Consider the following 57,130-nt stretch of genomic DNA (forward strand, 5'->3'; position numbering starts at 1 on the left):
AGGACCACATCCGCGGTGCCCTGCTCTCCCCCGAGCCGGTGCACTTCCACGTCCGGCGGCCCCCGGACGAGGGCGACGGCGAGGGCGACTGGCTGGCACTGTCCCTGCACGCCGGTCCGGACACGCTCACCTGCACCGTCGTCCCGGCGGACCGGATCGACGCATCGCTGGACACCCATGTGGAGCTGCCGCCGGTCGAGCCCGCGCCGGGCGACCCGCCGGCCGGTCCCTCGATGGCCCCCTTGTACCGGCCCATCGCCCTGGCCATCGCGCTGACCGACGCGGTCACCGCGCGCCAGGTGTCGGAGGTCGTCATGCGGGAGCTGCTGCCCGCGTTCGGCGGGCGGCGACTGGCGATCTACCTGCTCCAGGAGCGGCACCTGTACCTGGCGTGGGAGACCGGCTTCCCGCAGGGCTTCCTCGCCCCGTTCGAGGGCGTCGGCCTCGACGCCCGGCTGCCCGGCGTCGAGACGCTCACCACGGGCCGGCCCATCTTCTTCGAGTCCATGGAGTTGCTGAACGCGGCCTACCCGGGCATCCCGCTGGACGCCACGGAGGGCGCCCGCGCCTTTTTGCCGCTGATCGCCTCGGGGCGCCCGGTCGGCTCCTGCATCCTGGGCTTCGAGCGTCCCCGCGGGTTCAGCACGGAGGAACGCACGGTCCTCACCGCGCTCGCCGGGCTGATCGCGCACGCCATGGAGAAGGCGCAGCGCTACGACACCGAGGCGGCCCTCGCCCGGGGGCTCCAGCAGGCGCTGCTGCCGCGGCGGCTGTCGACGCACCCGCAGGTGGAGACCGCCGGGCGCTATCTGCCCGGCACGCAGGGCATGGACGTCGGCGGGGACTGGTACGACGTGGTCGAGGCCGGGGACGGCCTGGCGCTGGTCATCGGGGACGTCCAGGGGCACGGCGTGCAGGCGGCGGCGACGATGGGGCAGCTGCGCAGCGCGGTCCGGGCCTTCGCGCTCGGGGACCGTCCGCCCGACGAGGTCATGAGCGGGACGAACCGGCTGCTCATCGACCTCGACCCCGGGCAGTTCGCCAGCTGCTGCTACCTGCGCCTCGACCCCGCCACCGGGGCGGCCCGGGTCGCCCGCGCCGGGCATCTGCCGCCGCTGCTGCGCTCACCGGACGGGCGGACCCAGGTCCTGGAGCTGCCCGGCGGTGTCGTTCTGGGCGTGGACCCGCACGCGCAGTACCCGGTGACGGAACTGACCCTGGAGCCCGACGCGATCCTCGCCCTGTACACGGACGGGCTCGTCGAGCGGCCCGGCACGGACATCGACGTCGGCATCGGCGCGCTGCGCGTCGCCCTGGCCCGGGCCGGGGCCGCCGCCGGGCGCCGGGGCGGCCGCTCCCTGTCCGGCGTCGCCGACCGTCTCACCGCCACGGCCCGCCACGCCGCCGACCGTCCCGACGACGTCGCCCTGCTCCTGGCCACCCGTCGCACGGCCCCCGGGCGCCCACGCTGAGCCGCCGCCCCGCCGATCACAGGCAGTTATCTCATGAGCGCCTCTCGCCTCGGGAGGCCGGGCAGTGTAGACATGGGCTCATGGTCCGACTGTTGGGCCGGATCGCGCTACGGCCGGTCCGTGGGTCCGGAGAACCGCAGGCACCGCTCCCACCGCGGCAGGAGGGCACCGGATCGCGCCGCGAAGGAGCCGGCGGGCTGCGGTCGATGGGCGGACGCAGCGTGGCCGGACAGGTGTTCGTGCTGCAGGTGGTGATCGTGCTGCTGCTGGTCGTGTCGGCCGTGGTGGCGCAGGTCCTCCAGGTCCGGCACGACAGCGATCTGGAGGCGCAGAACCGGTCCCTCGCCGTCGCCGAGACCTTCGCCAACGCCCCGGGCACGGTCGCGGCACTGCGCAGCAAGAACCCGACGGCCCTGCTCCAGCCGAGGGCCGAGGCCGCTCGCAAGGCCACCGGGGTGGACTTCGTCGTGGTGATGAACACCGACGGGATCCGCTACACCCACCCCAAACCGGACCGCATCGGCAAGAAGTTCGTCGGCACGATCGCGCCCGCGCAGGCCGGACGCATCGTGACCGAACACGTCAACGGCACCATAGGGCCGCTGGTGCAGGTCGTGGTCCCGGTCAAGGCACCGGACGGCACCGTCGTGGGCCTGGTGTCCTCCGGCATCACCACCGCGCACGTCGGCGGTGCCGCCGACCAGCAACTGCCGCTGCTGCTGGCCTCCGCCGCGGCGGCACTGGCCCTGGCCACCGCGGGCACGGCCCTGGTGAGCCGGCGCCTGCTGCGGCAGACGCACGGCCTCGGCCCGTCCGAGATGACCCGCATGTACGAGCACCACGACGCGGTGCTGCACGCCGTCCGGGAGGGCGTGCTCATCGTCAGCGGCGAGGGCCGGCTGCTGCTCGCCAACGACGAGGCGCACCGCCTGCTCGACCTGCCCGAGGACGCCGAGGCCCGCCATGTGCTCGAACTCGGCCTCGACGCCGACACCGCCGGGCTGCTCGCCTCGGGCCGGGTCGCCACCGACGAGGTGCGCCTGGTCAAGGACCGGCTGCTGGCGATCAACCAGCGGCCGACGGACCTCAGGGGCGGCCCGCCCGGCAGCGTGACCACGCTGCGCGACTCCACGGAGCTGCGCGCCCTGTCGGGCCGGGCGGAAGTGGCCCGCGAACGCCTCGACATGCTGTACGACGCGGGGGTCGGCATCGGCACCAGCCTCGATGTGAGCCGCACCGCCGAGGAACTGGCGGAGCTGGCCGTCCCCCGGTTCGCGGACTTCGCCACGGTGGACCTGTTCGACGCCGTGATCGAGGGGGCGGAGCCACGGCCGGGGAACGCCCTGCGCCGCACCGCGTGCAGCGGCGTCCGCGAGGACGCCCCGCTGTATCCGGTGGGCCGGCGCATCCGGTTCGTGGCGACCTCGCCGCAGGCCCGCAGCCTGGCCACCGGCCAGTCGGTCGTGGAGCCCCGGCTGCGCGAGGCCGCGGGCTGGCTGGCGCAGGACCTGGAACGCACCGAGCAGATCGTGGAGTACGGCATCCACTCGCTGATCGCCGTGCCGCTGCGGGCGGGCAGCCTGGTGCTGGGCGTGGCGAACTTCTGGCGGTCGCAGAAGCCCGAGCCGTTCGACGCCGAGGAACTGGCCCTCGCCGAGGAACTGGTCGCCCGCGCGGCGGTGTCCATCGACAACGCGCGCCGCTACACCCGCGAGCACAGCATGGCGGTCACCCTCCAGCGCAGCCTGCTGCCCCGCTCCCTGCCCGACCAGAGCGCCCTGGAGATCGCCTACCGCTACCTGCCCGCGCAGGCCGGGGTCGGCGGGGACTGGTTCGACGTGCTGCCGCTGTCCGGGGCCCGGGTGGCGCTGGTGGTCGGGGACGTCGTGGGGCACGGGCTGCACGCCGCGGCCACCATGGGGCGGCTGCGCACGGCGGTGCACAACTTCTCCGCGCTGGACCTGCCGCCCGAGGAGCTGCTGGCCCTGCTGGACGAGCTGGTCGCCCGTATCGACCAGGACGAGACCCCCGCGGACGGCAGCGCGGTGGTCACCGGGGCGACCTGTCTGTACGCGGTGTACGACCCGGTCGCCCGCCGCTGCACCGTCGCCCGGGCCGGCCATCCCCCGCCCGCGGTGGTCCGGCCCGACGGGAGCGTCGACTTCCCGGACGTGCCCGCCGGTCCTCCGCTGGGGCTGGGCGGGCTGCCCTTCGAGTCCGCCGAGCTGGAGCTGGCGGAGGGCAGCCGGCTGGTGCTGTACACGGACGGGCTGGTCGAGGACCGGGACCGGGACATCGACGAGGGCCTGGAGCTGCTGCGCACCGCGCTGAAGCGGGCCGGGGACTCGCCCGAGGACACCTGCCGGGCGGTGCTGGACCGGCTGCCGGCCCGGCCGAGCGACGACGTCGCCCTGATCGTGGCCCGTACCCGCTCGCTGGGCGCCGACCGGGTCGCCGAGTGGCAGGTGCCGTCCGACCCGGCGGCCGTCTCTCAGGTACGGGCGTCGGTGACGCGGCAGTTGGAGGAGTGGGGTCTGGACGTCCTGGCGTTCACCACGGAGCTGATCCTGAGCGAGCTGGTCACCAACGCCATCCGCTACGGCCGCGGGCCCATCGGCGTACGGCTGCTGTACGACCGGGCCCTGATCTGCGAGGTGTCCGACAGCAGCACGACCTCACCTCACCTGCGGTACGCGGCGACCACCGACGAGGGCGGACGCGGCCTGTTCCTCGTCGCCCAGTTGTCCGAGCGGTGGGGCACCCGCTACACCCCCAGCGGCAAGATCATCTGGGCGGAGCAGGCGCTGCCCTGAGCCGGTCTGGAGGAGACGGGCCGGACAGACGGACGGGCCCGGCCGTCGGCTGGTACGACGGCCGGGCCCCAGGGCGCGGGTCAGCTGCCGTTCAGCCGCGAGCGCAGCAGCTGCTTGCCCAGTTCGGCGCCCTTGCGGCTGTCCGACTGCGCCTTGCGGAACAGTTCGACGATCTCCTGGTCCTTGTCGCGTTCCGCGTCCTGGATGTACTGCTCCAGACGCAGGGCGTTGCTCAGGCACGCCTCGACATACCAGATCAGGTTGTAGTCCTTGTCCCGGGTACCGGTGACGTCGCCGGTCTCGGTGCTGCTGGTCATGGGATTGCCTCCGTCTTCTGACCCAGCGTCGCTGTGCTTTTCCGGAGACCACCGCGTACCCGACCGACCGCCGGGCATACCGCCATGATCCGGTCCTATGGGACTATTCGTCGATCACCGCACCGAAACGGGCCGCGTGGCCGTTCCCGCCCAGTGCGGCGGCGCCGTAGACCCACGAGCCGTCGGCGAGCAGGCCGCCGCCGCTCGCGGGCAGCAGCCACACCGCGCCGTCGCCGGCGTTCTCGCCGGACGCCGACGCGAGCAGCTCGGCGCGGCCGTCGCCGTCGGTGTCCACCAGCCGCACCTGGGAGCCCCAGCCGTCGTCCGCCTCGGCGGTGCCGGGAATCCCCCGGGTGTTCTGGTCGAAGGACTGGGCGCCGGACCCGGTCAGGCCCTTCGCGGTGCCGCGCAGCAGCCACACCGCGCCCGCGTCGGCGACCGTGCCCACGTCCTCGCCGGGCGCGCCGACCGCCACGTCGGCGTAGCCGTCGCCGTTCACGTCGGCCACGGACAGGTCCTGGCCCCAGGCGTCGCCCTGCTCGGCGGTGCCGGGCACGCCCGGGGAGTTCTGCGACCACCACTGCGCGGAGCTGCCGGGGCCCTGGGTCCCGGCCGGGCCGTCCTCGCCGCCGTAGTAGACGCCGACCAGGCCGCCGGGCGCGTTCGCGTCCCCGGTGGACTCGTCGGCGGCGCTGAGCTGGCCGACGACGAGGTCGTCGTAGCCGTCGCGGTTGATGTCGCCGGAGGCCGTGCCCAGGCCGCCGTGCAGATCCCGCCGGTAGCGCAGGCCCTCGGGGCCGCCCGCGTAGTACGCCGACCAGCCCTGGGTGTAGTCGTCGTCGGGGCTGTAGCCGGAGACGACGAGGTCGGCGAAGCCGTCGCGGTCGTAGTCGCCGGTGGTCACATAGCCGGGCTGGAGCTTGTGCCCGGTGGAGTGCGGGGCGCCGACGCGCCGCAGGACGCCCGCGTGGTACGTGAAGGCGGTCAGTCCCACCTTCTGGTCGACGACGACGAGCTGGTCGGCGTCGGTGTCCCCGGTGAACCGCGCGGCGGCCACCGCGAGGCCGAACCGGGCCCCGCGGGCGGGCGCGGCCGCGGTGACGGAGGCGGTCCGTTCGGCACCCAGGCCCGCCTTGGAGCCGTACAGGACGGTCACCCGGCCCGCGTCCGCGACGCTGCCCTCGTCCTCGCCGGGCGCGCCGATGACGGCGTCGTCGTAGCCGTCGCCGTCCAGGTCGCCGGTGGCGACCGCCTGCCCGAAGTCGTCCCAGGCCTCCGAGGTGCCGGGCACGCCCCTGGTGGACTGGCTGATGACCGCCGTACGGCCCCTGGGCACCGTGGTGTTGGTGCCGATGCCGTTCGGGGCGCCGTACTGGACGGTGATGTATCCGGCGCCCTCCTTGCCGTCGACGGTGCCCTCGGGGACGCCGATGACGACATCGGCGTAGCCGTCGCCGTTGAAGTCGCTGTTGCGGTCGGCGGCGCTGGTGCCGCCGGGGACTCCGGCGAACGCGGCCGGCGCCGCCAGGATGCCGGCGCCGGCCAGCAGCAGGAAGGAGGCGGCCGTGGCGGCGGCCGAGGCCGTGGTGCGCCGGGTCGTGCGTGCGAAGCGGGTCATGTCCCGTTCCCCCAGGGTCTTCTGACGGTCCGTCTGGTCCCTTTTGGTGACCGACGCCCTGTTCGACACGAGAGGTCAGGGCTCAGTTGTGGTGCCGCGCACGGCTGTGACACACCGGTTACAGTCGGTGCGGCGCCGGGACATACGGGCGGGTCAGCCGAGGGCGCGGTCCAGGTTGAAGGCGGCGCTGATCAGGGACAGGTGGGTGAACGCCTGCGGGAAGTTGCCCTGTTGCTCGCCGGTGCGGCCGATCTCCTCGGCGTACAGGCCGAGATGGTTGGCGTAGGTGAGCATCTTCTCGAACGCCAGCCGGGCCTCCTCCAGCCGTCCGGCGCGCACCAGCGCCTCGACGTACCAGAACGAGCAGATCGAGAACGTGCCCTCGTCGCCGCGCACCCCGTCCGGGCTGGCCTGCGGGTCGTAGCGGTAGACGAGGGAGTCGGAGACCAGCTCCTCGGTCAGCGCGTCCAGGGTGGACAGCCACTTGGGGTCGGTGGGGGCGATGAACTTGGCCAGCGGCATCATCAGCACCGAGGCGTCGAGGACGTCGCCGTCCTCGTGCTGGACGAAGGCGCGGCGCCGCTGCGACCAGCCGCGGTCCATGATCCGCCGGTAGATGGTGTCCCGGCTCTGCCGCCAGCGGACGATGTCGGCGGGCAGGCCCCGCCGGTTGGCGAGGCGGATGGCGCGTTCGATGGCCACCCAGCACATCAGACGGGAGTAGAGGAAGTTCTTGCGGCCGCCGCGGGTCTCCCACACGCCCTCGTCGGGCTGGTCCCAGTGGTCGCAGACCCAGTCGACCAGGTGGCACACGTCGTCCCACTGGCCGCTGGGGATGGGCTCGGCCCACTTGTCGTAGAGGTAGATCGAGTCGATCAGGGCGCCGTAGATGTCGAGCTGGAGCTGGTCGGCGGCGGCGTTGCCGACCCGGACGGGGGCGGAGCCCTGGTGGCCGGACAGGTGCCCCAGTTCGCGTTCGGGCAGGTCGGTGCGGCCGTCGATGCCGTACATGATCTGCAGCGGGCCCGACCCGCGGCCGTCTCCGGGGCTGATGTGGGTGGTCACGAACCGCATGAACGCCTCGGCCTCGCCGGAGAAGCCCAGCCGCAGCAGGGCGTACACGCAGAAGGCGGCGTCGCGGACCCACACGTAGCGGTAGTCCCAGTTGCGCTCGCCGCCGAGTTGTTCGGGGAGGCTGGTGGTGGGCGCGGCCACGATGGCGCCGGTCGGGGCGTAGGTGAGCAGTTTCAGGGTGAGGGCGGAGCGGTGGACCATCTCGCGCCAGCGGCCCCGGTAACGGGACTGGGACAGCCAGCGCCGCCAGTAGGCGACGGTGGCGGCGAACTCGTGCTCGGCCTCCATGTGGGGGCAGCCGCGCGGTGGTACGTTCTCGCCGACCTGGTCGAGGGCGAACACGGCGGTCTCGCCCTCGGTGAGCTTGAAGTCGGCGAGCGCGTCCGCACCGTCGCCCTCCAGCGGCACGGTGGCGGTCAGTGCGAGGGCCATGTCCCGGGACTCGAAGAGGGCGGTCTCGCCGAGCATGGTCAGGGCGTGCGGGGCGGCGCCGTAGTCGAAGCGCGGTGCGATGCGGGCCCGGAAGGGGACGGTGCCGCGGACGCACAGGACGCGGCGGATCACGCGGTGCCGGCCGGTCTCGGCGGCCTCGCCGGTCACGGGCATGAAGTCCTGGATCTCCCCGACACCGTCCTGCGTGTAGAACCGGGTGATCAGTACGTTGGTGTCGGGGAAGTAGAACTGCTTGGTCCGGGCCGGTACGGCCGCCGCGAGCTCGAAGGCCCCGCCGCGCTCGGGGTCCAGGATCGCCGCGAAGACGCTGGGCCGGTCGAAGGCCCGGCAGCAGTACCAGTCGATCGTGCCGTCGCTGCCCACCAGGGCCACGGTGCGCAGATCGCCGATCAGCCCGTGCTCGGCGATCGGCAGGGGGCGGGGGCGCCCCGGTGTGTCCTGCGGCAGCCGCGTCTCGGCCATGGCAGCCTCCCGGTCCGGGCGTGCGGGCTGCTTCCAGCGTAGGTCCGGGGGTTTCCTTCCGCCGTGTCCAGGTACCTCGTCATCGAGCTTGAGGCCGCTCCGGATGCAGGGCGCGCCCAGGCGGTGAATGGTGAGAGTGGGCCCCGGTCTCGCGGTACGTGCCGTCCGGGCCCGAGGAGGAGGCATCATGTCGACGTCAGAACCCGAAGCGTCCCGGTTGTCGGACGACCTGCGCACCCCGGACTCCTTGCTCCACACCTCCCCCGGCCGGGACATCACGGCGGAGGACATGGTGATGGCCGCGGGCCGGGACGTCACCCCGGCGAACCTCGAGTGGGCGAGGCGCAAGCTGGAGACCGAGGGCCCGTCCGCCATCGAGAAGCTGCTCCCCTAGGGCTCGACAGCTTCAAGGCCACTGGCCCCGGAGTGTCCTGCCGGGGCCGGTGGTTGTGGTGTGCCCGGGCGTGGCAGTCGCATACGGCGCGGGATGGTTTTCCGATCAGCCTTCCGCTGTGGGGGCGTGGGCTGGCAGACTCCGGGGGATGCCCGACTTCGACTTCGACATGCTCGTCATCGGATCCGGACCCGGCGGCCAGAAGGCCGCCATCGCCGCGGCCAAGCTCGGCCGGCGGGTCGCGGTCGTCGACCGCCCCGACATGGTCGGCGGGGTCTCCCTACACACCGGCACCATCCCCTCCAAGACCCTGCGCGAGGCGGTGCTGTACCTCACCGGACTCACCCAGCGCGATCTGTACGGGCAGAGCTACCGCCTGAAGGAGGACATCACCGTCGGGGACCTGATCGCGCGCACCCAGCACGTGGTCGGCCGGGAGACGGACGTCATCCGCAGCCAGCTCTCCCGCAACCAGGTCGCCCTGCACGCCGGCACGGCCCGCTTCGTGGACCCGCACACCGTCGCCCTGCGGGAGGTGACCGGTGACGAGCGGCTGCTGAGCGCGGAGCACATCGTGATCGCCACCGGCACCCGGCCCGCCCGCCCGGGCAGCGTCGAGTTCGACGGGCGCACGATCCTGGACTCGGACAACGTGCTCACGCTGGAGCGGGTGCCGCGCTCCATGGTCATCGTGGGTGCCGGTGTGATCGGCATGGAGTACGCCTCGATGTTCGCGGCGCTGGGCAGCCGGGTCACGGTGGTGGAGAAGCGCCCCGGGATGCTGGACCTGTGCGACGTGGAGGTCGTCGAGTCGCTCAAGTACCACCTGCGGGACCTGGCCGTCACCTTCCGGTTCGGGGAGACCGTCGCCGCCGTGGAACGCCATGAGCGCGGGACCCTGACCGTCCTGGAGAGCGGCAAGAAGATCCCCGCCGACGCGGTGATGTACTCCGCGGGCCGCCAGGGCGTCACCGACGAACTCGACCTGGGCAAGGCCGGCCTGTCGGCGGACCCCCGCGGCCGGATCACGGTGGACGAGCACTACCGCACCGAGGTGCCGCACATCTACGCCGTCGGCGACGTCATAGGCTTCCCCGCGTTGGCCGCGACCTCGATGGAACAGGGCCGGGCGGCCGCCTACCACGCGTTCGGCGAGCCGGTGAACCGCATGCACGACCTTCAGCCGATCGGCATCTACACCATTCCGGAGATCAGCTTCGTCGGCCGCACGGAGGACCAACTCACCGCGGACAGCGTGCCGTTCGAGGTGGGCATCGCCCGCTACCGGGAACTGGCCCGCGGCCAGATCATCGGCGACTCGCACGGCATGCTCAAGCTGCTGGTCTCCCCCGAGGACCGCACGCTGCTCGGCGTGCACTGCTTCGGCACGGGCGCCACCGAGCTGATCCACATCGGCCAGTCCGTGATGGGCTGCGGCGGCACGGTCGACTATCTCGTCGACGCCGTGTTCAACTACCCGACACTCGCGGAGTCCTACAAGGTCGCCGCTCTGGATGCCACCAACAAGCTGCGCCAGATAGACCACTTGGGAGACTGACCGGCACTACTCGGGCAGTGCCGTCTCGTCCTCGACGATGTGCACCGCCGCCTCCTCCGCTCCGGCCGCGCCGCCGTCGATGCCCACGTCCTCCGCGACGGTCTCCTTCGTGGTGGCGGGGTGGGCGCCCTCGTCGGGGGCCACGAGCCGGCCGGCGCGGTCGCCGCCCGCCTCCGGATCGACGGGTTCGCCCTCTCCGCCCGGCAGGTCGCCCACGGCGTCGCCGGGCGGCGGGGTCACGTCGGGCCGCTCCTGCTCCAGCCGCTGGTCGAGGCTCTCGCCCTCGTGCTGCTCGGCCGCGGTGGTCCCGTACCGGGTGACGCCCAGCGGCTTCTCCGGGGGCGAATAACCCTCGTCGAGGCTGTCGTCATAGGTCCGTTCGTCCACCGCGTCCTGCAGGTCCAGGGGCGCGGCGTCCTGCTGTTCCTCGTTGGTCCCGGTGGGCTGGTACGCGTCGTCGCCCATCGGGGTCTGCTCCGGCTGCTGACCGGTCATGACCGCCTCCCTCTCGGCGCCCGGCGCCTGTCGCTGTCAGGGGTACCCGGTCCGCGTTTCCCGCTGCCGGAACCCTAATCACATCCACAGCAAACGCCCTGACCAGCAAGGGAGTTGCCGCTCGGTGACGGCCGGGGGGAAAATTACCGGCCAGTCGATCTCCAATGCCCGACGAGTGCCGCTGTCATCACTCCCGCACACGCGGTGCGACCGGCTGCCGACGCGGGGATGACTGCGCGCGGCGACCGAGACCGCCCGGGCCTTCAGCCTGGCCATCGCGGCCGGCCGGGGCGTGTTCGGTCTCGCGGCTGTACCCGACCGGGGTGCGGCGGCAGGAGATCGCCCGCTGGTGGGACAATTCGGAGCGCCGGCACGGCACCCACGGCCTGATGTACGACTTCGCGCGCGACGCCGCCGGGGTGGCGCCGCTCGGCAGCGCTCTGCCGGCGCTCGTGCGGTACGCCCAGGTCGAGGAGTTCCGGTACGCCGTCGACGGCGCGCGGGGGCAGCACACCGCGGTGGGCCTCGGCCGGCACCGGGGCCACGACGGCCACATGGTGCAAGGACCTGCGGTTACGGCAGTGACGCCCCGGCCGGTCCCGTTCGCCGGCCCCGGTTCCCCGCGGGGAGGTGCTGTGCGGAACCGGGGTCGGCCATGGCCCAGCCTTGTGCCAACGCACAGCACGAACAATGGGATGCGCAGTAAAGCCGGGGGCAGACCTTGGCCATGCCGGGGGAAAGTCAGGCCGCCAGCAGCCCCCGGCCCAGCCAGTCCCCGGAGTCCCGCACGCCGGGGAGCGCGAAGAAGTAGCCGCCGCCCGTCGGGGAGATGTAGTCGACGAGGGGTTCGTCGATCAGCCGCGTCTGGGTGGCCTCGAACTGCCGCTTGACGTCCTGCTGGTAGCAGCAGAAGACCAGTCCCATGTCGAGGTTGCCGACGTCGTCCACGCCCCGGTCGTAGTTGAAGCCCCGCCGCAGGATGCGGGAGTCGTCGGACGCGGCGGTGCGCGGGTTGGCGAGGCGGATGTGCGCGTCCAGCGGGATGGCCGTGCCGTGCGGGTCCTTGGCGTACTGGGGGATGTCGGTCTCCTTGGCGCCGTCCAGCGGGGCGCCGGTGTCCTTGCGGCGGCCGAACATCTTCTCCTGCTCGGTCAGCGACACCCGGTCCCAGAACTCCACGAGCATCCGGATGATCCGGATCACCTGGTAGCTGCCGCCCTCCGTCCAGGCCGGCTCGCCCTGTCCGCCGCCCGTCCAGATCAGCCGGCCGGTCTCCCGGGCCGAGGTGACGTCCGGGTTGGCGATGCCGTCCTTGAAGCCCAGCAGATTGCGCTGGGCGCCGGTGGGGCGCGGGGTGTTCTGGAAGCCGTCGATGCGCCACCTGATCTGCATGGCGCCCCTGGTGTGCCGGGCGATGTCGCGCAGCGCGTGCAGCACGGTGTCCTGGCGGTCGGCGCAGATCTGCAGGGACAGGTCGCCGTGGCACTCGGCGGCGGTGAGGTTGTCGTTCGGGAACGTCCGCATCGGCGTCAGCCGGGCCGGCTTCGCCTTGGCCAGGCCGTAGCGGCCGTCGAACAGGGAGGCGCCGACGCCGACGGTGACGGTGAGGGCGTCCGGGGGGACGTCGGGGCCGAGGATGCCGTTGTCGGAGGGCGGGGCGCCGACCCCGAGGTCGGTGGGGGTGCCGCCGGTGGTGAGCAGACGGGCCCGCTCGGTGATGGTCCTGAGCAGGTCTTCGAGGCCCTTGCGGCCGTCGGCTGTGACGTCGAAGGAGACGAAGGTCGCGGCGGCCGGGGCCGGGGTGATGATCCCGGCCTGGTGGGGGCCGTGGAAGGGGACCTTCGCGCCGCTGTCCGCACCCGCGTCCTGGGCCTGGGCGGTGCCGCCGCTCTCGCCGAGCACGAAGCCGCCGCCGGCCAGGACCGCGCCCGCCGCGCCGGCGCCCAGTGCGGTCCGCACGAAGGAGCGGCGGGCGGGGCCGACGGGGCAGGCCGGCGTTTCGGCAGTGGACATCGAAGGGGTTCCTTCCAGGTGCGGGCGTTCGTTGTGCGGGTGTTCCGTGTGCGGGTGTTCGGTGCTCATCAGGCGGACTTCCTGATCTCGAGGAGGTCCGGGACCGGGGCGAGGTCTTCCAGCAGCTGTCCGGTGGCACCGTTCAGCCGCTGCCGGTCGGCAGGGGCGAGCCGGTCGACGGGCGTCCAACCGCTGCCGTGGTGGGCGGCGTCCAGAAGCTTCTGCAGGCGGGCGATGTCCCCGTCGACGGTGGGCAGCAGCTTCGGCGCGCGGCTGGTCAGCAGCGGCTTGAGTACGGTGAGCAGCTCGCGGGTGCCGGCCAGGTTGGCGTCGGCGGTGGCGAGCCCGGTGCCGCTGCCCTGGTCGGTGTCGCCGGTCAGCTCGAACTGGAGGGTGTTCTCCAGGATCTCGTGGGCGCGCAGGGGCAGGTCGCCCGCGTCGAACTTCTGGCCGGGGAAGGCCGTGGCCAGTCCGGCGACCGCGTCGGCCAACTGCCGGGCCGGGGTGCGGAGGTCCTTGGCCGGCCGGCCGTGCCACAGGCCGTACTCGATCCGGAGGAAACCGGTGAAGTCCTTGTCCCGCACGCCGTCCGGAAGCCCGTCGGGGCGGCCGTCGATCTTCTGGTCGAAGTCCTCGAAGGTGCCGTAGGCGGCGCCGAGGGAGGCGTAGGTGCGGTGGGCGGTCAGCCAGTCGGCGCGGGCCCGGTCGAGGTGGCCGGCGTCGATGTCGTCGTCGAGTGTCCGGGTCTGGGTGACGAGTGTGGCCAGGCCCTGGTTCACGTACGCCTTGTACGCCTTCAGGGGAGCCGCGAGGTCGCTCTCCGAGACCGGTACGACCGCCTTGGCCGCTCCCCCGCCGGTGACGCTGACGGCCTTGGAGGTGACTGCCTTGCCGTCGGTCGGCACGCACCGCCACGCGTAGCTGCCGCCCGCCACCGTGGCGACCAGGTCGCGGGTGGTGCCGGGGGCGAGACCCTCGATCTCGCCGTAGACGGCGCCGGTCGCCGGGTTGATGAGGTACACCTCGGACGTCTTGCCGCCCGTGTTGTGCATCTGGAAGGTCTGCCGCCCCGGCTTCGGCGCGCTGAAGCCCTTCCCGCACTCGCTCCCGGACACGGCCACTGTCTGCCCCCCGGCCGGCTTGGGCCGCGCAACCGCGACGACCACCCCCGCCAGGACCGCCGGCACGGCAACGACGGCCACGGGAACGACCCACCGGGGCCGCCGCCGAACCACGGCCCCGGCTTCACGCCCGTGCCCATGGGCGGGCTCGACCGCCGCCTCGCCCCCGAGCACGGGGGCGACCCCGGACACGGGCTCGTGCCCGGCAGCAGCGGGCGCGGCCACGGGTTCCTCCGGAGCGGCCCCGGCCCCGGGCTCCGCACCGAGCACGGTCCCAACCCCCGCCTCGGAACCCGGCCGAGCCACGGACTCGGGCTCGGACCCGTCCTCGGCATCGGGCACTGGTTCCGGACCGGGCGCGGTCCCGGCCCCGGACGCGGAACCCGGCTCAGCCGCGGACGCGGTTCCGGGGCGAGAAACAAGCCCGGCGCCGGCAGCCGGCTCGGCGCTCGGCCCGTCGGCCCCGGACACGGACAAGGACTCGTGCCCGGCAGCGGCCCCGGCCGCGGGCTCCGCACCGAGCACGGTCCCAGTCCCGGACACGGAACCCGGCCCAGCCCCGGACGCGGTTTCGGGCCGGGAAGCCCCCGTGCGGGACAGCGGCTCGCGGGACGTGGCCGCCGTGGTGGCGGCGGGGGCGCGTACGCCCCGTACGAACAGGGTCATCACCACCGCGAGGTAGCCCGCGTAGCCGGTCACCTGGAGCCAGGTCATGGTGGGGGTCAGGTTGAGGACGCCCTGGACGAGGGTGCTGTACCAGGAGCCGGCGTCGATGCCGCCGGCGAGGTCGACGGCGTACGCGGTCCTGCCGGGGAGCACGCCGCCCTCCTGGAGGTCGCGCAGGCCGTAGCCGAGGACGCCGGCCGCGATGACGATGAGGACCGCGCCGGTGGCCGTGAAGAACCTCGTCAGGTTGATCTTCAGGACCCGGCGGTACAGGCCCCAGCACAGGCCCGCCGCGAGCACGAGCCCGATGCCCGCACCGGTCAGCGGGCCCGCGGACTCACCCGCCGCGCGGGCGGTGGTCCACAGGAACAGGGCGGTCTCCAGACCCTCACGGCCCACCGCGAGGAACGAGGTGAGCACCAGCACCCCCGCGCCCGTGCCGAGCGCACCGGTGACCTTCTCCTTGATCTCGCCGGAGAGGCTCCGGGCCGAGCGCCGCATCCAGAACACCATGCCGGTGACGAACGCGACGGCGATGACACTGAGGGTGCCGCCGAACGCCTCCTGGGCGGTGGCGGACAGGGACGCGGCGGTGAAGGTGAGGACCGCGCCGAAGCTCATCGCCACGGCGATCGCGGCCAGGACGCCCGTCCACACCTGCGGCAGCCGGGACCGCGCGCCGGCCCGTACGAGGGTGGCGACCAGGATGGAGACGATGAGACCGCCCTCGAGCCCCTCCCTCAGCCCGATCAGGAAACTCGGAAACGCGTCGTCCCACATTGCGTCGTGGCCCTCCCGGCAGGCACGTCCCCGCCACCTCGCCCCCGACTTAGCGAAGGCATGCCTTACTTCGATGATTCGATGACCATCATGACTACACCCATGTAGTCGGCTGGTCATGAAGCGGCAATGTCGGGGCAAAAGCCGGGGCGGACCCCGCTCACAGCGCCTTGCGGCGGACCAGCATCCCGAGCACCAGCAGTCCGGGCACCAGCGGCAGCCACACGGTCAGGAGGCGGTAGCCGAGTACGGCGGAGGCGGCCGTCGCGGCCGGGGCCCCGGACGCGGTCAGCGCGAGGCCGAGCGCCGCGTCGAGGGAGCCCAGGCCGCCCGGCGTGGGCAGCAGGGCGGCGGCGCTGCTCGCGGCGAGGTACAGCAGTGCCACGCGGGCCGGCGGCAGGGGCAGGGCGACCGCCCGGGTGACGGCGATCAGCACCAGGGAGTGCAGCGCGGCGAAGCCCAGCGAGCCGCCCCACAGGGCCGCCGCACGGTGCGGTCTGGCGTGCACGGCGCGGATGTCGGCCAGTACGGTCGCCAGGGCGGCCCGGCAGCGCGGCCACAGCGGACTGGCGAGCAGACCGGCCACCAGCACGACGGCCGCGAGCACGGCGGCCAGGGCGGCCGGCGGGACGTGCGGGATCCGCAGCAGGCCCGGGCAGAAGGGGGCGAGCGACGCGATCAGCGCGCCGCGGACCAGGGCGCCCGCGGTGGCCTTGACCGCCAGTGCGCTGGCCGAGCGGCCCGGCGGGAGCCCGCAGCGCATCAGGAACCGCAGGTTCACCGCCCCGGCCCCGAGTCCGGCGGGCAGCACGTGGTTGGCGGCGCAGGCGGCGAACTGGGCGGCCACCAGGCGTCCGCCGGGCAGTCGCCGGATGACCGCGCCCTGCTGGGCGAGCGCCGAGGCCGCCCACGTCCCGGCCGCGGCCGCCGCGCCCACCAGCAGCCAGCCCTGGTCGGCGACGGCCAGCCGCAGGGCGCCCGTCTCGAGGAGCGGCCAGTGCCGGCGGGCCAGATAGGCCGCGCAGGTCAGGACGGCGAGGCAGAGGGCGGTGTGGCCGTAGGCCCGTCGGCGGCCGGTACCGGTGGCGAGGCCCGCCGGGGACGTCATCGGCGGCCGGCCGGTACGGCGTAGTGGATGCGCAGCCCGCCGAAGGGGACGGACGGCCAGTGCCGTGCGTACGCGGGAGCCCGGGACCCGGCGGTGACGAGGGTGGCGACCGGTGTGCGGTCGGCGGTCCGGGCGATGGCCCGCGCGGTGCTGTTGGCGTTGTGCCCGGCGGTCGCCGCGGAGGAGCAGCCGGCGTAGAACGCGACCGGGACGGACTCGTGCCCGCTGAGCAGGCAGGGCGGACGGACGCCGAGGCGGTGCAGTTCGGCGGCGGTACGGGACCAGGCGCGGTGGGAGGCGGTGGTGCGGTCGACGGTGTGCACCAGGACGGCCGTCTGGACGGCGAGGTGCACGGCCAGGCCGAGCGTCACCAGCGTCACCGCCACGGTCCGCCGGGCGCGGCCGGGGACGGTCACCGCATGGACCAGCGCGCCGGCCACCGGGAGGGCCAGCAGGGCGTAGGCGGGCAGCAGGAACCGGGGCGCCGCGTATCCGATCATGAACAGGTACGGGAAGGCGGCCGTCGCCCCGCACAGCAGCGGCACCAGGGTGGCCGGCGTGCGCCGGGCCCGGACGGCGACGACGAGGCCGAGCACCGCGAGCAGCGGCAGGGCGAACCACCAGACGCTGAGCAGCGGGTTCGGCAGCGCGCCCGTACAGGGCCGGCACAGCGCCCGCCCGCCCAGGCTGCGCACCTGGTCGAGGACGGCGACGTTCCAGCCCAGGCCGCCCTGGATCGCGGAGCCGTCGGCCAGCCGCCGGGCGAGACCGCCGTAGCCCACGTATGCCTCGATCACCCACTCCGCCACCCCGGCCGCCAGTCCGGCCAGGAGCACGCCGAGGAGGCGCCAGAGGCGGCGCCAGAGGGCGAGGGCCAGCAGGGGGAGGGTCGCCCAGACCGCGTCGGTGGGCCGCATCCAGGCCATCAGCGCCCCGCTCGCGGCCAGTCCCCACAGGGCGGCCCGGTCCGAGCGGTCGGCGCCGGCGCGCAGGAAGCAGGCGACGGCGGCGAGCGCGCCCACGGCGACCCAGTAGTTGGGCATGGCCTGCGGGCCGTAGAAGAGTGTCACCCACAGCGACGCGAACAGGGCGCCCGCCAGGACCAGGACACGGACCGGGAAGAGCCCCCGCCAGGCGCGCAGCGCCAGGAACAGGGCCAGGCCGGACAGTACGGCCAGGTAGATCCGCAGCAGCGGGGTGGACGAGGACCAGGCCGCGACGGGTGCGACGAGCAGGGAGACACCGCGGGCCCGGGGTGCGCTGAAGAAGGCCGCCGGGGCGTGCGGGCTGACCTGGCTGACGTACACGGTCTCGTCCCAGCCGAGGCCCATGCCGGGCCGGACGAGGAGGAGCTGGGCCAGGGTGAAGGCGACGGCGACCACCGCGAGGGGGCCGTCGGCGCGGGCGCGCCGGGTGCCGCGGGGCACGGTCCACGGACCGCCGCGGCGAGTCCCGCCGAGTGTGGCGTGCGCGCTGCCTGACATCATCCACCCTTCACCCCTACAGGTTGTAGGGTCTGCGTCACCCTACATCTTGTAGGGCTACGGGCGCGAAAGCATGTAAAAGCCAAGAAACAGGGACAAATTAACCGGTATCATGCCCGGCCGCAGGGTGAACACGGCCATCCGCCTGACGGCCCTACGCGCTGTAAGGTTGGGCCATGGCTGGCACAGGTTCCCCGGGCAGAGCGGAGCGGCGCAGCGCCGGGGCGCTGGAGAGCGAGGTGCTGGCCACGCTGTGGGCCACGGAGCGACCGCTGACGCCGGCCGAGATCCAGACCGAGATCGGCGGCGGCCTGGCCTACAACACCGTGCACACCATCCTCAAGCGGCTGTTCGACAAGGGGCTCGTGCTGCGCGACGCGAACGGGCGGCGCGGCGCCTACCGGCCCGCGAAGAACGCGGCCGAGCTGACCGCCGAGGCGATGCACGACGCCCTCGACCGCGGTCCGGACCCCATCGCCGCGTTGCAGCAGTTCGTGTCCGGACTGAGCCCCGAGGAGGAGCGGGTCCTGCGCCACCTGCTCGGCGGAGGCGGCGCATGAGGATCGACGTCTACACCCCGCTGCTGCTGTCGCTGCTGCTGCGGCTGGTCGGTCCGGTGCTGGGCCGGCGGGTGGCGCCGGCGCTCGCCGCACGGGTGCTGACCTCCGCCGCCGTGCTCACCGCGGCGGCCACCACCTGGTCGCTGATGCTGCTGGCGGCCGCGTCGGTGGGCGACGCTCCCCCGGTGATCGCCGAGGCGCGCCAGGACGGGCACCGGCTGGCCGATCCCGTGCCGGGCTTCATCGGGATCGCCGCGTGCCTGGCCCTCGCCGTCGTCGCCCGTCGCGTGCACCGTGCGGTGCGTGCCGAGCGCGGCACCCGGCGGGCGCTGCGGCGGCTGTCGGCGGGGCATCCGGGGGACACCGAGCTGATCGTCGCGGACTCCGGGGTGCCGCAGGCGTTCGCCATTCCCGGCCGGCCGGGCCGGATCCTGGTCACCTCCGCCATGCTGGGCGCCCTCGGACCGGCCGAGCGCCGGGTGCTGCTCGCCCACGAGCGGGCCCATCTCGCGCACCGGCACGGCTTCCTGGTGACCGCGGCCTCGCTCGCCGCGGCGGCCGACCCGCTGCTGATCCCGGTCCGTTCGACGGTGGCCTTCCTGGTGGAGCGCTGGGCGGACGAGCAGGCGGCGACCGCCGTCGGGGACCGTGACACCACGGCCCGGGCCCTGGCCCGCGCCGCGCTCACCGCGGGCGGCGCCCGTACCGGCTGCGCGCTCACCTTCACGGACCGCGCCGTCACCCGCCGGATCGCGGCCCTGCAGACGGCCCCTCCCCCACGCCTGTGGACCGCCGCCGCGGCCGTCCTCGCCCTCGGCGCCCTCCCGGCACTGGGCGCCGCCGACGCGACCGGCGACCTGGTCGGACTGCTGACCGGCGTGCTCAGCTGAGGCGACCCCCGACCGCGGGCCCCCCGGTCAGCGGCCGGCGGGCCTGCGGTGTGGTGGTTGCTCGGGGGCCGGTCGCGGTGTCACCTGGGGTACGGCGCGGACGGCCGGCTCGTCGGGGTGCAGGGTGAGCGGATCGCCGTGGTGACCGATGGTCAGCGGGGGGCCGTCCAGCAAGGAGTACGTGGCCTTGTCGGCGTGCACCTCCACCCGCAGCCGGCGGTCGAGGAACCGCACGGTGAAGGCCAGGCGGCGGATCTTCTCCGGCAGCCGCGGCGCGAACCGCAGCCCGCCGTCGTCCCGGCGCATTCCGCCGAAGCCCGCCACCAGCGCCATCCAGGTGCCGGCCAGCGACGCGATGTGCAGTCCGTCGCGGGTGTTGTGCTCCAGGTCGGCCAGGTCCATCAGCGCGGCCTCGGCCGCGTAGTCGTAGGCGAGCGGCAGATGGCCCGCCTGTGCGGCGATGACGGCCTGGCAGCACGCCGACAGGGAGGAGTCCCTTACGGTGAGCGGCTCGTAGTAGGCGAAGTTGCGGGCGATCTGCTCGTCGTCGAACACGCCGTCGCAGGTGTACATCGCCAGCACCAGGTCGGCCTGCTTGACGACCTGTTTGCGGTACAGGTCGAAGTAGGGGAAGTTCAGCAGCAGCGGGTACTGGTCGGGGCGGGTGTTCGCGAAGTCCCACTGCTGGTAGCGGGTGAAGCCCGCGTGCTGTTCGTGCACGCCGAGTTCATGGTTGTAGGGGATGTGCATGGCCTCGGCGGCGTCCCGCCAGGCGGCGCTCTCCTCGTCGTCGACGCCGAGCCGGGCCGCCTCGCGCGGGTGGCGTTCGACGGCGTCGGCGGCGGCCAGCAGGTTCTCCCGGGCCATCAGGTTGGTGTACGTGTTGTCGTCGGCGACGGCGCTGTACTCGTCGGGTCCGGTGACCCCGTCGATGTGGAAGGCGCCGTGGTGGTCGTGGTGGCCGAGGGAGCGCCACAGGCGGGCGGTCTCCACCAGCAGTTCGACGCCGGTGTCCCGTTCGAAGCCGGTGTCCCCGGTGGCGGCGACGTAGCGCACCACGGCACTGGCTATGTCGGCGTTCACATGGAAGGCCGCGGTACCGGCGGGCCAGTAGGCCGAGCCCTCCGAGCCCCCGATGGTGCGCCAGGGGAACGCGGCGCCCTCCAGGCCGAGTTGGGCCGCGCGTTCGCGCGCGGAGTCCAGCGTGTTGTACCGCCAGCGCAGCGCCTCGGCGACGGCCTCGGGCGCGGTGTAGGTCAGCAGGGGCAGCACGAACATCTCGGTGTCCCAGAAGGCGTGCCCGTCGTAGCCGGAGCCGGTCAGCCCCTTCGCCGGGATCGCCCGCTGCTCGGCGCGGGCGCCGGCCTGGAGCACGTGGAAGAGGGCGAAGCGGACGGCCTGCTGGATCTCCTCGTCGCCGTCGACCTCGACGTCCGCGCGCGCCCAGAAGTCGTCCAGGTAGGCGCGCTGTTCGTCGAGGAGTCCCTGCCAGCCGTCGTGCGCGGCGGCGGCGAGGGCCGCGTCGACCTGGTCGCTCATCGCGGGCAGCGAACGGGTGCCGGACCAGCCGTGGGCGACGAGTTTCTCCACCCGCAGCCGCTGGCCCGGCTCCAGGACGGAGGTGACCGTCAGCCGGGCCGTGTCCGGCCGGCTCTCGCTGCTCGTGGTGGTCCGTTCGGGGCCGCTGACGACGTGGTCGGCGGCCACGCCGACGCGCAGCCCGCTGCGGCGGGTGCGGTGCACCAGGCGCAGCCGCCCGCCCGACGCGAAGTCCTCCTCCGGCTCCAGCGGCGACTGGAGGGCCATGGCCGCACGCGGGTCGCCGTTGGACTGCGGCAGCTGCTCGTTGGCGACCAGTTCGGACTGGATCACCACCCGGGCCCGCTTGCCGACGGGCTCCACCTCGTAGGCGACGGCGGCCACCGCGCGCTGGGTGAGCGAGACGAGCCGCGTCGAACGCACCCGTACCGTCGACCCCGTGGGAGAGGTCCACTCGCAGGTCCGCTCCAGCACGCCGCGCCGCAGGTCCAGGGTGCGCTCGTGGTGTACGAGCCTGCCGTAGCGCAGGTCGAACGGCTCGTCGTCGACCAGCAGCCGGAGGATCTTGCCGTTGGTGACGTTGATGACCGTCTGGCCCGACTCCGGATAGCCGTAGCCCGCCTCGGCGTACGGCAGCGGGTGCACCTCGTGCACACCGTTGAGGTAGCTGCCGGGCAGGCCGTGCGGCTCGCCCTCGTCGAGGTTGCCGCGCCAGCCGACGTGGCCGTTGGACAGCGCGAACACGGACTCGCTCTGGGCCAGCACGTCGAGGCCGAGGTCGGTCTCGCGCACGGTCCACGGCTCGACGGCGTACGACCGCTGGGTGATCACTCCTTGCCTCCCAGTTCGGCGAGGTCCTCGACGACGATGTCGGCGCCGTGCGCGTACAAGGCATCCCTCTGACCGACCCGGTCCACGCCGACGACGTACCCGAAGCCGCCTGAGCGGCCCGCGTCCATGCCGGCCAGCGCGTCCTCGAAGACGGCGGCCCGCCGGTACTCGACGCCGAGATCGCGGGCGGCGGCCTGGAAGGTGTCCGGGGCGGGCTTGCCGGGCAGGCCCCGTTCGGCGGCGACCACGCCGTCGATCCGGACGTCGAAGAGATGCTCGGCGGCGATGGAGCGCAGCACGTCGCGGGTGTTGGCGCTGGAGGAGACGATCGCGGTCCGCAGTCCGCCGGCCCGGACCGCCTCGATGTAGCGGATCGTCCCGTCGTAGGCCTCGACGCCCTCGGTACGGATCTTCTCCAGGACCAGCTGGTTCTTGCGGTTGCCGATGCCCTGCACGGTCCGGGCGTCCGGTGGATCGCCTGGATCGCCCTCGGGCAGCTCGATGCCCCGGGAGGCGAGGAAGGTGCGCACCCCGTCCGCGCGCGGGCGGCCGTCCACGTACTCGTCGTAGTCGGCGACCGCGTCGAACGGCCGGGCGCGTTCGCCCTCGTATCCGCGCAGGAAGTCGTCGAACGTCTCCTTCCAGGCGGCCGCGTGCACGACGGCCGTCCTGGTGACGACCCCGTCGAGGTCGAAGAGACAGGCCTGGATGGTGTCGGGCAGACCGAGTTCAGACATACCCAGCACACTTCCCCACCTGACGGGTTCCAGTGGGTGGTACGCGCCACACTCCGCTGCACCGCAGGTGACAGACTCTCCGCGTGCGCCTGACTTTCGATGACCTCCTCACCCGCGCCCGCTCCCTCGCCGAGAGCGGCCCGCGCGCACTCCTCGGCATCACCGGCAGCCCCGGCGCGGGCAAGTCGACTCTCGCCGAACACCTGGTGCGCGCGCTCAACGGCACCGGGGAGCCCTGGGTGGCGCACGTCCCGATGGACGGCTTCCACCTCGCCGACGTCGAACTGGACCGCCTGGGCCGCCGGGACCGCAAGGGCGCGCCCGACACCTTCGACGCGGCCGGGTACGCGGCGCTGCTCGGGCGGCTGCGCGAGGAGCGGGACGAGGTGGTGTACGCGCCGGGTTTTGAACGGGTGCTGGAGCAGCCGGTCGCGGGCGCGGTCCCGGTGCCGCCGACGGCCCGGCTGGTGGTGACGGAGGGCAACTACCTGCTGCTGGACACGGCCGCGTGGCCCCGCGTCCGGAGCCGGCTCGACGAGGTGTGGTTCTGCGAACTCGACGAGCCGGAGCGGCTGCGCCGTCTGATCGCCCGGCACGAGGAGTTCGGCAAGGGGCACGAGGAGGCGGTGGCGTGGGTGACGCGCAGCGACCAGCCCAATGCCGAGCTGGTCGCCGCCACCCGGGACCGGGCGGACCTGATCGTCCCGGTCAGCGCGCTGCCGCCGGGCGCATCCGCGGCGTGAGCCGCGCGGGCAGGGGGCCGTCGAGCCGTTCCAGGACGAGCGTCACCCACGGAAGGCGTTCAGAGTGACGCTCAGCGTGTGCGGGCCGAATCCACCGAGGCAGACACGTGGCCCCGTCGTCGCGTCGGTCCCCCGCAGCAACGTGTAGTCCTGACCCGGGTCGTACCGCAGCAGATCGCCTCGGTCCGGCCCCGCCAGCGGTTCGCCGGCGTGGACGCCGGCCTCGACGCGGATCTCGTCCTCGCCCACCCGGTACGTCATCGCCCCGGAGCCGAGGCACCAGCGTCCTTCGCCCAGCGGTTCGGCGCCGTGCACGACGCCTCCCGGCCGGAAGGTCAGTTCGAGTGCCCACGGCACGCGTGGACCGGCCATGTCGAACCGGAGGTCGGCACCGTCGTCGCGGAGTTCCACATCGACGCGGGTCGTCAGCGAGACCTCGTCACGCGGCCGCTGCCCGAACGACATCGCGGCCGAGAAGCGTCCCTCGTCCGCCATCTCATAGGCGCCGTCCGCCCGGCGCCCGGCCGGCTCGAGCGGCTGGTAGTAGGCGGCCGTGAGGGTCTCGGTGAGCCGGTACCGGCCGTCCCCGAGGGATGCCATCTCCGTGGCACGGAAGGGGCCCAGGTCGAAGAAGCCCCGCGACAGCCGCACGGCGTCGAGGACCGCACCGCCGGCGAAGAGCCGCAGGAAGGTCGGGTCGCAGGCGAGGCCCGAGCGGATGCGCCGGTGCTCGGGCACGTCCGAGCCGCCGTACACGACGGTGTGCGCGGTGGCGGAGGCGCGTGAGGCGAGGCGCGCCGTGGTGATGTACCGGTCGCGGGGAAGGGTTTCCGGTGCCGGTGCCGGCAGCTCGCGGCACAGGTCGGGGGTGAGGATGGTCTCGGCGAGCAGGTTGGGGTCGTCGATGCCGCCGGCCGCCGCCCACCGTGCCGCTCGGCTGAAGTCGCCCCGGCCGGTGCGGATCGCGAGCAGCCGGTAGTGCGGCAGGTAGGGCGCCAGGGAGAACGGCCGGCCCTGGTCCTGCCGCCGCGAGTGGACGGTTTCCACCGTGCCGTCCGGCCGGATGAGGTCCAGGGTCGCGGTGAGGTTGCGTTCGACGGCGTCCCGCAGGTCGGCGCGGCCGAGCACCTCGGCCAGCAGCAGCAGCGACGGGTTGGACACGTGGGCCGCGTAGTTGGCGCTCCGCTCCGAGTACAGGCCCTCAGCGTCGATGTCGACGCCCTCGGCGAGCCACGCGTCGACCCGGTCGAGCAGCCGGCCGTCCGGGAACGACCGGTGCAGCCGGGCCAGTGCCGCGCACAGTTCCCATCGGTGGTTCGGCGTGTGGATCCCGCCGGTCCGGAGGCTTTCGGAGGCCGCGCCGGCGATCTCGGCGAGGGCGGCGGCGGCCTCGCCCAGTTCCGGCCCCCCGCTCGCGGCGATGACGTGCGCGTCGCACACGTCGTTGATGGTGAACGCGGAATCCGGGGGCGACTGCACGTTGTCGCCGCCGGCGAAGAGGCCGGAGGAGGTCTGCAGGGCCCTGAGAGCGGCGAGGTGGGTCATCGCGGCGGCGACGGCCCGCTCGCTGCCGTGCAGCGCCGAGTCCGGTGAACGGTGCGCCGCGAGCAGTGTCTTCACCCGGTGCGCCAGACCGCGATGAGCCACCCCGGTTGGTTCCTCGTCCGGGCGGGCCGCCAGCGGGACGGCCGGCCGGTCGGCGGCGCGGGCCGCCTCGCGGACGAACTCGCAGTCAAGCGTGTGCTGCACGGTCAGTCCTTCAGTCCGGCGTTGATGTCGGCGCCCATGACGTAGCGCTGGAAGACCAGGAAGATGACGATCAGGGGGATCATGGAGATGACCGATGCGCCGAGCAGGACCGACCAGTTGATGTTCTGCGCGCCGACGAGGCTCTGGACGCCGATCTGCACGGTGAACTTGCCCGGGTCGTTGAGCATCAGCAGCGGCCAGATGTAGTCGTTCCACCGCCACTGGAAGGACATGATGGCGAGGGTCAGCATGATGGGCCGGGAGAGCGGCACCATGATCCGCAGGAAGATCGACAGTTCGCGGGCGCCGTCGATGCGTGCGGCTTCCACGAGTTCGTCGGGAATCGTCAGGAAGAACTGGCGGAACATGAAGCATCCGGTCGCGGTGAGCACGGCCGGGAGGATGATGCCGGCGAACGAGTTGTAGAGGCCGAGGTTGCGGACCACCAGGAACTCCGGCGCGAGCATGACCTCGGACGGCAGCATCGTGGTGGCCAGGATGCAGATGAAGAAGGCCTTGAGCCATTTGTTGTCGTACTTGGCCAGCGCGTACCCGGTGCAGCAGCTGACTCCCACCGTGAGGATCGTCGTGATCACGCACACGATGGCCGTGTTGATGAAGTACTGCGAGAAGTTGGCGCTGTCCCACGCTGCCTTGAAACCCGACAGGGTGGGGTTGTGCGGAATCAGCGTCAGCGGATAGGAGAACAGGTCGCTGGCCGGCTTGAGGGAGCTGAGGATGAACCACAGCACCGGGAACCCGTACAGGCATGCGAGGATCCACAGCAGAGTCGTCGCGGACACCGCCCGCCGTGTCCCGCCGCTCCCGCTGTGGGACCGCCTCTTGGAGGGGGTCCGCGAACCGGCGTCGACCTTGCGCGGCATGTCTGTGGTTGTCATCGGTTCTCCACCCGCCGGTTGACGATCAGCTGGATGATCGCGACGACCATCAGGATGAGCATGAGCACGAAGGACGCGGCGCTCGCGTAGCCGATCTGGCCCCGTTTGAAGCCGGTCTCATAGATGTACTGGACAAGCAGGTTGTTCGACGTTCCTGGTCCGCCGTTGTTGAGGGAGACGAACACCGGGTATTCCTTCATCGCGTTGATCGTGTTGAGCAGGATGACGATGAAGGAGGTGGGCGCGATGCTCGGCAGCGTGATGCTGAAGAACTGGCGCCAAGGGCCGGCGCCGTCGAGCGAGGCCGCCTCGTAGTACGACACCGGTACGTTCTTGATCGCCGCGATGAACAGCAGCATCGAGAAGCCCGTCCAGGCCCAGGATGCCGCCATCACCACCACGAGCAACGACAGGTCCGCGTCCGACTGCCACGGAACGGCACTTCCGCCGAGCTTCTCGATGACGTAGTTGACCAGTCCGAAGTTCTCACCGAACAGCCACCGCCACAGGACACCCACGACGATGGGCGACAGCAGCCACGGGATGAAGAAGATGACGCGGGCGACCGACGCACCCTTGGCGTGCTTGCTCACCAGGACGTTGGCGATGAGCAGCGAGACCGCGAAGTTCAGCGGCACGAAGAGCACGGCGTACAGCAGCGTCCGGGTCAGCGCGTCGTAGAAGGTCGAGTCCCCGAACAGGTTGTGGTAATTGTCCAGTCCGATGAACTGGAACGCCCCCACACCCGTGTAGTTCGTGAACGAGTAGACGAGCCCGATCACCGCCGGCCAGACGAAGAACAGCGAGAAGAGCACGACATTGGCCGCGATGAGGACGAGCGGCGCAAGGATGTACTTGCTGCGTCTCCTGGGCGGGCTCGAGGACACGTCCGAGGCGCGTTTTGTCATCTTCCTGACTCCGTGCTGGTGGAATGGATTGCTGTGGGCTCACGCCCTGAGCCCGGCGTCATGGGACGCCGAGGCCGGGCGGCGGTGTCTCGACCCCGCCGCCCGGGCCCACTGGCCTACGATCCGCCGCCGACCTGCTGGTTGTAGCCGGCCACGATGTTCTCCAGGGCCTTGTCGGGCGACTGCTGGCCGTTGATCGCCTTGCCCAGCTCCGTCTTGGTCGGGTCCTCGGTGAGGCTCTTGCCCTTCAGCACCCAGTTCGTCTGCGCGCCGTTGAAGTAGCCCGAGATCGGGGCGTAGAGCGGGATCTCCTCGTTGTACAGCTTGAACGCCGCCTGGGCCGCCTCGGAGGTGAAGGGGTACTTCGGGCTCAGACCGCTCTCGACGGGGAGGAACCCGGAGGTCTCGACCAGCTCGGTGTACTGCTTCGGCTCGTACACCCAGGACATGAACTTCTTCGCGGCGGTGGCCGCGGCGCCGTTGTTGTTGAAGCCCACCATCATGCCGCCGCTGTTGACGTCACTGGCCTGCACCGGCTGGGCGGGAGTCGGGACGCTCGCCCAGTCGAACTTCTTGATGCTGTCCGCGAAGGCGGGGACCTGCCACACGCCGGACCAGTAGGCGACCACGTCACCGCTCTGGAACATGGCGGACGGGTCGGCGCCGCTGGTCCACACCGACTTCGGCATGGTCTTGTCGTCGTTCCATCCGACGAAGGTCTTCACGGCCTTCTTGGTCGCGCTGTCCACCGAGAACTTGCCGGAGGAGTCCGCGTGGACGTACTTCCCGCCCATCTCGTACACCATGGCGCGCAGCCGGGACGGCGACTGGTCGAACGTCAGGGAGTACTTGGCGCCGGTCTTCTCGCGGACCTTGTTCGCCGCCTTGATGAACTCGGTCCACGTCCAGGTCTTCTGCGGCGAGGCCGGGACGGAGACGCCGGCCTTCTTGAACAGCGTCTTGTTGATGAACAGGCCGGACGCGGTGACGTCCGAGGGTATGGACAGCACCTTCCCGGACGAGTCCTTGGCGAGGAAGTTGGCGTTGATGTTGTAGCTCTTGTTGTTGGCGATGGAGCTGAGGTCGATCAGCTTGTTCGACCAGATCGGGTCCAGCGCCGGCACGTCCGCGACGTCGGGCAGGGAGTTCGCCTGCGCGGCGTTGTGCAGCTTCGTCGGGTAGCCGTCGTAGGGGATGTTGACGAGCTTGACCTTGACGCCCGTCTCCTTCTTGTACTGCGCCACCAGCTTCTTCCAGCCCGCGTCCTGCCCCGGAACCGTGGAGATCCAGAACGTCAGCGACTTGGAGGTCCCGCCCGAGTCGGAGCCCGACCCACAGGCGGACAGGAGCAGGGCGGCCGCCGAGGCCGCCGCGGCCGCGGGCACCAGGCGGCGGACCGAGCCGCCCAGCCGGCGGGAGCGCCGCACACCCACACAGATCATCTTTGATCCCTTCGTCGTAGCGGACGGAGCACGGCGCCGGCCGCTGGCAGTAGCAGGTGCCCCGTTTCTTATCACTGTGATGAAAAAACCCACAAGGAGTGGGCGGCGTCTCGTTACATATTCGTGGCCCTTGAGGTCGCCTTCACTCCACAAAGTGCCTGCTAGCCTCTGGCTTCAAGGCAGCAGGGGGCGGCAGACTGCCTTTGGCATCAGTGCGATGGTTATCTGGGGGAACAGGGGAGTGTTGTGAAACCACGGGCGCCGCGCACCGCGACGACACGGCACGTCACCGCAATCAACCGGACTGCGATCCTCGACGTTCTACGCGAGCACGGACCTCTGTCAAGACGCGACATCCAGGAGCGCACCGGCCTCGGCTCAGCCACCGTCGAACGGCTCTGCTCGGCACTCATCGAGGAGGGATCGGTCGAGGTCGCGGGCCAGATGCGATCCTCGGTCGGCCGGCCCTCGTCGCTGCTGCGGTTCGCGTCGTCGGCCCGCGCCATCATGGCGGTCGACGTCACCGAGTACACGGCTCGCGGGCGTGTGGTCAACCTGGGCGGGACCACCCTGTACGAGGAAAGCCTGAGCTTCGATCTGGACGGCTCGGACGCCGGCGCGGCCCGCATCGAGGGGCTGCTTCAGCTCGTGGACCGGTTGGCTTCCACGCGGACGGGGGTGACATCGCCGATCGTCGCCGTCGGCATCACGGTTCCCGGCATCGTGCACGCGGGGGTGGTGTCCAAGGCGGTGGAACTCGACTGGCGGGAGCTGCCGCTCGCCGACATCGTGTCGGCCCGGTGCGGTCTTCCGGTCCATGTCGAGAACGACGCCAACGCCACCGCCTACGGCGAGTGGTCGAGCGGCGCCCTCGCGGACGCGCACAGTGCCGTCGCCTTCGTGCTCGGCGCCAGGCTCAGCGCGGGGATCCTCAACGACGGGCATCTGTACCGGGGGCACCGGTCGGCCGCGGGTGAGATCGGCTTCCTGCTGGCCTCCAGCGCGTCGTTCGCCCGCTACTTCACGGAGCAGGGCGACATCGAGTCCAGTCTTGCCGCGCAGGCGCTTCCGTTCGCCGCGCGAGAGGGCCTGCACGGCAGGCGTATCGGTCCCGCGTTCCGCGCGATGATGGCCCGCTGCCGGGCGGGCGACAGCGAGGCCGTACGCGCCCGTGACGAGTTCTTCGACCTGATGGCACTCACTCTTGTCGCCATCTCCGTCGTGCTCTCGCCCCAGGTCATCGTGCTCGCCGGGGCGTTCGCCCAGTACAGCGAGGAGTCCGCCGAGCATCTCACCAGGCGCCTCGTCGGCCGGATCCCCTGGGTCCCGCGCATAGCAGTGAGCGAGCTCGGCTTCGACGCGGCGATCACGGGCGTGAGCGCGCTGACGATCGAGCACGCCCGCTCCGCGACGTACCTCGCGTGATCCGCCGTTCGCGGTGCGCGGGCAGGCCCTGAGGGCGGTCACCGGACGGAAGCGCGGACCGGGTCACCGGTCACGGTCCGGATTCCCCGGGCGACGGCCAGCCGGGCCGCGCCGGCCACCGTACCGCTGTCGCCGAGCTCACTGCTGACGACCTCGGTGGGCCAGCTCAGCCGGGCGAGCTCGGCCCGCACGCCGGGCAGGAGCTGCGGCTCGGAACCGACCGCGCCGCCCAGGACGATCAGGCCGGGGTCGAGAACGGCGGTCACGGCGGCGGCGAGCCTGCCCACGTCGGCGGCATGACCGGCGACCACGGCGCGGGCCGTGGCATGGCCCTGCCCGGCGAGGGCGAACAGCCGCTTCGTGGTGCGGGGCCGGACGCCGTCGCCGTCCTGCCAGGCCCGGGCCGCGCGGCGCAGAAGGGAGCGGGACCCCATGTGCCGCTCCAGGGCCTCGGGACCCGGTTCGCGGCCCTCGTCCCAGGGGTAGGGCAGGCGGGCCACCTCGCCGGCGGCTCCGTTCACGCCGCGCAGGACCCGGCCGCCGACGACGATGCCGAGGCCGAGCCCCACACCGATCCGCAGATAGCCGAAGGTGTCGCGGCCGCGGGCGGTGCCTTCGTGAAGTTCGGCGAGGGCGGCGCAGTTGACGTTGTTCTCCAGGTGTACGGGCACGCCCCCCGGCAGCGCGACGGCCAGGGCGTCGAAGGCGGGACCGGCCTTGGCCGTCGCCGGACGCATACCGGTGCCCTCCCGGTCGCGGGTGGTGACATCGCCGACGGCGACGACGACGGCTCGCAGCGGGGCGTCGGCGGGCAGCTCCGAGAGGACCTCGTGGACGGTCTCGGCGGCACCCGGCCGGGAACCGGCGCCCTGGGCGAGCAGGGTGCCGTCCAGGGCGCAGCCGCGCACTCGGGTCCGGGTGGGGCCCAGATCGACGGCGAGTACGGCGCCCGCGGCCCGGCCGAGACGGTAGACGGCGGCGGACCGGCCGGTGGCGCCCGAGGCGGTGCCGGAGCAGGCGGCGAGCCCGGCCGTCTCCAGCTCGGCCACGGCCAGGGAGACGGTCGGCTTGGAAAGGCCCGCACCGGCGGCGAGCTGGGGACGGGTCGCGCTGCCCGCCCCGGCCAGTACCTCGAACACCGCGCGGGCACTGTCACTCAGGTGCATGTTCTCCCCAGTTCCGGCCTCTTGACGCACCCTGCTTCGTTAGTTAATTTCCTAACGAACCTCATGGTAAGGGCTTGCCGTGGTTCCCCCACGAGGCCGTCCCGGGGTGTCCCGCTGCCTCCCGCCGGTTCGAGGCACGTTCCGCGGTCGCGGCAAGGGCAACGACGAAAGAGGATCCGTGCGCAACTCCACGCCCCTGGTGGTCGGCATCGACGTGGGCGGCACCAAGACCCATCTGCGCGCCATCGCGTCGGACGCCCTCGTCGCCGACCATGTGCGCACCAGCGGGGGCTGGCGGCCGCACGACCCCGCGGCCGCCGCCGACTGGCTGGCCGCGCTGGTCCGCGAGGCACTGCCGGCCGGGGCCCGCCCGTCCGCGCTCGCCGTGGGCGGCCACGCCTGCGAGACGCCCCGCCAGTGCGAGGAGATCCGCGCCGCGCTCCTCGAACGCCTCCCCGTGCCCGCGTCGGTGGTGGGCGACGCCGAACTCCTCGTCCCCGCCGCCGGACTGGACAAGGGTGTCGGCCTGGTGGCCGGCACCGGCTCCGTCGCGGTCGGCCGGCTCGCCGACGGCACCCCGGTCCAGGTCGGCGGCTGGGGCGCGGTGCTCGGCGACGAGGGCGGCGCGGCCGGACTCGTACGCGAGGCCGCGCGCGCCGTCTGGGCCGCCCACGACCGCGGCGAGGCTCCGGACGCGCTGGCGTCGGCACTGATCGAGGCGTTCGGTGTCGCCGAAGTACCCGCGCTCGGAGCGGCGTTGGAGGCTGCCACCCAGGCTTCCGCGGAGTGGGGCCGGCACTCCCCGGTCGTCTTCGCGGCGGCCGACGCCGGATCGCCGCTCGCCCGGGACGTTATCGCCGCGGGCGGCCGCTCCCTCGCCGCGCTCGTCGTCCGGCTCGGCGAACGCGGGGCCGCCGCCGACGACGTGGTGATCGCGGGCGGCACCGTCCTCGCGCAGCCCCGGCTGTACGACGCCTTCACCGCCGCACTCGCCGAAGCCCTCCCCGGCACCCGGCCGCACCCCCTCCACGTACCCCCGGTCGAGGGCGCGGTGGCGTTGGCGCGCTCGATCCTGTGAACCGCGCGGCCCGCGTTCACCCGCGGGCCACGTGCCGGTCGCCGGGCCCTCGCCGACGGGACACGGCTCCCTCATAGATCTTCGCTTGTTCACCTCCCCCCTCGGTCGCAGAGGACCGAACAACAGGCCACAGGCCGAACAACACACGAGAGGCACACGCATGCCGTCACCAGCCGGGCACCCCTCCCCCTCGCCGGTCCGCGCACGCGCCGTCGGCCGGCGCGGGTTCCTCAAGACCTCGCTCGGCGCCTCGGCGGGCGTACTGGCGGCGCCCACGTTCGCCGGCTGGCTGGCCGCGGCCGACGCCAAGGCCGCGACCGCCCCCGCCGCGTTCGTCGACGACTACAAGAGCAACGTCCTGCAGAACCAGACCGCCGACACCAACGCGGTGGTCCGGGTCCTCGACGGGTTCGCCCAGGTGTGGAAGACGGGCTCCGCGTGGAACACCGGCGCCGTGCTGCGGCCCGAGGTGCTGCGCGCCAACATGCGCTACTGCGCCCGGATCACGAGAGCGCGCACGGACGCCGAGGCGAAGGAGGCGTTCGTCTACGACCGGCAGCACCAGAGCTACGCGATGATCGCCGGGCTCGGACCGCTCGCCGACCTGTACAAGGCGGGTGCCAAGGCGGTCACCTCGATCACCTCCGCCCCCGACGGCACTCCGCCGGCCAAGGTCGACGACGCCGTGCCCGCCGGCGCCCCGGCCGGTTCCGCGCTCGGGGCGGGCTCCCACGACTCCGCGCTGGGCAAGGTCGCCGAGCTGGTCGACACCGTGCGCGGCCCGTACGCCTCCGGCAACCCGGCCAAGTACGCCTACCAGTACCCGCGGCCGTGGCGCATGAACGAGGACAGCGAGGTCGTCGACACGGGGAGGACCGACGCGCTCGGCTACCCGGTGTACGACTCGAGGGTGGTCGTCGCCCCGCAGCTGCTGCGCCAGCGCGGCACCTCCCCCACCGACGACGGCGGCTTCCCGAGCGGCCACACCAACGCCTTCCACCTCGCGGGCCTCGCCCTGGCGTACGCGGTCCCGGAGCGCTTCCAGGAGCTGGTGACCCGTGCCTTCGAGCTGAGCCACACCCGGATCATGGCGGGCATGCACTCCACCGTCGACGTCCTCGGCGGCCGGATCATGGCCACCGCGCTGGCCGCCGCGACCCTCGCCGACCCGGCCAACACCGCCCTCAAGCAGGCCGCCCGGGCCCAGGCGCTGGCGTACTTCGAGCAGCGGACCGGGACGGACGCCGACACCCTGTACGCCTACGCCCACGCGGCCGGCCCCGACACCGACCCGTACGCCGACCGGGCCGCCAACGCCCGCGCGGTCACGCCCCGGCTGACGTACGTCCTGACCCGGCAGGGCCACAGCGCGCCGCTGACCGTGCCCAAGGGCGCGGAGGTGCTGCTGGAGACCCGGCTGCCGTACCTCGACGCGGCGCAGCGGCGCGAGGTGCTGCGCACCACCGGGCTGCCCGCCGGATACGTGCTGCTCGACGGTTTCGAGCAGTGGGGCCGGCTGAACCTGTTCGCGGCGGCGGACGGCTACGGAGCCTTCGACTCCGACGTGAGCGTCACCCTCGACGCGGCCGCCGGGGGCTTCTCGGCGGCCGACAGCTGGCGCAACGACATCGACGGGCGCGGCGGTCTGACCAAGCGGGGCACCGGCACGCTCACCCTGGCCGGCCGCAACCGGTACTCGGGCGGGACCGTGCTGGCGGCGGGCACGCTGGTGGCGGGGTCCGAGGACGCCTTCGGGCACGGTGACGTGCGGGTCGCCGACGGCACGCTGCGGGTGGCCGGGCGGGCCCGGGTGCGCGGGCAGTACGGCCAGGACGCCGGCGCCCTCGAGGTCACCCTGAGCGCGGGCGGCGAGGCGCCGCTGGCGGTACAGCGGCGTGCGGTGCTCGGCCGGGGCAGCGTGCTGTCGCTGCGGCTGGACGCCGAGCGGCCGCCCGCCGAGGGCAGCACGGTGCCGGTGATCGACGTACCGCGGCTGCGCGGACAGTTCGACCGCGTCGAGGTGAACTCCGACCGGCTGCGCGCCGTACCGCTGTATACGGCAGACGGTCTGTCGGTACGACTCGTGAGGCGGTGACGCGCCCGGTGGCGGGGGCGATGCGACAGTAGGGCCATGACACGGCCCTCCGATCGCCGCCGCCACCGGCCGGCGCGGGACACCGCGGGGCGGACGATGACACGCGAACAGCACTCGGTCCTCGAACCCGAGGCCCCCGACGCGGGCGGCCCGGCGCCGCGGACGGCGCTGCCCGTCCGGGCGCGCCTGTCCGCCGGGCTGCGCCGGCACCGGCGGGGGCTGGTGCCGCTCCTGGTGGCGCTGCTGCTCGCGCAGATGGCCGGCGCGATGGTGACGACGGCCGCGCGGCAGACGCCCACGATCGACGAGCCGGTGTACGTGGCCACCGCCACCGACTATCTGCGCGAGCACCGCGTGCGCTACAACCCCGAGCACCCGCCGCTCGGCAAGCTGGTGATCATGGCGGGGATCGCGGCCGCCGACCCCCGCTATGACGCCTCGTACCACGGCGACCAGGGCGAGGTGGGCCGCCATCTGCTCTACGAGTCCGGCAACGACCCCTGGCGGCTGATGCTGTGGGCCCGGCTGCCGGTGATCGCGCTGACGCTGCTGTTCGGGCTGGTCGCGTTCGCCTTCGCCCGCGAGGTCACCGGCACGGTGGGGGGCCTGGTGGCCCTCGCGCTGTACGCCTTCTCCCCCGACCTGATCGCACACGGCTCGCTGGCCACGCTCGACGTGCCGGCCGCCGGGTTCGTGCTGACCTCGGCGTGGCTGGTGTGGCGGGCGCGGCGCCGGCCCCGGCTGTACCTGCCCCTCGCGGGGGCGGCGCTCGGGGCGGCAGTGGCGACGAAGATGAGCGCGCTGCCGGCGATTCCGGTGCTGATGCTGCTGGCCGTCCTGTCCGTGTACCGGCGGGCCGGGGCCGACCGCCGCCGGGCACTGGCGCGCGGGCTGGCCGGAGCGGCCGTCGTGCTGCTCGCCGCGGTCGCCGTCGTGTGGGTGAGCTATCTGGCCGTCGATCCGCGACTGCGTTTCGCGCCCGCCGACCCCGTGCCGGTCGTGCACGGGCTGCGGGGGCGCCTGGCCGGGCTGCTGCCGTTCCCACGCGCGTACCGGGACGGGATGCTCGTGCAGTTCGCCTTCGAGGACCGGCCGTGGCAGGGCTATCTGTTCGGGCGGCTGTACACCGGTTCGCTCTGGTACTACCTCCCGGCCGCCCTGCTGGTGAAGACTCCGCTCGGCATGCTGGCCCTGTGGGCGGCCGGGACGGTGGCCGCCGTACGGGTGCGCGGGCTGCGGCCCGCGGCCCCGTACGTGCTGCTGCCGCCCGCCGTCCTGCTGGCCGCGGCGATGACCGGCTCACGGGACTTCGGCACCCGCTACGCCGTGTTCGTGCCGATGTTCCTGGCGGTCGGGGCGGCCTGTCTGCTCGCGGTGCGATGGCGGTGGGCGCCCGTGGTGACGGGGACGCTGGTGCTGTTCGTCGCGGTCAGTTCCGTGCGGACGTTCCCCTACTACCTGCCGTACTCCAACGAGGCGTTCGGCGGACCGGCGAAGACGCATCTGCGGCTGCACGACTCCAACGTGGACTGGGGGCAGGACCTGGGCCGGCTCGCCGACCGGCTGAAGGACCGGTACCGGGGCGAGCGGGTCTGGCTCGTCTACAAGGGCGCTGCTCTGCCCTCGTACTACGGCATCCACGCCGCCGATCCGCGCCGGGTGCCGCCGAGCGAGGTGCACGGGCTGCTCGTGGTGTCCGACTCGTCGGTCGCCAAGGCGCGCGGGCGACTGGCCGAACTGATCGACAGCAGCCGTCCGATCGACGACGTCGGTCATTCGATCACCATCTACCGGCGGTGACCACCGCCGGCGCCGGCCCCTCCCGCGCGAGTCGTGTATTCGCCGTGCGGAAGGGGCTGTTGTTCCCGCACAAGCCCCTGGTCACCACGGTCCGTGAGCTATGTTGAGCTTCGTGGGAGACAAAGGAGGCGCACCGGTGCCATCGCCCCAGCAGGCACGTGCGCAGGCATCCGCGATCACCTCGGGCAGGGCCGTCCCGGAGGCCGACGCGTCCCCGACCTCCCGGCTCCGCGAACTCTTCGACGGCCCCCGGCTGTCACCCGGGCAGCGCCGTATCGCCCAGTACCTCATCGAGAACATCACCGAGGCCGCGTTCCTGTCGATCACCGACCTCGCCGACCGGGTCGGCGTGAGCCAGCCGTCGGTGACACGGTTCGCCGCCGCGGTCGGCTTCAGCGGCTACCCGGCGCTGCGGGAGAAGCTCCAGTCGATCGCGCTGGGCACCCTCGCCGGCGGCCCCGGCGCGGCCGAGGAGGACCGCAGCAACGAACTCCAGGCGGCCGTCGACGCCGAGATCCAGAACCTGGAGAACCTGCGGCGGGACTTCGCCGACCCCGGCCGGGTCGTCCAGGTCGGCCGCGAGCTGTCCCGGTCCGCCCCGCTGACCGTGCTGGGCCTGCGCATCTCCGTCTCCCTGGCCGAGTACTTCGCCTACGCCGCCCGCCGGATCCACCCCGACGTACGGCTGGTCACCCGGGGCGGCAGCGTGGCCTACGACGCGCTGCTCCAGTCACGCGAGGCCGGTGGGACGTGGGTACTGGCCTTCGGCATGCCCCGGCACGCGCAGGAGACGCTCACCGCGATCCGGGTGGCGCGCGGCGCCGGCCTGAAGGTCGCCCTGATCACGGACCTCGCGCTCGGTCCGCTGGCCGACGAGGCCGACGTCACGTTCGCCACCGGCACCGGCTCCCGGCTGGTCTTCGACTCCTACGCCGCACCGGGTCTGCTGGCCGCCGCGCTGCTCCAGGCCATGACCGACGCCGACCCCGAGCGCACCCAGGCGCGGCTGGACGAGTACGAGCAGGTCGCCGACCAGCACCAGTTCTTCCTCAAGGACTGACGAGGACCGACGGGGACCGGCGGGGTCCCCGGGACCGGGGATCGTAGAGGGATCATTCACCCCAAAGCGCGCATGAATGTTTTCATACGTCTTGCAAAGCCGACGGCATATATAAATACTGCTCACGGATCGCACCCGGCCGACTCCGGGGACCGTTCCGTACCCAAGGACTCACCTCGCACGTGCCCCGAGAAAGCCGACGGACCGCCCATGCGCACGCAAGCCCGCACGCCGCGCCGGCGACCGACGTTCCGGGGCCCCTGCACGGACACCCCCAGCCGCCGTCCCCTACCCGCGTCGGCGCCCGGGGTGTTCGATCGGGCGTCTCCTGCACGAGCGCCCCTGGCGGCCCCGGTCATCCCCTAGACCGGGGCCGCCACACCCCCGTCGGACCACCCTCACGACGCCGCACACCCGGAAGCGATGACCATGACCCTCACGACCACGCGCACCCGCCCGGACTGGCCCTGCCAGGTCAAGACGCCCGGCAGCTACGACTGGGAGCGCTCGGCGGCCAAGTGGCTGCGCGAGCTGGTCCCGGCCCGCTACGGCAGCTACCCGGCGCTGATCCGCCATCCCGTGCTGCTCGCCCGGCACGCCCAGATCCAGGTCCAGCACGAGATCCGGGTGGCCCGGACCGCGCTGCAGACCGCGCGGGCCGAACTGCCCACGCTGGGTGTGCCCGAGTCGGTCATCGAGCACACGATCAAGATGTACGCGGCCGAGGTGCTCCAGCTCCAGCACATCGCCCGCAGCGTCCGGGCGGTCACCGAGGCGCTGGTCGGGCACAGCACCGGCCGCTGACGGCCGCCCCGGGCACACCAGGGGCACATGGCCGGGAAAACCGGTCCGCCGCAGCGGTGATCGGACCGGTCCCGGTGTGCAATGCTCGTTCGCGTGACGAGCGAGCCCGCGCCCTCCTCGCAGAGCGGCGGCGTCCCCGACCTGGCGGCGCTGGCCAGGATCGTGGCCAGGCAGCGCGCGGAGATGGACCGGCTCCAGGAACTGGCGGCGACATCGGCGGTCGTGGAGCGGGCCAAGGGAGCCCTGATGGCGCTCACCGGGTGCTCGCCGGACCATGCCCACGAGGAACTCCTCCAGCGCGCCAAGAACGGGAGCCACACGCTCATCGAGGAGTGCTGGCTGACCCTCGGCGCCTTGATGCCGCCGCTGGACGGCTTCGACGACGCGGCGCGCCCGGCCGGGCAGACGGGGCCGCGTGCGGTGCCGGCGGAGGCTGACGACGCGGACGACGTGGACCGCGAGGACGGCGAGGACGGCGAGGACACAGCCCCGGTGATCCGCACGGTCACCGCGCCCCCCGTCGGGCCCGGTGCCGCCCTGCAGGCCGCCGGGCCCGACGACCATTCCGAGGCGCTGGGACGGATCGGCAAGGCGCTGGTGCGGGTGGGCTCGCCGCAGGAGCTCGCGGTGTGCCTGCTGGAGCGGCTCGGGCCGGAGGCGGGGGCCGACGCCGTGCTGCTCTTCAAGCGGCTGCCGGAGGGCGGGCTCGAACTGATCGGGCACGCCGGTGTGGGCGGCACGCTGGCCGCCCAGTGGCACCGGGTCCCGCCGCTCGGCGGGGTCGCCCCCCTGGACGCCCTGGAGAACCGGGAGCCGCGCTGGCTGGAGGATCTGCCCGCGGACCGGTCGCGATACCTGCTGATGGGGGATCCGCCCGAGCGGTGGCGGTCGCGTGCCTGGCTGCCCGTGTCGACCGGGCAGGGGGCCGATGTGGCGCTCGGGGTGCTGCGCGGACGCGCTGGACCCTTCGCGCCCCGCACCCGCGCGTTCCTGCTGGCCGTGGCCCGGCTGTGCGCCGGCCGGCTGCGCGCCTTCGACGCACCTCGGGAGCACGCCACCCCGAGCGTCGCCGAGGCCGTGCAGGCCGTGTTCGACGTGCTGCCGGGCACGGCGATCCTGCTCACCCCGCTGCGCTCCCCGTCGGGCGAGGTGGAGGACTACCGGATCGACGCCGCGACCCCGGACTCGATCGACGTCCTGGACCGCACCGGACGCGAGCTGGTCGGCCTGCGCATCCTGGAGTGCTACCCGTCCGTCGCGGGCGAGCCCCTGTGGCAGGGGTACCTCGCGGCGCTCACGACCGGGGAACCGTACGAGGGTGAGCCGTTCGCCTACCAGGAGATGACGGCCGAGGTGCCGCAGACCGTCACCTACTCGGTGCGGGCCGCGCGGCTGGGCGACCAACTGGTGGTCAGCTGGATCCGGCACGACCCCTCCGACCGCCAGGAGCAGCGGCTGGCGGACGTGCAGCGGCTCGGCAACCTCGGCTGGGCGAACTGGAACCTGCTGACGCACGAGGCCCTGTGGTCGGTCCAGGCGTACTCGGTCCTCGGCCGGGATCCCGCGCGCGGCCCCGTCGCCCTGGAACACCTGCCGGATCTGGTGCTGCCGGAGGACGCCCCCGCCGTCTCACGAGCCGTCACCGGCCTCGTGCGCTCCGGGCGGCCGTTCGACGTGCCGTTCCGGGTCAGGACCGCGCTCGGGGTCCGGCACCTGCGGGCGGTCGCGGAGGCGGTGGCCGACCAGGACGGCACGCCCGTCGAGGTGCACGGGTTCGTCCAGGACCTCACCGCCCAGCGGAGCGCCGAACTGGCGCTGGTGGAGAGCGAGCGGGCGGTGCTGATGCAGCGCGGCATCCTGCAGGCGGAGCGGGCGATGGCCGCCCGGCTCCAGCACGCGCTGCTGCCACTGCCGAGCAAGCCGGTGCGGCTGGCCGGGCTGCGGGTCGACGTGGCCTATGTGCCCGCCCAGTCGGAGATCCACGTCAGCGGCGACTGGTTCAGCGCCATCGAACTGCCCGACCACAACGCGCTGTTCGTGGTCGGCGACGTGGCGGGGCACGGCATCGGCGCCGTCGCCACCATGGCCCAGCTCCGCTTCACCGCGAAGGGCATGGTCAGCACGGGTTCGTCGCTGACCGGTGCGCTGGCCCGGCTGAACATGCTGCTGCTGCACTCCCGGGACAGCCACGGCACCGCGACCATGGTCCTGGCACGCTACGAGCCCGAAGGGCGCCGGCTCGCCTGGGCCCAGGCGGGCCACCCGCCGCCGCTGCTCCTGCGCGGGGGCGAGGCCGGCTTCCTCGACCGGCCCGCCGGCATGCTGCTCGGAGCGTCCGCCGCGCCCGTCTACCACGCCGCCGAGTGCCGTCTGGAACCCGGCGACCGCCTGCTGCTCTACACCGACGGCCTGGTCGAACGCCCCGGCGAGGGCATCGACGCGGGCCTCGCCCGACTGGCCACCGCCGTCCTCGCCCAGAACACCGACGGCCCCGGAGCCCTGGAGTCCCTCCTCACCTCGATGCTGGAGGGCGAACGACGCGACGACGTGTGCGTACTGGACATACGGGTGCCGACCGATTCCGCCTGAGGCGCGGCGCCTGGGCCGGCGGGACCGGGCGCCTGCCGGGCCAGGGCCGACGCCTGGACACATGAGTGCCGCCCGCCACGGCCTGAGGCGTGAAGAACGGCGGGCGGACGGTGTGACCGGCCGCCGGCCGGGCCAAGGACAAACGGCCCGGTGAAACGCCCCGACCCCGACCTCACCCGGCCGGCCGTGGCTTGCCGGACGGGCGAGACGGACGGCGAGCCCGCAGTCACCCCCGACGTACGAGGCGGATCGGCCCCGGTCGGTCAGGCCATGTCCGGTCGCCCACGGGGCCAGCGGCGAACGGCCCGGTGAAGCGCCCCGACCCCGCCCTCACACGGCCGGCCATGGCTTGCCGGACGGGCGAGACGGACGGCGAGCCCGCAGTCAGCCCCGGAGGGGTCAGCCCCGGTCGGTCAGGCCGTGTTCGATGGCCAGGCGGGTCAGGTCGGATCTGCGCCGGGAACCCGTCTTCTCGCCGATGCGGTCGAGGTGCGAGTGGACCGTGTGGGGGCTGATGGAGAGGCGGCGGGCGATCTCCTGGTCCGTCGCGCCGCCCGCGAGGAGTCCGAGCACCTCCCGCTCCCGGTCCGTGAAATGCGGGGACGGCCTGAGCAGGTGGCCGGCGGGCACGGAGACGTAGCCGCCCCCCGAGCCCACGCGCCGGATCGCCGTCAGCAGCTCCTCCCCCTCGGCCTGCCGGCTCAGACAGCCGCTGGCGCCCGCCCGGATCACCCGGACGGCGTCGATCTGCGGCGACGAGGACACCACGATGACGGCATGCCCCCGCTCCCGCAGCTCCGCCACGGCCGCGGTGAGTGCCGCGGGGGGCTCCTGCAAGTCCATGAGGACCACTTCCGCGCCCCGCAGATCACCGTTCGCGACCTCGATCGAGGGCACGGTGACGACCAGCCGGAGATCGGGGGCGGTCGCCACCAGGTGGGAGACGCCGTGCCGGAAGACGGGACAGTCTCCGATGACCGCGATGCGCATGCCCCTCAGCCTGAGGCGGGGACGGTGAGCGGGCGCGCCGGACTCACCCGTCGGAGGGACAGTGCCGGGCCGGGTCAGTCCACCGGATGCCCCGGTTCGATGGCGAGCGCGTCACCCAGTCGCAGCAGCGTCCCCGCGCGCCCCTCGCCCCACTGCACGGGGTCGAGCAGGAACCCGACATGGTCCCCGCCGTCGACACGCCCCACCACCGTGCCGACGAACCAGGCCGCCGCGTCCTGAAGGACGACCGCCCCGCCGTGGCCCCGCGTCCAGGGCACGCCGGCGAACTTGTCGACCCGGTCGCCGGTCTCCCCGCCGAACAGGGCCGCCACCTCGTACTGCTCGCGGGTCAGCAGATGGACGGCGAGACACTCGGCGTCCAGGGCGACCCGGTAGGTGTGGTTGACCTTGGACAGCCACACCACGAACCGCACGGGCTCGAGGGAGCACTGCGAGGAGAACCCGACCAGACAGCCCGAGCGCTCCTCGCCCGCCGCGGCCGTGACCACGCACATGTCCGGGTCGAGCCGGCGCGTGAACACATCGGGGTCCGCCATGCCCGCCTCACCTCCGTCACCACGTACTCACCCCACGGGTGCCCCCGGTCGCCCCCGCCTCACCCGGTGGCGAGGCTGGTACGGGACTCCAGTGAGCGTCGGGTGTCGTCGCCGTAGACGCCGTTCTCGTCGCCCCTGATTCCGTACCAGAGCTGGAAGCGGGCCACCGCCGCGGTGAGCCCGGCGTCGTAGGTGCCGCTGGTGGAGCCGTCCCGGTAGACATCCGGGATGCGCAGCAGGCGCTGCTCCAGTTCGGTGACCTCGGGTCCGCTGTCGCCCTCGCGGAGCGTGCCGGCACCGTCCGGGTCGGCGGTGGCGGTGGCCGCGGCGGTGGGCGCGGTGCCGGCCGACTCGGTGGGGGCGGCGGAGGTGGCCGGCGCGGAGGGCTGCGCGGCGGAGGCGGTCTCCTGGCGGCCGGGCAGCAGCAGGGCGCAGGCGAAGCCGACCAGCGCGGCCGCGGTGACGGCGACCACGACGGCGGCGCGGCGCAACCCGGGGCCGAATCCGAAGGCCCCGCTGCGGCGCGCGGCGCGCCGCTGCCGCCCGGGCGGGGCGTCGGACACACGCGGCAGTTCCTCGGTGTCGTCCTCGACGGGCGGCCTCGCCCAGTCCTGCGGGCCGGACGGATCCGCGAAGGCGTCCGCGGCCGACGGGCCCGCCGGGACATCCGCGGCGAACGGATCCGCGACGGCATCCGGGCCGGGCGGCCCCGGGGAGGTCTCCGGCCGGGCCGCGTCCTGTTCCATCTCCCGCATCAGCTCGGCGAGCGCGTCGAGGCGGCGGGGACGCAGGACGCGGATGGGTTCGAGGACCGGGCCACGGCTCGGCCCGCCCTGATCGTGCGGTGTCGACACAAGCGCTCTCCTTCCGTCCCCGAGCAGAGATACGCAAGCACCGCCCCCGGAGTTCAGAAAGCACTCAGTTCCCCCGAAGCCGCACTGAGTGCCATGAGATCCGGACGAGTGCTACGTTCACGTTCATGAGCTCCAGCAGCGCGGCGGCGGCCGCGAAGCCGCCCATGCGGGACGCCCTGGTGGCGGCGGCCTTCCGGCTGTTCCTGGAACGCGGCTACGAACAGACCACGGTGGACGACATCGTGGCCCTCGCGGGGGTCGGCCGGCGCTCGTTCTTCCGCTACTTCCCCTCCAAGGAGGACGTGGTCTTCCCCGACCACGAGCGCTGCCTGGCCGACATGAGCACCTTCCTGGCCGCGGGCGGCGCGGAGCACGAGCCGGTGCGGCGGGTCTGCGACGCGGCCCGGCTGGTGCTGCGGATGTACGCGGAGAACCCCGACTTCTCCGTGCAGCGCTACCGGCTCACCAAGAAGGTGCCGGGACTGCGCGCGTACGAACTGTCCGTGGTCTGGCGCTACGAGCGGGCGCTCGCCGAGTATCTGCGCGGCCGTTTCGCCGGGCGGCCCGACGGTGCGCTGCGGGCCGACGTCATCGCGGCGGCGGTGGTCGCGGCACACAACAACGCGCTGCGCTCCTGGCTGCGTTCGGGCGGCGAGGGCGACGCGAGCGCGACGGTGGACCATGCGCTGGGGTACGTGCAGTCCGCCTTCGGCCGGCCCTCCGTGGTGGTGCCGGGCGAGCAGCGGGACGACGACGTGATCGTGCTGGTCTCCCGGCGCGGTGCGCCGCTGTGGCGGGTGGTGCAGGAACTCGAGTCCGCGCTCGGCCGTGGCTGATCCGGCCCGGGCCTCGGATCGACTGACACAGATTCGGGGTACGGAGTGCCTTTACGAGTGGCACTGAGTGCCATACTCTGTCGGCGTGCACGGTGGCACGGTGAACCGGGCACGCGTGTGCGCGGCCGGGGCCGGGCACGCGGATTCCGGCCGAGCGCAGGGAGTTGACCAGCGTGTACCACCATTCAGGAAGCGTCGCTCATCCGGCGGGCGGCTCGGCGACGGACGTCCTCGACCCCCAGGCCGCGGACTCGGGCACCCTTGTCTTCCAGCGCTGCAACTGGTGCGGCACCGCCATGTACCACCGGCTGCTGTGTCCGGTCTGCCAGGGCAGCGACCTGCGCACCGAGCGCAGCGAGGGCGTGGGCACGGTCCGCCACTCCACCGTGGTGCACCGCAACACGCCCGCCGCGCGCAATGTGTCGCTGATCGAGATGGCCGAGGGCTTCGTCGTCCGCGGGCGGGTGATGGGGCCGCCCATCGGCATCCACAGCGGGGACCGGGTGCGGATGTCCACCGCGAAGGACCCGGTGCGCAGCGAGCCCGTCTTCCAGTTGCTCGACGAGCCGTACCGCGCCTGGAGCTGACGGCTCGGAGCTGACGGCTTCCCTCCGTCAACGAGGCATCACCGCCGCGGAATTCACCTCCGCCGCACAGGCAACCCACAGCCGCCTCTTCCCGTCCTCCGGAACGCGAGGGGCCCCCGGGACGGCCGGGGTGTCCGAACTCGGCGTCGGAGGAGGAAAACAGTGGTCCGTGCCCGGCGAATATGGGTCACCGCCACGGTGTTGCTCGCGGTGGCGGGTGGATCTCCAGGGCTGGCACAGGCGCAACAGCGGTCAGGCGCACAGTCGTCGGTGAACGCGTCCGAGGAGAAACTGCCACCGGGCTGGCACATCGCCGGTGCCCGCTCGGCACCGGAGCTGGTGTGGCGGTCGGACGCGCGGGTGCCCATGGGCGATGCGCGCGTGGAGTTCCGTACGGCGGGACGGCTGCTGGGCGTTCCGGCGCCGGGGCAGGACGGGCACAGCTTCCGGCTCGGCCTCGACGGGGTACGGCCGGCCGAGCTGAAGAACCTCCAGGTGTGGTCGGGCGGGCGGCGGCTGGACGCCGGGCCGGCCACCGCGTCACGGGACCGCGGCACGGCGGCGGCAAGGCTCCCGGCCCCGCTGCCCGCGAACGGCGTCGACCCCGGCAAGCCCGGCCGGTACCGGACCGTGACCGGTGAGTACACGCTGGGGTCGGTGCGGCTGCCCGGCCTTTCGGAGCCGGTGGAGATGAAGGGCGTGGTGGTGGCGCCGTCCGGGGCCACCGGGCGCAGGCCGCTGGCGCTGTTCCTGCACGGGCGCCACTCCACCTGCTACGCCCCGCACGGCGACATCACCGGCGCCTGGCCCTGCACGAGGGGCACCAAGCCGGTGCCCAGCTACCGCGGTTATCTGCGCGACCAGAAGCTGCTGGCCTCGCAGGGCTATGTGACGGTGTCGATCTCCGCCAACGGCATCAACGGCCAGGACGACGCCGCCGAGGACGGCGGCGCGCAGGCCCGTTCGTCGCTGGTGCGGCTGCACCTCGCGCAGTGGGCCGGCTGGGCCGAACACCCCGGTACCGCACCGGCGGTGGTCCGTGACGCGCCGCGCGCCGATCTGTCCCGCGTCCTGCTCGTCGGGCACTCCCGGGGCGGCGAGGGCGTCAACAGGGCCGCGATGGACAGCCTCTACCCGCCGCCAGCGGACCAGGACGGCTACCACGGCCCGGTGCGCTGGCACATCAGCGGCACCGTACTGATCGGCCCCACCGTCTTCGGCCAGAACCCGGTGGCCGACGTGCCGTCGGTGTCGATCCTGCCCGGCTGCGACGGCGATGTCTCCGACCTCCAGGGCGAGGTGTACGTCGACGGCACCCGGGGCGTCAGCCGGGGCACCGCCCTGCACAGCGCCGTCTACGTGATCGGCGCCGACCACAACTTCTTCAACACCGAGTGGACGCCGGGACAGGCGCAGGCCCCGGCCGAGGACGACTTCTGGAACGACCCGGACCACCCGGACCCGGTGTGCAGGAAGGGCGCGGCCACCCGGCTGACCGCGAACCAGCAGCACAAGGCGGGCTCCACCTACATCGCGGCGGCCGCCCGGGTGTTCGTCGCCGGGGACGACCGGGTGCGTCCGCTGCTCGACGGTTCGGGCCGGCGGGCCCCGTCGGCGGATCCGGCGCGGGTGCTCAGCCACGCGGTCGGTGCGAACCGGGGTGCCAGGTTCCTGCCGGACGACCCGGCCGGCCAGGTGTCCGTCTCCGGCGCGCGGCTGTGCGCCGCCGTCGACCCCGATCCGTCCGTCGCCTGCCTCGGCCGGAACGTCAAGGGCAGCTCGCCGCACTTCGCCACGTGGGAGACGGGGAAGGAGACCGGCCGGCACGCGATCGCGCTGCGCTGGACGTCGTCCGGTTCCCCGGCGCGGATCAGCACCGCCCGGCCCCTCTCGCTCGGCGGCGCCAAGGCGCTGGCAGTGCGTGTCATCGTCCCGCCGAACACCTCCGGGACGCAGTTGGACGTGGCCCTCACCGACACCTCCGGCCGCACCGCGACGCTCGGCCGGGTGCGGGTGGACGGACTGCCCGGCAGTGACCGGACCGCGTCGTACTGGGCGCGCGAACTGCACGTGCCGCTGGCCGCGGCCGGCCGGGCCGGGCTCGACCTGCACCACGTCAAGTCCCTCCGTCTGACTCCGCGTTCACGGTCCGGGCAGGCCTGGCTGATGGACGCCTGGGGCTGGCGGCCCGGCACTCCGGCGGCGGGCACGGCGAAGCTGTCGCGCGTGGACGTCGGCCGGACCACGGTCGACGAGGGCGACTCGGGCGTGCGCACCTACCGGGTGCCGGTCCAGGTGTCCGGGCAGGGCAGCGGCCAGGTACGCGTGTACGTCGTCGACCCGGTCACCGGTGCGGCGAAGGACCGGCTGGTGACGGTCCGGCCCGGCGGGCACGACATCGACGTACCGGTCGAGGTCGAGGGGAACACGCGGTACGGCGAAGACGTGCCGCACGACATCCTGGTCAAGGCGGTCAAGGGCACGGTCGCCGGCTCCTACCGGGGCGGGGTCACCGTCCACAACGACGATGCCGCGCCCAGGATCACCGTGACCCCGGTGGCCGGCCGGGTCACCGAGGGAGCGGCCCTGAAGTGGCGGGTCTCCCTCTCGGAGGCCGCCGACGTGGACCTCGGGGAGGCGTTCACCGCGGTCCCGGTCTCCGGGACGGAGCTGTCCACGAAGGACGTCGACCCGGCGTGGCTCAGGGACGCCACGGGTGCGTCGCCGGACCCGGAGCGGCCGTTGTCCAATGCCGGCGTCTTCCTGTGGGTGGACGTGCCGGCGGGCTCGCTGAGCACCGACGTGACCCTGCCCACGGTCAGGGACCGGGTCGCCGAGCCCGAAGAGTCGGTCCGCTTCCAGCAGCTCGCCGGCCAGGGCAGCCACCAGTCCGACAGGCTGGTCCTGGACGGCACCGTGCTGGACGCCTCGTAACGGCGTACGGCATACGTACGGCACACACCGGCGGGGTCGCGGCGCACGAGCCGCGGCCCCGCCTGCCTTTCGCGGCCCGCTCCGTCAGGGTGTGAGGGTGACCGTGATGCCCACGGTCCCCTCCCGCCCCCGGCGCAGCCGGCTGCCCAGCAGCGTCAGCCGGCCGGCGATGCCGTACTTGCGGGCGATGAGGCCCCGGTAGCGCTCGGCCGTGTCCGCGTCGCCGATCTCCGCGGTGGCGGGAACCTGGTCGCCGGTCGGCCGGCCGCGCACGTCGCAGGGCCCGACGACGACGTCCGGGCGGCGGCGGATGCGCTTGACCTTCCAGGAGTCGGCGACCGTCCAGACGCCGAGCGCGGCCCCGTCCCGTACCACCCAGACCGGGGTGGCGACCGGGGTGCCGTCCTTGCGGTAGCTGGTGACGAGCAGGTACTTGCCCGCGGCGAGCCGTTCCAGCGGCGAGTCGTCCATACCCGCAGTCTAGGAGGACGACCGCTGCCCGAGCAGGGCGAGATAGCGGCGGGCGAAGAGGTAGGCGTCGCCCGGCCAGCGCGCCGACAGGTAGGTGCCGTCCTGGACGGCGAAGGCATGCGTGTCGTCGTCCGCGGTGCCGCGCCGGGTGAGTTCCCGGGGGCCGCGCTCGAACTGCCGGGCCGGGTCGGCGAGGGCGGAGCGCACCTCGTCCTCGACGTAGGCGGGGTAGGTGCGGTAGTAGCGGCCGAGGCGCCAGGCGGTGGTCCAGTAGGCGGTGCGTTCCATGTACTTGGGCAGGCAGGTCGTGCGGCGGCCGGCGAGCACGCTGCGGCCGGTCGCCGGGTCCTCGGTGCGGGCCGCCACCAGGACGCCGTGGCAGATCGCCCCGACGGGACGGCCCAGCGCCCAGAACCGGGCGACCTGGGACCGCAGTCCGGCCGAGCCCAGGTACTGCCGCATGCCCGGCGCGTGTCCGCCCGGCAGCAGCAGGCCGTCGAAGTCGGCCACGTCCACGTCCGCCCAGCCCTGTGTGGCGGTGAACTCCGGTGCCGCGCACAGCGCTTCGTAGAACCGTCTGGGCTCGTCCGCCGCACCCAGCTGCCCGAACAGGACGCCGGTGAGCAGCCGGGGGTCGGCGGCGGGCCGGGTCCCCGCGTGTTCGGTGGCGAAGACGATCTCGTGCCCCGCGTGGGTCAGCAGCCGCCAGGGCACGGCCACCTCGGTCACGTCGAAGTCCTGGTCGGGGAGCGGCATCAGCACGCGCATGGGCCCATCATGTCAGGGCCACGCCACCCCGGTACCGCCACCGTCACCGCGGTACCGCCGCCGTCACCCGAGCGCCGCCGCCATCCGCCGTACCCCCTCCGTGATCACCTCCGGCGAGGTCGCCAGGTTCAGCCGTACGTGCCCGGCTCCCCCGGTGCCGAACGGGATGCCGGAACTGAGGGCGACCCGGCCGCGCGCCAGGAAGACCTCCGCCGGGTCGTCCCCCAGACCGAGGGCCCGGCAGTCGAGCCAGGCCAGGTAGGTGGCCTCGGCGGGGCGGTGCCGGATCGCGGGCAGGTGCTCGGCCAGCAGACGGGCGAGCAGCCGCCGGTTGTCGTCGAGGCCGGCCAGCAGGGCGTCCAGCCAGCCCGTGCCGTCCCGCAGGGCGGCCGTGTGGGCGAGGACGCCGACGTGGCTCGGGCCGTGGCTCACCTCCTCGGGCAGCCGGGCCAGGTCGGCGGCGGCCGACGGTCCGGCGACGGCCAGCGCGGCCTTGAGCCCGGCCAGGTTCCAGGCCTTGGACGCCGACATCAGCGACAGACCGTGCTCCCCGCCCGGCACGCTCAGATACGGCACGAAGGCGGCGCCGGCGGCGACCACCGGGGCGTGGATCTCGTCGGCCACGACCCGCACTGCGTACCGTCCGGCGAGCGCGGCGACGGCGGCCAGCTCCTCGGCGGTGTGCACGGTGCCCGTCGGGTTGTGCGGGCTGCACAACAGGTACGCGGCCCGCCCGCCGCCCGCGACGGCCGCCCGGAAGGCCTCCTCCAGGACACCGAGGTCGATCCGCAGCCCCTCGCCCAGCGGGGCTTCCACCACGCGCCGGTCCATGTGCGTGACGAACTGGAAGAACGGAGGATAGACCGGCGGGTTGACCACCACCGGGTCACCGGGCCCGGTGACCAGCCTGAGCATCTCGACGACGCCCAGCATCACGTCGGGCACGATCGCGGTGCGCTCCACGGCGAGCCCGTCCCAGCCCCACCGCTCGGCGGCGAACGCGGCCAGCGCCTCGGCGTAGGCGGTACCCGCCGGATAGCCGGTGTCGCCGAGTTCCATCGCGTCCGTGACGGCGCGCACCACGGCCGGGGCGAGCGGCACGTCCATCTCGGCCACCCACATCGGCAGCACGTCCTCGGGGTAGGTGCGCCATTTCATGCTCGTACGACGTCGGAGGCGGTCGAGGGTGAGCACGCGCAGGGGGTCCGGTTCACCTGGTGTGCCGTGCGGGGTGCTGGTCATGAGGTCAAGATAGGCGGCCGGGAGTGTGACGCGGTACGGGTCGGGGCCGCCGCGCGCCGTGGAAAAGGCCGGACCACCGGCGGAGATCAACTCCGGCGTCTAGATTGCCTTTTGACCCCTGTACCTCTCATCCGGCCCCTCAGGAGCTGACCGAAGTGACCGAGAATCCGGCAGTCACCAACGACGTCGCCGTGTCGCTGCGCGCCCGCATCAACACCGACCAGCCGCACACGGCCAGGATCTGGAACTACTGGCTCGGCGGCAAGGACAACTACGAGGTCGACCGCGCGGCCGGCGACCAGATCCGCGCGCTGCACCCGGGGATCGGGGAGTACGCCCGCGCGGACCGGCTGTTCCTGGGGCGCGCCGTGCGGCACCTGGCCGGTGACATCGGCATCCGCCAGTTCCTGGACATCGGCACCGGCCTGCCCACCGCCGACAACACGCACGAGGTCGCCCAGCGCGTCGCCCCCGAGAGCCGGATCGTGTACGTGGACAACGACCCGCTCGTACTCGCCCACGCGCGGGCCCTGCTCACCAGCACCTCCGAGGGCCGCACCGACTACCTCGACGAGGATCTGCGCAACGTCGACGCGATCTTCGAGCACGCCGCGAAGACCCTGGACTTCAGCGAGCCCGTCGCGCTGATGCTGCTCGGCGTGGTCATCTTCGTCGGCGACGACGAGGACCCGTACGGCCTGGTCCGGCAGCTGGTGGACCGGCTGCCCGCCGGCAGTCACCTGGTGCTGTCGCACACCATCACCAGCCCGGCGATGCCCGACGTGGACGAGGCGGTGAAGTTCTGGAACGAGCACGGCACGCCGAAGCTCACCCAGCGCGCCCCCGAGGACGTCGCCCGCTTCTTCGACGGCCTCGAACTGCTGGAGCCGGGCGTGGTGTCCTGCTCGCGCTGGCGCCCGGAGCACGCCCACGGGGCCGAGCCGGAGGAAGTGGCCATGTTCGGCGGGGTGGGCCGCAAGAGCTGACCGGAGAAGATCACCGGTGCGGTGAACACCTGAGCCCCGGGCCACGTATGAAGGACAGGGCGCTCAACGACCGGAGGGCCCCGCGGTGTTGTCCAGGCACCGCGCGTTCGGGGTTCGGGAGCCATGCGATGAGGCACGCACGACGACGGGTCGTCCGGCGGGTGACACAGCTGGCGGCGGTCGGCGGACTCCTGCTGGGAGGCGTCATGGTCACCCAGGCCATGGCGAGCGAGACTCCCGGCACGTCCGCCGCGCCGTTCAGTACGGCGGAGCAGGCCGGGAACACCGGCACCGCGCTGGTGGCGAAGCTCGGCACCTCCCGTACGGCGGGCAGCTGGATCGGCACCGACGGGCGCCCGGTCGTCGCGGTCACCGACGACCGGGCGGCGGCCATGGTGAAGAAGGCGGGGGCCGAGCCGAAGGTCGTCCACCACAGCATGAACGACCTGAAGTCGGCCGCCACCACACTGCGTTCGGCGCCCCGCGTGGCCGGCACGGCGTGGTCCGTGGACTACAAGACCAACGAGGTCGTGGTGCAGGCCGACAAGACCGTGTCGGCCGCCGACTGGACCAAACTGTCGAAGGTGGCGAAGGGCATCGGCGGCTACGTGCGCATGGAGCGCACCCAGAGCACCTTCACCACCCGCGTCAACGGGGCGCAGCCGATCCTGTCGACCACCGGCCGCTGCTCGGCCGGCTTCAACGTCACCAACGGGCAGAGCGACTTCATCCTCACGGCCGGTCACTGCGGTCCCTCCGGATCCACCTGGTTCGCCGACAACCAGGGCAACCAGCAGCTGGGCACGACGCTCCAGAGCAACTTCCCCGGCAACGACTTCTCGCTCATCCAGTACGCGACCGGGAAGGCCGGGGACGGCGCCGACGTGGTCGCCATCGGCAACGGCAACGGCGTCCGGATCACCGGAGCGGCCGATCCCACGGTCGGGCAGCGGGTGTTCCGCAGCGGCAGCACGAGCGGGCTGCACGACGGCACGGTGACCGGGCTCAACGCGACCGTGAACTACCCCGAGGGCACCGTCACCGGCCTCATCCAGACCAATGTGTGCGCCGAACCGGGCGACAGCGGCGGCCCCATGTTCTCGGAGGGCATCGCGCTGGGCGTGACCTCGGGCGGCAGCGGCGACTGCAAGACGGGCGGTACGACGTTCTTCCAGCCGATCACCAAGGCCATGTCGGCGCTGGGCGTCCAGCTGATCGTGTCGGCGCAGAACGCCACGGGCGGCCAGAACGCGTCGTCCGCGCCTTCTTCCACGGCCTCCCAGAGCGCCGTCGCGCCCAACGCGGCCTCTCCCGGCTCGTCGGCCCCGGCCACCGGCGCCGCGGAAGGCACCACCTTCCTCTCCCGCCTCACCGACACCAGGAACGTGGGCCCCGGCCTGCTGCTGATCGCGGGCAGCCTGATCGCCCTGGTCGCGACGCGCTACTTCCGCTCGGAACAGGACCGCAGGGCGTACCAGCGGTACTACGGGGCGACCTGGGGCTGAGGCCCCGGCCCCGGACGGCAACGAAAGAAGGGCACCCGTGTCCTCACGGGTGCCCTGGACGGTGCTGGGGGCCGGTGGATCAGGCCGCGTGGTCCGACGGAGGAGTGGCGGCGGCCCACTCCATCACGAGCCGCTGGTACTCCTCGCGCTGCTCGGTGGTCAGTGTCCCGCCCGACCGGAGCCACAGGGCCCGGATCTCCTCGTTGACCTCCGCGGCCGATCGCTCGGAGACGGCTTCAACAGTGGTGGACATGGTGTGAAGCATATGCCGCTCGGCGTGAAGGCACCGTGAGTAAGTACGTGGAATTCGGACATTAAGGACCGTGTTACTCGTCACGTCAAGAGAGCTCAAGAGAGCGGAGAGCTACGGGGAGTTCAGCCCTCGACGGTGCCGAGCACCAGCACCTGGATCGCCAGCACGGCCGCCCCGCGTGCCCAGTCGTGGAAGTCGGAGATCTTCGTCTCCAGCCCGACCGGCGGGGCCAGCGGGTGGCGGCCCGCCCGGATGCCCTCGTGCACCGCCGCACCGGCCACGTCCATCAGCCCGACCCCTTCGCCGGCGAGCAGGATCTTCTGCGGCATCACGAAGTTGGCGATCTGGGCGATCAGCGTGCCGAGCGCCCGAGCCGCCTCGTCGATCACCCGCGTGGCCATCGGCTCCCCGTCGGCGGCGCGGGCGAGGATCTCCTCGTACGTCGCGTCGCGGCCGGTGGCGGCCCGGATCTGGTAGCGGATGCTGGGGATCGTGAGCAGGGACACGGCGCTGCCGCGCGCGCCGTCCGGGGTCAGCGGGCCATGAGGCTGGACGATCCAGTGCCGGCCGAACCCGCGGTCCTCCTCGGCGTGGGGCACCCGCTTGCCGCCGAGCACCAGTCCGTAGCCGATGCCGGCCCCGATCGTCAGCACCACGAAACGGTCGAGGCCGCGCCCTGCCCCGAACCAGGTCTCGGCCTCCACGAGGGCGGCGACGTCGTTCTCGACGACCACCGGCAGCCCGGTGCGCTCCCCCACCAGCCGGGCCAGGGGCGCATCGCGCCAGCCCAGGTAGGGGGACTCACCGACCACGGCGCGCTCCCGCACCAGACCGCCCACACCGATACCGATGCCCGCGAGCGGGGCGGGGGCGCCGGCGGCGAGCTCGGCCGTCATCGCCGCCAGCACGTCGGCCACCTCGCCGGGGTCATGACCGGTGAGCGGGCGGTCGAGCCGGGCGACGACCTCGCTGCGGAGCGTGGTGACGACGCCGTAGACCATGTCGTCGGTGACCTTGAACCCGAGGAAGGCCCGGGAGCCGGCCACGACGTCCAGGGGCTGCGAGGGACGCCCCTGCCGGGTCCGGTCCGCGGCGCCCGACTCGGGCACCTCGACCAGCAGACCGGACTCGATCAGCGGTTTGGTCAGCCGGGTGAGGCTGCCCGCCGAGAGGTGCAGGCGCCGGGCGAGCTCGGTGCGGGAGAGGGGGCCGTGGACGAGCACCTCGATGGCCACGGAGCGCTCCGCGGGGCTCAGCGGGTGCCATCCGGGCTCAGGTTGTTTTTGCATCAGAAATAAGTCTGCCATCCTCTCCGGGCGGCGGGGAGGAGGAATCGACCGGTTGCCGACTCTTGACACCTAGATTCTTTTGCTTCAAAAGTAAACCCATGACATCCACCAGCACCACCTTCTCCGTCGGCATCGTCGGAGCCGGACAGTTCTCCGGCCAGTTCGCCACGCTGTTCCAGGCCCACCCGGGAGTCGGCGACGTGTTCGTCACCGACCTGCTGCCGGAGCGGGCCGAGCGGCTCGCCGCCGCGCAGGGGCTCGCGGGCACCTTCCCCTCGTACGAGTCCATGCTGGAGTCGCCGGCGGTGGACGCGGTGGCGATCTTCACGCAGCGCTGGACCCACGGCCCGCTGGTCCTGCGGGCGCTGAACGCCGGGAAGCACGTGTACAGCGCCGTGCCGATGGCGATCAGCACGGAGGAGATCGCGGCGATCATCGACGCGGTCCGGGCGACCGGGCTGACCTACATGATGGGCGAGACGAGCCAGTACAACCCGGCGACCGTGCACGCCCGTAACCAGATCGCCGAGGGCGCCTTCGGGCGGCTGTTCTACGCCGAGGGCGACTACGTCCACGACATGGACCTGGGGTTCTACGAGGCGTACCAGTACAGCGGCGGCGAGAACTGGAAGGAGACCGCCAGCTATCCGCCGCTGCTGTACCCGACGCACTCGGTGGGCGGGGTGCTCGGGGCCTGGGGGACGCACGCGGTGAGCGTGTCGGCGATCGGTGTGGTCGACGAGCGCGGGGACGGCGTGTTCGACAAGGAGGTCAGCCAGTTCGGCAACGACTTCTCCAACGCGACCGCGCTGTTCGAGGTGGCGGGCGGCGGATCGTTCCGCACGAACGAGTTCCGCAGGGTCGGCTACCCCTCGCACATACGCGAATCCCGGTTCCGGTTCTTCGGTACGGAGGCGAGCATGGAGCAGCTCGCCACGGTCGCACTGTGGCAGGACAAGAAGGGTGTGAAGGACATCACGGAGCTGCTGGAGCCCAAGCCCACGATGTCGCCGGACGACCCCTCGCTCCAGCACATCGCGCCGGAGCTGCGGGCGGCCTTCACCTCCGGCTCGGCGCCGGTGCACGACCGGTCCCGGCTGCCGAGGGAGTTCGACCACCTGCACAACGGCCACGAGGGCAGCCACCACTTCCTGGTGGACGACTTCGTGACCGCCGTGGGCAACCGCACCCTGCCGTCGGTGAACGCCTGGGTCGCGGCCCGCTACACCCTGCCGGGCATCGTCGCGCACGAGTCCGCGCGGCAGGGCGGGGTCCGGCTGGAGATCCCGGACTTCGGGGACGCGCCCCAGGGGTGACGGATCAGGTGCCCGGCATGTCAGGTGCCCGGCTTGCGGCCGTAGACGAAGACGTCGTCGCCGGTCCTCAGCAGCGACCAGTACTTCTTGGCGTCCTTGGTGGTCATGTTGACGCAGCCGTGCGAGCCCGGCGGGTTCCACATGCTGAGATTCACCGAGTGGAAGGCCTGGCCGCCGTCGAAGAACTGGCTGTAGGGCATCGGGACGTTGTAGACGCTCGACACGTGGTCGATGTCACGCCAGTAGATCTTCTTCAGGCCGGTGCGGGTCTCGAACCCGTCCCGGCCGGTGCGCACCGGCACCGGGCCGTAGACCAGCCTGTCGCCGTCCTGGACCCAGCTCAGCTGGAGGCTGAGGTTCACGCAGGCGATGCGGCCCTTGTTCACCGGGCACTTGCCGTCCTTGTTGGGGTCGTCCCCGACGGCCTTCTGCTTGTTCATGAGGTCCATCACGCCCCAGGTGACAGGACCCGCGTAGCCGACGGCGGGCGTGATGCCATGCTTGTTCTGGAAGGCCTGGATGGCCCTGCAGTCGGCGGAGGACTGCCTTCCGTCGACCGGACGGCCGAGGAACTTCTCCACCTGCTTCTGGTACGGCCCTGCCTGTGTCGTACAACTCGCCGCCTGCGCCGGAGCGGTGCCCAGCGCGAGCGTGAGCGGCGCCACGATTGAGGTGATGCCCAGTGCTACCGCGCTTCTTCTGCGTATGTCCCCCATGCCTACCTCTCGCCTTTCTGTCCCGGTCACCGCACCCACGATGCCCGATTACTGGACCGATGTCGGGTGATGACGGTTGTAGGAACAATCACCCTGTGACGAACCGGTGAATCCCGTCACCGTGTATCAGGCCAGCCTTCCCGAACTGGACCGGGTGGTAAGCATCGCTCCGGGCGGGGCGGCCAACAGGGCGGGTAACGTGCGCGCATGTCCGCGTTCATACAGCAACTCCCCGCCCTGATCGGCGTCGTGATCGGCGCGCTCGGCTCGTATCTGGCGGTGGTACGGGGAGACCGGGCACGGTTTAGCCGTGAGCAGACGGCCCGCTGGGAGGAGCGGCGGCTGGTGGTGTACGCCGACTACGCGCGCACACTGAAGAGGGCGGTCACGCTGACGTACCGGGTCGCCGCGCACCTCGGCAACGACCCGCATCCGCACCCGCTCTCCCCACAGGAGGCGGCCCCCCTGCTGGCCGAGGCCGACCTCGCCCGGGACCCCGCCGGGGAGGCGCTCCTCCTGCTGGGCAGCCCGGCGGTGGTGGAGAAGGCCCGGGTGTGGGTCGTGACGTTGATGGAGATGGAGCGGTTCCTGCGGGACCGGACCCACGCCCCCGAGGCCTGGCAGGAACTCCTGCACCTGCAACGGACCGCCCGCGACGGCTACTACACGGCCGTCCGAGAGGACCTGGCACTCCCACCCGGCCACCCGGCCCACTGGCCACTGCCCTCGGTGAACGATCAGCGATAGCCCGCGGTGCCGGCCGGCTTGCCCGCGTCCTGGACCTCCGTCAGATACCGCCAGGCGTCCGGCCGGCTGCCGTCGAGGTCGGTGAAGCCGTACTCCTGGGCGAGGCCCCCGCTGGAGAGGGAGGTGCCGTTGAAGCGGGTCACGTCCGGATCGGCGGCGAGGGCGGCGACGGCGCGGCCGATGTAGCGCGGGGTCTCGGAAATGGCGAAGTGGGGCTCACGGGCGAGGGCGTCGCGCCAGGTGTCCTCCCGTACCCCGAAGGTGTCGAGCATGATCTCCGAGCGCAGCCAGCCCGGGGTCAGGGCCACTGCGGTGGCGCCGCGCGGACCGAGTTCATGGCCGAGGGCGAAGGCCATGCGCAGGACGGAGGCCTTGGCCAGGTCGTAGAAGAGGTTCACCCGGTAGGTGTCGCGGTTGTGGTCGGCGGTGCCGTCGGTGACCTCGACGACCAGGCCGCCGGGGCGGCGCAGCAGCAGGGGCAGGGCGTGGTGGCTGGTGATCACGTGGGTCTCGACGGCGAGACGGAGCAGCCTCAGGCCCTTGTCGAGATCGTGCTCCCAGACCGGGGTGTCCCAGGCGAAGAGGTGCTCGGCGCCCCAGATGTCGTTGACCAGGACATCGAGGCGCCCGGACTCCTGGGCGATCCGCTCCACGAGGGCGCGGACCTGCGCCGGGTCCAGATGGTCGGCGGGTACGGGGATGCCCCGGCCGCCGGCCTCGGTGACCAGGTCGGCGGTGTCCTCGATGGTCTCGGGGCGGTCGTACTCCGAGCGCCGCGCGCGCGTGCTGCGTCCGGTGACGTAGACGGTGGCGCCGGCCGCGCCGAGTTCCACGGCGATCCCCCGACCCGCCCCGCGCGTCGCCCCCGCGACCAGTGCGATCTTGCCTTCCAGCGGACCCGGCATGTCCGGCCTCCCGTACCCGTACGACTGCTGT

The 57,130-nt window shown here is 72.8% G+C and carries 46 protein-coding genes and 1 pseudogene (1 of these 47 cut by a window edge); 22 read left to right on the forward strand and 25 right to left on the reverse strand.

From position 1 onward, the window contains the following. Positions 1-1,472, forward strand: the 3' portion of a protein-coding gene (locus ACH45E_RS22080) for a SpoIIE family protein phosphatase (RefSeq protein ID WP_361445541.1). Its footprint begins 1,039 nt before the window's first position; the window shows 1,472 of its 2,511 coding nt (coding positions 1,040-2,511); its start codon lies off the left edge, out of view; it ends in the stop codon at positions 1,470-1,472. 206 nt (positions 1,473-1,678) lie between these two features. Beyond that, complete coding sequence (locus tag ACH45E_RS22085) at positions 1,679-4,285, forward strand: SpoIIE family protein phosphatase (RefSeq protein ID WP_361445544.1); 2,607 nt, start codon at positions 1,679-1,681, stop codon at positions 4,283-4,285. 80 nt (positions 4,286-4,365) lie between these two features. Here the strand turns inward: ACH45E_RS22085 and ACH45E_RS22090 are convergent, their stop codons facing one another. The 3 genes from ACH45E_RS22090 to ACH45E_RS22100 all read right to left on the reverse strand — a co-directional run bounded on the left by ACH45E_RS22090 (position 4,366) and on the right by ACH45E_RS22100 (position 8,209). Then, the gene (locus ACH45E_RS22090) at positions 4,366-4,602 is read right to left on the reverse strand and encodes a hypothetical protein (protein WP_361445547.1); all 237 of its coding nucleotides are present in this window, start codon (positions 4,600-4,602) and stop codon (positions 4,366-4,368) included. 103 nt (positions 4,603-4,705) lie between these two features. After that, a complete protein-coding gene (locus ACH45E_RS22095) occupies positions 4,706-6,220 on the reverse strand; it encodes an FG-GAP repeat protein (RefSeq protein ID WP_361445550.1) in 1,515 nt (504 codons plus the stop codon). Positions 6,221-6,373: 153 nt separating this feature from the next. Next, positions 6,374-8,209 (reverse strand): glycoside hydrolase family 15 protein, encoded by a 1,836-nt coding sequence (locus tag ACH45E_RS22100; RefSeq protein ID WP_361445553.1) that lies wholly within the window; start codon positions 8,207-8,209, stop codon positions 6,374-6,376. Positions 8,210-8,396: 187 nt separating this feature from the next. Here ACH45E_RS22100 and ACH45E_RS22105 point away from each other — a divergent pair, with 187 nt between their 5' ends. Both ACH45E_RS22105 and sthA read left to right on the forward strand, forming a co-directional pair. Further along, positions 8,397-8,603, forward strand: a complete 207-nt coding sequence (locus ACH45E_RS22105) for a hypothetical protein (RefSeq protein WP_361445556.1) — start codon at positions 8,397-8,399, stop codon at positions 8,601-8,603. Between the two features lie 148 nt (positions 8,604-8,751). Next, entirely contained in the window at positions 8,752-10,161 is a 1,410-nt protein-coding gene (sthA, locus tag ACH45E_RS22110; RefSeq protein ID WP_361445559.1) for a Si-specific NAD(P)(+) transhydrogenase, read from the forward strand. A 6-nt stretch (positions 10,162-10,167) separates the two neighbouring features. Here the strand turns inward: sthA and ACH45E_RS22115 are convergent, their stop codons facing one another. Next, positions 10,168-10,656 carry a DUF5709 domain-containing protein gene (locus tag ACH45E_RS22115; RefSeq protein ID WP_361445562.1) on the reverse strand — a complete coding sequence of 163 codons (489 nt, stop codon included), beginning with the start codon at positions 10,654-10,656 and terminating at the stop codon, positions 10,168-10,170. Between the two features lie 232 nt (positions 10,657-10,888). On the opposite strand from ACH45E_RS22115, the pseudogene ACH45E_RS22120 reads away from it, so the two are divergent. Next, positions 10,889-11,207: pseudogene (locus ACH45E_RS22120) on the forward strand (hypothetical protein); the annotation flags it as partial. A 190-nt stretch (positions 11,208-11,397) separates the two neighbouring features. Here ACH45E_RS22120 and efeB read toward each other — a convergent pair. From efeB to ACH45E_RS22140, 4 genes are all read right to left on the reverse strand, one after another. Continuing rightward, on the reverse strand, positions 11,398-12,669 hold the full coding sequence (gene efeB / locus ACH45E_RS22125; RefSeq protein WP_361445564.1) for an iron uptake transporter deferrochelatase/peroxidase subunit: 1,272 nt from the start codon (positions 12,667-12,669) through the stop codon (positions 11,398-11,400). A gap of 68 nt (positions 12,670-12,737) precedes the next feature. Further along, a complete protein-coding gene (efeU, locus tag ACH45E_RS22130) occupies positions 12,738-15,236 on the reverse strand; it encodes an iron uptake transporter permease EfeU (RefSeq protein ID WP_361445567.1) in 2,499 nt (832 codons plus the stop codon). Positions 15,237-15,396: 160 nt separating this feature from the next. Next, the gene (locus ACH45E_RS22135) at positions 15,397-16,344 is read right to left on the reverse strand and encodes a lysylphosphatidylglycerol synthase domain-containing protein (protein WP_361445570.1); all 948 of its coding nucleotides are present in this window, start codon (positions 16,342-16,344) and stop codon (positions 15,397-15,399) included. Further along, the gene (locus tag ACH45E_RS22140) at positions 16,341-17,828 is read right to left on the reverse strand and encodes a hypothetical protein (RefSeq protein WP_361445862.1); all 1,488 of its coding nucleotides are present in this window, start codon (positions 17,826-17,828) and stop codon (positions 16,341-16,343) included. The genes ACH45E_RS22135 and ACH45E_RS22140 overlap by 4 nt, the downstream gene beginning before the upstream one ends. A 176-nt stretch (positions 17,829-18,004) precedes the next feature. Here ACH45E_RS22140 and ACH45E_RS22145 point away from each other — a divergent pair, with 176 nt between their 5' ends. Both ACH45E_RS22145 and ACH45E_RS22150 read left to right on the forward strand, forming a co-directional pair. Further along, positions 18,005-18,388 carry a BlaI/MecI/CopY family transcriptional regulator gene (locus ACH45E_RS22145; protein ID WP_361445573.1) on the forward strand — a complete coding sequence of 128 codons (384 nt, stop codon included), beginning with the start codon at positions 18,005-18,007 and terminating at the stop codon, positions 18,386-18,388. Continuing rightward, positions 18,385-19,278, forward strand: coding sequence for a M56 family metallopeptidase (locus tag ACH45E_RS22150; protein WP_361445576.1), 894 nt, complete (start codon positions 18,385-18,387; stop codon positions 19,276-19,278). Before ACH45E_RS22145 ends, ACH45E_RS22150 begins: the two co-directional genes overlap by 4 nt. Positions 19,279-19,305: 27 nt before the next feature. On the opposite strand, the gene ACH45E_RS22155 is transcribed toward ACH45E_RS22150, so the two are convergent. Together ACH45E_RS22155 and ACH45E_RS22160 are read right to left on the reverse strand one after the other, a co-directional pair. Further along, the gene (locus ACH45E_RS22155) at positions 19,306-21,648 is read right to left on the reverse strand and encodes a glycosyl hydrolase family 65 protein (protein WP_361445579.1); all 2,343 of its coding nucleotides are present in this window, start codon (positions 21,646-21,648) and stop codon (positions 19,306-19,308) included. Continuing rightward, positions 21,645-22,385 carry an HAD-IA family hydrolase gene (locus tag ACH45E_RS22160; RefSeq protein ID WP_361445582.1) on the reverse strand — a complete coding sequence of 247 codons (741 nt, stop codon included), beginning with the start codon at positions 22,383-22,385 and terminating at the stop codon, positions 21,645-21,647. Before ACH45E_RS22160 ends, ACH45E_RS22155 begins: the two co-directional genes overlap by 4 nt. Before the next feature lie 83 nt (positions 22,386-22,468). Here ACH45E_RS22160 and ACH45E_RS22165 point away from each other — a divergent pair, with 83 nt between their 5' ends. Beyond that, a complete protein-coding gene (locus ACH45E_RS22165; protein ID WP_361445585.1) occupies positions 22,469-23,128 on the forward strand; it encodes a nucleoside/nucleotide kinase family protein in 660 nt (219 codons plus the stop codon). Positions 23,129-23,170: 42 nt separating this feature from the next. Here ACH45E_RS22165 and ACH45E_RS22170 read toward each other — a convergent pair whose 3' ends face one another. The 4 genes from ACH45E_RS22170 to ACH45E_RS22185 form a co-directional block, all read right to left on the reverse strand. Further along, positions 23,171-24,877: a hypothetical protein gene (locus tag ACH45E_RS22170; protein WP_361445588.1), complete on the reverse strand. Its 1,707-nt coding sequence runs from the start codon at positions 24,875-24,877 to the stop codon at positions 23,171-23,173. 2 nt (positions 24,878-24,879) lie between these two features. Further along, the gene (locus tag ACH45E_RS22175; RefSeq protein WP_361445591.1) at positions 24,880-25,776 is read right to left on the reverse strand and encodes a carbohydrate ABC transporter permease; all 897 of its coding nucleotides are present in this window, start codon (positions 25,774-25,776) and stop codon (positions 24,880-24,882) included. Then, positions 25,773-26,684, reverse strand: coding sequence for a sugar ABC transporter permease (locus ACH45E_RS22180; protein WP_361445594.1), 912 nt, complete (start codon positions 26,682-26,684; stop codon positions 25,773-25,775). Before ACH45E_RS22180 ends, ACH45E_RS22175 begins: the two co-directional genes overlap by 4 nt. A 116-nt stretch (positions 26,685-26,800) precedes the next feature. Next, on the reverse strand, positions 26,801-28,126 hold the full coding sequence (locus tag ACH45E_RS22185) for an extracellular solute-binding protein (RefSeq protein ID WP_361445597.1): 1,326 nt from the start codon (positions 28,124-28,126) through the stop codon (positions 26,801-26,803). Positions 28,127-28,372: 246 nt separating this feature from the next. Between ACH45E_RS22185 and ACH45E_RS22190 the strand changes: the two genes are divergently transcribed. Next, positions 28,373-29,551, forward strand: a complete 1,179-nt coding sequence (locus ACH45E_RS22190) for an ROK family transcriptional regulator (protein ID WP_361445600.1) — start codon at positions 28,373-28,375, stop codon at positions 29,549-29,551. A 38-nt stretch (positions 29,552-29,589) separates the two neighbouring features. Here ACH45E_RS22190 and ACH45E_RS22195 read toward each other — a convergent pair whose 3' ends face one another. Further along, positions 29,590-30,717, reverse strand: a complete 1,128-nt coding sequence (locus ACH45E_RS22195) for an ROK family protein (RefSeq protein WP_361445603.1) — start codon at positions 30,715-30,717, stop codon at positions 29,590-29,592. Between the two features lie 178 nt (positions 30,718-30,895). Between ACH45E_RS22195 and ACH45E_RS22200 the strand changes: the two genes are divergently transcribed. From ACH45E_RS22200 to ACH45E_RS22225, 6 genes are all read left to right on the forward strand, one after another. Further along, positions 30,896-31,795, forward strand: coding sequence for a BadF/BadG/BcrA/BcrD ATPase family protein (locus tag ACH45E_RS22200; RefSeq protein WP_361445606.1), 900 nt, complete (start codon positions 30,896-30,898; stop codon positions 31,793-31,795). Positions 31,796-31,955: 160 nt separating this feature from the next. Further along, a complete protein-coding gene (locus ACH45E_RS22205) occupies positions 31,956-33,890 on the forward strand; it encodes a phosphatase PAP2 family protein (RefSeq protein WP_361445609.1) in 1,935 nt (644 codons plus the stop codon). A 36-nt stretch (positions 33,891-33,926) separates the two neighbouring features. After that, positions 33,927-35,690 carry a phospholipid carrier-dependent glycosyltransferase gene (locus tag ACH45E_RS22210; RefSeq protein ID WP_361445612.1) on the forward strand — a complete coding sequence of 588 codons (1,764 nt, stop codon included), beginning with the start codon at positions 33,927-33,929 and terminating at the stop codon, positions 35,688-35,690. Positions 35,691-35,826: 136 nt separating this feature from the next. After that, positions 35,827-36,750 (forward strand): MurR/RpiR family transcriptional regulator, encoded by a 924-nt coding sequence (locus ACH45E_RS22215; RefSeq protein ID WP_361445615.1) that lies wholly within the window; start codon positions 35,827-35,829, stop codon positions 36,748-36,750. 423 nt (positions 36,751-37,173) lie between these two features. Continuing rightward, entirely contained in the window at positions 37,174-37,554 is a 381-nt protein-coding gene (locus ACH45E_RS22220) for a hypothetical protein (protein ID WP_361445618.1), read from the forward strand. A gap of 93 nt (positions 37,555-37,647) precedes the next feature. After that, positions 37,648-40,143 (forward strand): SpoIIE family protein phosphatase, encoded by a 2,496-nt coding sequence (locus ACH45E_RS22225; RefSeq protein WP_361445621.1) that lies wholly within the window; start codon positions 37,648-37,650, stop codon positions 40,141-40,143. Positions 40,144-40,542: 399 nt separating this feature from the next. Here ACH45E_RS22225 and ACH45E_RS22230 read toward each other — a convergent pair whose 3' ends face one another. From ACH45E_RS22230 to ACH45E_RS22240, 3 genes are all read right to left on the reverse strand, one after another. Beyond that, positions 40,543-41,133 carry a response regulator transcription factor gene (locus ACH45E_RS22230; protein WP_361445624.1) on the reverse strand — a complete coding sequence of 197 codons (591 nt, stop codon included), beginning with the start codon at positions 41,131-41,133 and terminating at the stop codon, positions 40,543-40,545. A 74-nt stretch (positions 41,134-41,207) separates the two neighbouring features. After that, positions 41,208-41,690, reverse strand: a complete 483-nt coding sequence (locus ACH45E_RS22235; protein WP_361445627.1) for a flavin reductase family protein — start codon at positions 41,688-41,690, stop codon at positions 41,208-41,210. A 59-nt stretch (positions 41,691-41,749) separates the two neighbouring features. Beyond that, positions 41,750-42,544 (reverse strand): peptidoglycan-binding domain-containing protein, encoded by a 795-nt coding sequence (locus ACH45E_RS22240; protein ID WP_361445630.1) that lies wholly within the window; start codon positions 42,542-42,544, stop codon positions 41,750-41,752. Between the two features lie 125 nt (positions 42,545-42,669). Between ACH45E_RS22240 and ACH45E_RS22245 the strand changes: the two genes are divergently transcribed. The 3 genes from ACH45E_RS22245 (at position 42,670) to ACH45E_RS22255 (ending at position 46,901) form a co-directional block, all read left to right on the forward strand. Then, positions 42,670-43,380 carry a TetR family transcriptional regulator gene (locus ACH45E_RS22245; RefSeq protein ID WP_361445633.1) on the forward strand — a complete coding sequence of 237 codons (711 nt, stop codon included), beginning with the start codon at positions 42,670-42,672 and terminating at the stop codon, positions 43,378-43,380. A 173-nt stretch (positions 43,381-43,553) separates the two neighbouring features. Next, positions 43,554-43,967, forward strand: a complete 414-nt coding sequence (locus tag ACH45E_RS22250; RefSeq protein ID WP_361445636.1) for a zinc ribbon domain-containing protein — start codon at positions 43,554-43,556, stop codon at positions 43,965-43,967. A 162-nt stretch (positions 43,968-44,129) separates the two neighbouring features. After that, entirely contained in the window at positions 44,130-46,901 is a 2,772-nt protein-coding gene (locus ACH45E_RS22255; RefSeq protein WP_361445639.1) for a hypothetical protein, read from the forward strand. An 84-nt stretch (positions 46,902-46,985) separates the two neighbouring features. Here the strand turns inward: ACH45E_RS22255 and ACH45E_RS22260 are convergent, their stop codons facing one another. The 3 genes from ACH45E_RS22260 to ACH45E_RS22270 all read right to left on the reverse strand — a co-directional run bounded on the left by ACH45E_RS22260 (position 46,986) and on the right by ACH45E_RS22270 (position 49,382). Next, positions 46,986-47,372, reverse strand: a complete 387-nt coding sequence (locus tag ACH45E_RS22260; protein WP_361445642.1) for a PPOX class F420-dependent oxidoreductase — start codon at positions 47,370-47,372, stop codon at positions 46,986-46,988. Positions 47,373-47,381: 9 nt separating this feature from the next. Next, positions 47,382-48,140 carry a type 1 glutamine amidotransferase domain-containing protein gene (locus tag ACH45E_RS22265; protein WP_361445645.1) on the reverse strand — a complete coding sequence of 253 codons (759 nt, stop codon included), beginning with the start codon at positions 48,138-48,140 and terminating at the stop codon, positions 47,382-47,384. 63 nt (positions 48,141-48,203) lie between these two features. Further along, positions 48,204-49,382 (reverse strand): aminotransferase class I/II-fold pyridoxal phosphate-dependent enzyme, encoded by a 1,179-nt coding sequence (locus ACH45E_RS22270; RefSeq protein WP_361445648.1) that lies wholly within the window; start codon positions 49,380-49,382, stop codon positions 48,204-48,206. A gap of 155 nt (positions 49,383-49,537) precedes the next feature. Here ACH45E_RS22270 and ACH45E_RS22275 point away from each other — a divergent pair, with 155 nt between their 5' ends. Beyond that, positions 49,538-50,368 carry an SAM-dependent methyltransferase gene (locus ACH45E_RS22275; protein WP_361445651.1) on the forward strand — a complete coding sequence of 277 codons (831 nt, stop codon included), beginning with the start codon at positions 49,538-49,540 and terminating at the stop codon, positions 50,366-50,368. Between the two features lie 128 nt (positions 50,369-50,496). Continuing rightward, on the forward strand, positions 50,497-51,873 hold the full coding sequence (locus ACH45E_RS22280; RefSeq protein WP_361445654.1) for a S1 family peptidase: 1,377 nt from the start codon (positions 50,497-50,499) through the stop codon (positions 51,871-51,873). A 79-nt stretch (positions 51,874-51,952) separates the two neighbouring features. Here ACH45E_RS22280 and ACH45E_RS22285 read toward each other — a convergent pair whose 3' ends face one another. Both ACH45E_RS22285 and ACH45E_RS22290 read right to left on the reverse strand, forming a co-directional pair. Beyond that, positions 51,953-52,138: a hypothetical protein gene (locus ACH45E_RS22285; RefSeq protein ID WP_361445657.1), complete on the reverse strand. Its 186-nt coding sequence runs from the start codon at positions 52,136-52,138 to the stop codon at positions 51,953-51,955. A gap of 110 nt (positions 52,139-52,248) precedes the next feature. After that, a complete protein-coding gene (locus tag ACH45E_RS22290; protein WP_361445660.1) occupies positions 52,249-53,415 on the reverse strand; it encodes an ROK family transcriptional regulator in 1,167 nt (388 codons plus the stop codon). Between the two features lie 98 nt (positions 53,416-53,513). Between ACH45E_RS22290 and ACH45E_RS22295 the strand changes: the two genes are divergently transcribed. Then, on the forward strand, positions 53,514-54,731 hold the full coding sequence (locus ACH45E_RS22295) for a Gfo/Idh/MocA family oxidoreductase (protein WP_361445663.1): 1,218 nt from the start codon (positions 53,514-53,516) through the stop codon (positions 54,729-54,731). A gap of 20 nt (positions 54,732-54,751) precedes the next feature. On the opposite strand, the gene ACH45E_RS22300 is transcribed toward ACH45E_RS22295, so the two are convergent. Beyond that, positions 54,752-55,447 carry a L,D-transpeptidase family protein gene (locus tag ACH45E_RS22300; protein ID WP_361445666.1) on the reverse strand — a complete coding sequence of 232 codons (696 nt, stop codon included), beginning with the start codon at positions 55,445-55,447 and terminating at the stop codon, positions 54,752-54,754. Positions 55,448-55,654: 207 nt separating this feature from the next. Here ACH45E_RS22300 and ACH45E_RS22305 point away from each other — a divergent pair, with 207 nt between their 5' ends. Beyond that, positions 55,655-56,194, forward strand: coding sequence for a hypothetical protein (locus ACH45E_RS22305; RefSeq protein WP_361445669.1), 540 nt, complete (start codon positions 55,655-55,657; stop codon positions 56,192-56,194). Here ACH45E_RS22305 and ACH45E_RS22310 read toward each other — a convergent pair. Next, entirely contained in the window at positions 56,185-57,099 is a 915-nt protein-coding gene (locus ACH45E_RS22310) for an SDR family oxidoreductase (protein WP_361445672.1), read from the reverse strand. The genes ACH45E_RS22305 and ACH45E_RS22310 overlap by 10 nt on opposite strands. Between the last annotated feature and the right edge of the window lie 31 nt (positions 57,100-57,130).

It is taken from the genome of Streptomyces sp. NPDC020299 (assembly GCF_044387825.1).
Taxonomy (GTDB): Bacteria; Actinomycetota; Actinomycetes; order Streptomycetales; family Streptomycetaceae; genus Streptomyces.

Excerpts from the sequence above, each read along its gene's own strand:
- ACH45E_RS22085 (WP_361445544.1), top strand. The coding sequence starts at position 1,679 with ATGGGCGGACGCAGCGTGGCCGGACAGGTGTTCGTGCTGCAGGTGGTG.
- ACH45E_RS22090 (WP_361445547.1), bottom strand. The coding sequence starts at position 4,602 with ATGACCAGCAGCACCGAGACCGGCGACGTCACCGGTACCCGGGACAAG.
- ACH45E_RS22095 (WP_361445550.1), bottom strand. The coding sequence starts at position 6,220 with ATGACCCGCTTCGCACGCACGACCCGGCGCACCACGGCCTCGGCCGCC.
- ACH45E_RS22100 (WP_361445553.1), bottom strand. The coding sequence starts at position 8,209 with ATGGCCGAGACGCGGCTGCCGCAGGACACACCGGGGCGCCCCCGCCCC.
- ACH45E_RS22105 (WP_361445556.1), top strand. The coding sequence starts at position 8,397 with ATGTCGACGTCAGAACCCGAAGCGTCCCGGTTGTCGGACGACCTGCGC.
- sthA (WP_361445559.1), top strand. The coding sequence starts at position 8,752 with ATGCCCGACTTCGACTTCGACATGCTCGTCATCGGATCCGGACCCGGC.
- ACH45E_RS22115 (WP_361445562.1), bottom strand. The coding sequence starts at position 10,656 with ATGACCGGTCAGCAGCCGGAGCAGACCCCGATGGGCGACGACGCGTAC.
- efeB (WP_361445564.1), bottom strand. The coding sequence starts at position 12,669 with ATGTCCACTGCCGAAACGCCGGCCTGCCCCGTCGGCCCCGCCCGCCGC.
- efeU (WP_361445567.1), bottom strand. The coding sequence starts at position 15,236 with ATGTGGGACGACGCGTTTCCGAGTTTCCTGATCGGGCTGAGGGAGGGG.
- ACH45E_RS22135 (WP_361445570.1), bottom strand. The coding sequence starts at position 16,344 with ATGACGTCCCCGGCGGGCCTCGCCACCGGTACCGGCCGCCGACGGGCC.
- ACH45E_RS22140 (WP_361445862.1), bottom strand. The coding sequence starts at position 17,828 with ATGTCAGGCAGCGCGCACGCCACACTCGGCGGGACTCGCCGCGGCGGT.
- ACH45E_RS22145 (WP_361445573.1), top strand. The coding sequence starts at position 18,005 with ATGGCTGGCACAGGTTCCCCGGGCAGAGCGGAGCGGCGCAGCGCCGGG.
- ACH45E_RS22150 (WP_361445576.1), top strand. The coding sequence starts at position 18,385 with ATGAGGATCGACGTCTACACCCCGCTGCTGCTGTCGCTGCTGCTGCGG.
- ACH45E_RS22160 (WP_361445582.1), bottom strand. The coding sequence starts at position 22,385 with ATGTCTGAACTCGGTCTGCCCGACACCATCCAGGCCTGTCTCTTCGAC.
- ACH45E_RS22175 (WP_361445591.1), bottom strand. The coding sequence starts at position 25,776 with ATGACAACCACAGACATGCCGCGCAAGGTCGACGCCGGTTCGCGGACC.
- ACH45E_RS22180 (WP_361445594.1), bottom strand. The coding sequence starts at position 26,684 with ATGACAAAACGCGCCTCGGACGTGTCCTCGAGCCCGCCCAGGAGACGC.
- ACH45E_RS22185 (WP_361445597.1), bottom strand. The coding sequence starts at position 28,126 with ATGATCTGTGTGGGTGTGCGGCGCTCCCGCCGGCTGGGCGGCTCGGTC.
- ACH45E_RS22195 (WP_361445603.1), bottom strand. The coding sequence starts at position 30,717 with ATGCACCTGAGTGACAGTGCCCGCGCGGTGTTCGAGGTACTGGCCGGG.
- ACH45E_RS22205 (WP_361445609.1), top strand. The coding sequence starts at position 31,956 with ATGCCGTCACCAGCCGGGCACCCCTCCCCCTCGCCGGTCCGCGCACGC.
- ACH45E_RS22210 (WP_361445612.1), top strand. The coding sequence starts at position 33,927 with ATGACACGGCCCTCCGATCGCCGCCGCCACCGGCCGGCGCGGGACACC.
- ACH45E_RS22220 (WP_361445618.1), top strand. The coding sequence starts at position 37,174 with ATGACCATGACCCTCACGACCACGCGCACCCGCCCGGACTGGCCCTGC.
- ACH45E_RS22230 (WP_361445624.1), bottom strand. The coding sequence starts at position 41,133 with ATGCGCATCGCGGTCATCGGAGACTGTCCCGTCTTCCGGCACGGCGTC.
- ACH45E_RS22235 (WP_361445627.1), bottom strand. The coding sequence starts at position 41,690 with ATGGCGGACCCCGATGTGTTCACGCGCCGGCTCGACCCGGACATGTGC.
- ACH45E_RS22245 (WP_361445633.1), top strand. The coding sequence starts at position 42,670 with ATGAGCTCCAGCAGCGCGGCGGCGGCCGCGAAGCCGCCCATGCGGGAC.
- ACH45E_RS22260 (WP_361445642.1), bottom strand. The coding sequence starts at position 47,372 with ATGGACGACTCGCCGCTGGAACGGCTCGCCGCGGGCAAGTACCTGCTC.
- ACH45E_RS22265 (WP_361445645.1), bottom strand. The coding sequence starts at position 48,140 with ATGCGCGTGCTGATGCCGCTCCCCGACCAGGACTTCGACGTGACCGAG.
- ACH45E_RS22270 (WP_361445648.1), bottom strand. The coding sequence starts at position 49,382 with ATGACCAGCACCCCGCACGGCACACCAGGTGAACCGGACCCCCTGCGC.
- ACH45E_RS22280 (WP_361445654.1), top strand. The coding sequence starts at position 50,497 with ATGAGGCACGCACGACGACGGGTCGTCCGGCGGGTGACACAGCTGGCG.
- ACH45E_RS22285 (WP_361445657.1), bottom strand. The coding sequence starts at position 52,138 with ATGCTTCACACCATGTCCACCACTGTTGAAGCCGTCTCCGAGCGATCG.
- ACH45E_RS22290 (WP_361445660.1), bottom strand. The coding sequence starts at position 53,415 with ATGCAAAAACAACCTGAGCCCGGATGGCACCCGCTGAGCCCCGCGGAG.
- ACH45E_RS22295 (WP_361445663.1), top strand. The coding sequence starts at position 53,514 with ATGACATCCACCAGCACCACCTTCTCCGTCGGCATCGTCGGAGCCGGA.
- ACH45E_RS22300 (WP_361445666.1), bottom strand. The coding sequence starts at position 55,447 with ATGGGGGACATACGCAGAAGAAGCGCGGTAGCACTGGGCATCACCTCA.
- ACH45E_RS22305 (WP_361445669.1), top strand. The coding sequence starts at position 55,655 with ATGTCCGCGTTCATACAGCAACTCCCCGCCCTGATCGGCGTCGTGATC.
- ACH45E_RS22310 (WP_361445672.1), bottom strand. The coding sequence starts at position 57,099 with ATGCCGGGTCCGCTGGAAGGCAAGATCGCACTGGTCGCGGGGGCGACG.